Origin of the sequence: Plastoroseomonas arctica, assembly GCF_018128965.1 — a bacterium.
GTDB classification, from domain to species: Bacteria; Pseudomonadota; Alphaproteobacteria; order Acetobacterales; family Acetobacteraceae; genus Plastoroseomonas; species Plastoroseomonas arctica.
The window spans coordinates 1-56,292 of record NZ_JAAEDH010000004.1 but is presented as its reverse complement, the minus strand read 5'-3'; the positions used below and the strand labels follow the sequence as shown (position 1 = coordinate 56,292).

The 56,292-nt window shown below is 69.1% G+C and carries 51 protein-coding genes and 1 pseudogene (1 of these 52 only partly in view); 25 read left to right on the top strand and 27 right to left on the bottom strand.

Translation table 11 applies throughout. From position 1 onward, the window contains the following. The 4 genes in view from GXW79_RS05395 to recR are tightly spaced (at most 47 nt apart) and all read left to right on the top strand, a layout consistent with a single transcriptional unit that may run on beyond the window. Positions 1-969 carry the 3' portion of a DNA polymerase III subunit gamma/tau gene (locus GXW79_RS05395; protein WP_211873325.1) on the top strand. Its footprint begins 897 nt before the window's first position, so only the last 969 of its 1,866 coding nucleotides appear in the window; its start codon lies beyond the left edge, outside the window; it ends in the stop codon at positions 967-969. Positions 970-978: 9 nt separating this feature from the next. Continuing rightward, entirely contained in the window at positions 979-1,302 is a 324-nt protein-coding gene (locus tag GXW79_RS05390) for a YbaB/EbfC family nucleoid-associated protein (RefSeq protein ID WP_211873324.1), read from the top strand. A 47-nt stretch (positions 1,303-1,349) separates the two neighbouring features. Then, positions 1,350-1,868, top strand: a complete 519-nt coding sequence (locus GXW79_RS05385) for an OmpA family protein (RefSeq protein WP_211873323.1) — start codon at positions 1,350-1,352, stop codon at positions 1,866-1,868. A gap of 7 nt (positions 1,869-1,875) precedes the next feature. Further along, complete coding sequence (gene recR / locus GXW79_RS05380; RefSeq protein WP_211873322.1) at positions 1,876-2,472, top strand: recombination mediator RecR; 597 nt, start codon at positions 1,876-1,878, stop codon at positions 2,470-2,472. Here the strand turns inward: recR and ribA are convergent, their stop codons facing one another. Continuing rightward, positions 2,473-3,660 carry a GTP cyclohydrolase II gene (gene ribA / locus GXW79_RS05375; protein ID WP_211873321.1) on the bottom strand — a complete coding sequence of 396 codons (1,188 nt, stop codon included), beginning with the start codon at positions 3,658-3,660 and terminating at the stop codon, positions 2,473-2,475. It abuts the gene before it with no gap. A 309-nt stretch (positions 3,661-3,969) separates the two neighbouring features. Between ribA and GXW79_RS05370 the strand changes: the two genes are divergently transcribed. Further along, entirely contained in the window at positions 3,970-4,677 is a 708-nt protein-coding gene (locus GXW79_RS05370) for a response regulator transcription factor (protein WP_211873320.1), read from the top strand. A 4-nt stretch (positions 4,678-4,681) separates the two neighbouring features. On the opposite strand, the gene GXW79_RS05365 is transcribed toward GXW79_RS05370, so the two are convergent. Further along, positions 4,682-5,173 carry a DUF2244 domain-containing protein gene (locus tag GXW79_RS05365; protein WP_211873319.1) on the bottom strand — a complete coding sequence of 164 codons (492 nt, stop codon included), beginning with the start codon at positions 5,171-5,173 and terminating at the stop codon, positions 4,682-4,684. A gap of 98 nt (positions 5,174-5,271) precedes the next feature. Between GXW79_RS05365 and nth the strand changes: the two genes are divergently transcribed. The 4 genes from nth to GXW79_RS21740 all read left to right on the top strand — a co-directional run bounded on the left by nth (position 5,272) and on the right by GXW79_RS21740 (position 12,059). Continuing rightward, the gene (gene nth, locus GXW79_RS05360; RefSeq protein WP_211873318.1) at positions 5,272-5,934 is read left to right on the top strand and encodes an endonuclease III; all 663 of its coding nucleotides are present in this window, start codon (positions 5,272-5,274) and stop codon (positions 5,932-5,934) included. Between the two features lie 169 nt (positions 5,935-6,103). Then, the gene (locus tag GXW79_RS05355) at positions 6,104-7,231 is read left to right on the top strand and encodes a glycosyltransferase family protein (protein ID WP_211873317.1); all 1,128 of its coding nucleotides are present in this window, start codon (positions 6,104-6,106) and stop codon (positions 7,229-7,231) included. Next, positions 7,228-9,675, top strand: coding sequence for a glycosyltransferase (locus tag GXW79_RS05350; RefSeq protein WP_211873316.1), 2,448 nt, complete (start codon positions 7,228-7,230; stop codon positions 9,673-9,675). The genes GXW79_RS05355 and GXW79_RS05350 overlap by 4 nt, the downstream gene beginning before the upstream one ends. After that, on the top strand, positions 9,672-12,059 hold the full coding sequence (locus GXW79_RS21740; RefSeq protein ID WP_211873315.1) for a glycosyltransferase: 2,388 nt from the start codon (positions 9,672-9,674) through the stop codon (positions 12,057-12,059). The genes GXW79_RS05350 and GXW79_RS21740 overlap by 4 nt, the downstream gene beginning before the upstream one ends. A 41-nt stretch (positions 12,060-12,100) precedes the next feature. Here GXW79_RS21740 and GXW79_RS05340 read toward each other — a convergent pair whose 3' ends face one another. Then, on the bottom strand, positions 12,101-13,351 hold the full coding sequence (locus tag GXW79_RS05340; protein WP_211873314.1) for a glycerate kinase type-2 family protein: 1,251 nt from the start codon (positions 13,349-13,351) through the stop codon (positions 12,101-12,103). Between the two features lie 78 nt (positions 13,352-13,429). On the opposite strand from GXW79_RS05340, the gene GXW79_RS05335 reads away from it, so the two are divergent. Beyond that, positions 13,430-13,726 carry a DUF1244 domain-containing protein gene (locus tag GXW79_RS05335; protein WP_211873313.1) on the top strand — a complete coding sequence of 99 codons (297 nt, stop codon included), beginning with the start codon at positions 13,430-13,432 and terminating at the stop codon, positions 13,724-13,726. A 54-nt stretch (positions 13,727-13,780) separates the two neighbouring features. Beyond that, entirely contained in the window at positions 13,781-14,050 is a 270-nt protein-coding gene (locus GXW79_RS05330) for a DUF2312 domain-containing protein (RefSeq protein WP_211873312.1), read from the top strand. On the opposite strand, the gene GXW79_RS05325 is transcribed toward GXW79_RS05330, so the two are convergent. Next, positions 14,051-15,478: a CoA transferase gene (locus GXW79_RS05325; RefSeq protein WP_367614810.1), complete on the bottom strand. Its 1,428-nt coding sequence runs from the start codon at positions 15,476-15,478 to the stop codon at positions 14,051-14,053. Between the two features lie 115 nt (positions 15,479-15,593). Between GXW79_RS05325 and GXW79_RS05320 the strand changes: the two genes are divergently transcribed. The 4 genes from GXW79_RS05320 (at position 15,594) to GXW79_RS05305 (ending at position 19,715) form a co-directional block, all read left to right on the top strand. Beyond that, a complete protein-coding gene (locus GXW79_RS05320; protein WP_211873310.1) occupies positions 15,594-16,601 on the top strand; it encodes an AI-2E family transporter in 1,008 nt (335 codons plus the stop codon). A gap of 57 nt (positions 16,602-16,658) precedes the next feature. Continuing rightward, entirely contained in the window at positions 16,659-17,669 is a 1,011-nt protein-coding gene (locus GXW79_RS05315) for an NAD-dependent epimerase/dehydratase family protein (RefSeq protein WP_211873309.1), read from the top strand. Continuing rightward, positions 17,666-18,616, top strand: a complete 951-nt coding sequence (locus GXW79_RS05310) for a tripartite tricarboxylate transporter substrate binding protein (protein ID WP_211873308.1) — start codon at positions 17,666-17,668, stop codon at positions 18,614-18,616. Before GXW79_RS05315 ends, GXW79_RS05310 begins: the two co-directional genes overlap by 4 nt. 64 nt (positions 18,617-18,680) lie before the next feature. Beyond that, positions 18,681-19,715, top strand: coding sequence for an amino acid ABC transporter substrate-binding protein (locus GXW79_RS05305; RefSeq protein WP_211873307.1), 1,035 nt, complete (start codon positions 18,681-18,683; stop codon positions 19,713-19,715). A gap of 39 nt (positions 19,716-19,754) precedes the next feature. On the opposite strand, the gene GXW79_RS05300 is transcribed toward GXW79_RS05305, so the two are convergent. The 18 genes from GXW79_RS05300 to bchF are packed head-to-tail and all read right to left on the bottom strand — an operon-like array spanning position 19,755 to position 39,856. Continuing rightward, positions 19,755-20,771 carry a phytoene/squalene synthase family protein gene (locus tag GXW79_RS05300; protein ID WP_246503749.1) on the bottom strand — a complete coding sequence of 339 codons (1,017 nt, stop codon included), beginning with the start codon at positions 20,769-20,771 and terminating at the stop codon, positions 19,755-19,757. Between the two features lie 8 nt (positions 20,772-20,779). Further along, positions 20,780-21,697, bottom strand: a complete 918-nt coding sequence (gene bchO / locus GXW79_RS05295; protein ID WP_211873306.1) for an alpha/beta fold hydrolase BchO — start codon at positions 21,695-21,697, stop codon at positions 20,780-20,782. Further along, entirely contained in the window at positions 21,698-23,416 is a 1,719-nt protein-coding gene (locus tag GXW79_RS05290) for a magnesium chelatase subunit D (protein WP_211873305.1), read from the bottom strand. A 30-nt stretch (positions 23,417-23,446) separates the two neighbouring features. After that, on the bottom strand, positions 23,447-24,532 hold the full coding sequence (gene bchI, locus GXW79_RS05285; RefSeq protein ID WP_211873304.1) for a magnesium chelatase ATPase subunit I: 1,086 nt from the start codon (positions 24,530-24,532) through the stop codon (positions 23,447-23,449). Further along, entirely contained in the window at positions 24,532-25,743 is a 1,212-nt protein-coding gene (gene hemA, locus GXW79_RS05280) for a 5-aminolevulinate synthase (protein ID WP_211873303.1), read from the bottom strand. Before hemA ends, bchI begins: the two co-directional genes overlap by 1 nt. Before the next feature lie 12 nt (positions 25,744-25,755). Continuing rightward, the gene (gene puhE, locus GXW79_RS05275) at positions 25,756-26,544 is read right to left on the bottom strand and encodes a putative photosynthetic complex assembly protein PuhE (protein WP_211873302.1); all 789 of its coding nucleotides are present in this window, start codon (positions 26,542-26,544) and stop codon (positions 25,756-25,758) included. A gap of 3 nt (positions 26,545-26,547) precedes the next feature. Further along, positions 26,548-27,618, bottom strand: coding sequence for a magnesium-protoporphyrin IX monomethyl ester (oxidative) cyclase (acsF, locus tag GXW79_RS05270; protein ID WP_211873301.1), 1,071 nt, complete (start codon positions 27,616-27,618; stop codon positions 26,548-26,550). Continuing rightward, entirely contained in the window at positions 27,615-27,917 is a 303-nt protein-coding gene (locus GXW79_RS05265; RefSeq protein ID WP_211873300.1) for a hypothetical protein, read from the bottom strand. Before GXW79_RS05265 ends, acsF begins: the two co-directional genes overlap by 4 nt. A gap of 12 nt (positions 27,918-27,929) precedes the next feature. Beyond that, positions 27,930-28,355, bottom strand: a complete 426-nt coding sequence (gene puhC / locus GXW79_RS05260) for a photosynthetic complex assembly protein PuhC (protein WP_211873299.1) — start codon at positions 28,353-28,355, stop codon at positions 27,930-27,932. Between the two features lies 1 nt (position 28,356). Beyond that, a complete protein-coding gene (puhB, locus tag GXW79_RS05255; RefSeq protein ID WP_211873298.1) occupies positions 28,357-29,007 on the bottom strand; it encodes a photosynthetic complex putative assembly protein PuhB in 651 nt (216 codons plus the stop codon). 12 nt (positions 29,008-29,019) lie between these two features. Continuing rightward, positions 29,020-29,793: a photosynthetic reaction center subunit H gene (puhA, locus tag GXW79_RS05250; RefSeq protein WP_211873297.1), complete on the bottom strand. Its 774-nt coding sequence runs from the start codon at positions 29,791-29,793 to the stop codon at positions 29,020-29,022. A gap of 18 nt (positions 29,794-29,811) precedes the next feature. Then, positions 29,812-31,230 (bottom strand): BCD family MFS transporter, encoded by a 1,419-nt coding sequence (locus GXW79_RS05245; protein WP_211873296.1) that lies wholly within the window; start codon positions 31,228-31,230, stop codon positions 29,812-29,814. Next, positions 31,227-31,922, bottom strand: coding sequence for a magnesium protoporphyrin IX methyltransferase (bchM, locus tag GXW79_RS05240; RefSeq protein ID WP_211873295.1), 696 nt, complete (start codon positions 31,920-31,922; stop codon positions 31,227-31,229). Before bchM ends, GXW79_RS05245 begins: the two co-directional genes overlap by 4 nt. After that, entirely contained in the window at positions 31,922-32,833 is a 912-nt protein-coding gene (gene bchL / locus GXW79_RS05235; protein ID WP_211873294.1) for a ferredoxin:protochlorophyllide reductase (ATP-dependent) iron-sulfur ATP-binding protein, read from the bottom strand. Before bchL ends, bchM begins: the two co-directional genes overlap by 1 nt. Beyond that, positions 32,830-36,447, bottom strand: a complete 3,618-nt coding sequence (locus tag GXW79_RS05230; RefSeq protein WP_408901541.1) for a magnesium chelatase subunit H — start codon at positions 36,445-36,447, stop codon at positions 32,830-32,832. The genes bchL and GXW79_RS05230 overlap by 4 nt, the downstream gene beginning before the upstream one ends. Before the next feature lie 10 nt (positions 36,448-36,457). Beyond that, positions 36,458-37,993: a ferredoxin:protochlorophyllide reductase (ATP-dependent) subunit B gene (gene bchB / locus GXW79_RS05225; protein ID WP_211873292.1), complete on the bottom strand. Its 1,536-nt coding sequence runs from the start codon at positions 37,991-37,993 to the stop codon at positions 36,458-36,460. A 4-nt stretch (positions 37,994-37,997) separates the two neighbouring features. Further along, the gene (locus GXW79_RS05220) at positions 37,998-39,281 is read right to left on the bottom strand and encodes a ferredoxin:protochlorophyllide reductase (ATP-dependent) subunit N (protein WP_367614809.1); all 1,284 of its coding nucleotides are present in this window, start codon (positions 39,279-39,281) and stop codon (positions 37,998-38,000) included. Next, the gene (bchF, locus tag GXW79_RS05215) at positions 39,278-39,856 is read right to left on the bottom strand and encodes a 2-vinyl bacteriochlorophyllide hydratase (protein ID WP_246503748.1); all 579 of its coding nucleotides are present in this window, start codon (positions 39,854-39,856) and stop codon (positions 39,278-39,280) included. The genes GXW79_RS05220 and bchF overlap by 4 nt, the downstream gene beginning before the upstream one ends. 308 nt (positions 39,857-40,164) lie before the next feature. Between bchF and GXW79_RS05210 the strand changes: the two genes are divergently transcribed. From GXW79_RS05210 to hemC, 6 genes are all read left to right on the top strand, one after another. Next, a complete protein-coding gene (locus GXW79_RS05210; protein ID WP_211873291.1) occupies positions 40,165-41,025 on the top strand; it encodes a cobalamin B12-binding domain-containing protein in 861 nt (286 codons plus the stop codon). A gap of 128 nt (positions 41,026-41,153) precedes the next feature. Beyond that, complete coding sequence (gene ppsR / locus GXW79_RS05205) at positions 41,154-42,584, top strand: transcriptional regulator PpsR (RefSeq protein WP_367614808.1); 1,431 nt, start codon at positions 41,154-41,156, stop codon at positions 42,582-42,584. Beyond that, positions 42,581-43,477, top strand: a complete 897-nt coding sequence (chlG, locus tag GXW79_RS05200) for a chlorophyll synthase ChlG (RefSeq protein WP_367614807.1) — start codon at positions 42,581-42,583, stop codon at positions 43,475-43,477. Before ppsR ends, chlG begins: the two co-directional genes overlap by 4 nt. Further along, a complete protein-coding gene (locus tag GXW79_RS05195) occupies positions 43,474-44,775 on the top strand; it encodes a BCD family MFS transporter (protein WP_211873290.1) in 1,302 nt (433 codons plus the stop codon). The genes chlG and GXW79_RS05195 overlap by 4 nt, the downstream gene beginning before the upstream one ends. Next, the gene (locus GXW79_RS05190) at positions 44,772-45,953 is read left to right on the top strand and encodes a geranylgeranyl diphosphate reductase (protein WP_211873289.1); all 1,182 of its coding nucleotides are present in this window, start codon (positions 44,772-44,774) and stop codon (positions 45,951-45,953) included. The genes GXW79_RS05195 and GXW79_RS05190 overlap by 4 nt, the downstream gene beginning before the upstream one ends. A 23-nt stretch (positions 45,954-45,976) precedes the next feature. Beyond that, positions 45,977-46,987, top strand: coding sequence for a hydroxymethylbilane synthase (hemC, locus tag GXW79_RS05185; protein ID WP_246503747.1), 1,011 nt, complete (start codon positions 45,977-45,979; stop codon positions 46,985-46,987). Positions 46,988-47,002: 15 nt separating this feature from the next. Here hemC and GXW79_RS05180 read toward each other — a convergent pair whose 3' ends face one another. Further along, positions 47,003-47,452 carry an RrF2 family transcriptional regulator gene (locus GXW79_RS05180; RefSeq protein ID WP_211873287.1) on the bottom strand — a complete coding sequence of 150 codons (450 nt, stop codon included), beginning with the start codon at positions 47,450-47,452 and terminating at the stop codon, positions 47,003-47,005. Positions 47,453-47,497: 45 nt separating this feature from the next. On the opposite strand from GXW79_RS05180, the gene cysK reads away from it, so the two are divergent. Beyond that, complete coding sequence (cysK, locus tag GXW79_RS05175; protein WP_211873433.1) at positions 47,498-48,478, top strand: cysteine synthase A; 981 nt, start codon at positions 47,498-47,500, stop codon at positions 48,476-48,478. 76 nt (positions 48,479-48,554) lie between these two features. Here the strand turns inward: cysK and GXW79_RS05170 are convergent, their stop codons facing one another. Together GXW79_RS05170 and GXW79_RS05165 are read right to left on the bottom strand one after the other, a co-directional pair. Further along, positions 48,555-49,988 (bottom strand): NAD-dependent succinate-semialdehyde dehydrogenase, encoded by a 1,434-nt coding sequence (locus GXW79_RS05170; RefSeq protein ID WP_211873286.1) that lies wholly within the window; start codon positions 49,986-49,988, stop codon positions 48,555-48,557. Positions 49,989-50,074: 86 nt separating this feature from the next. Continuing rightward, positions 50,075-50,698 (bottom strand): DedA family protein, encoded by a 624-nt coding sequence (locus tag GXW79_RS05165; protein WP_211873285.1) that lies wholly within the window; start codon positions 50,696-50,698, stop codon positions 50,075-50,077. A gap of 311 nt (positions 50,699-51,009) precedes the next feature. On the opposite strand from GXW79_RS05165, the gene GXW79_RS05160 reads away from it, so the two are divergent. Beyond that, positions 51,010-52,158, top strand: coding sequence for an aminotransferase class V-fold PLP-dependent enzyme (locus GXW79_RS05160; protein ID WP_211873284.1), 1,149 nt, complete (start codon positions 51,010-51,012; stop codon positions 52,156-52,158). A 99-nt stretch (positions 52,159-52,257) separates the two neighbouring features. Here GXW79_RS05160 and GXW79_RS05155 read toward each other — a convergent pair whose 3' ends face one another. Further along, complete coding sequence (locus GXW79_RS05155) at positions 52,258-53,493, bottom strand: argininosuccinate synthase (protein WP_211873283.1); 1,236 nt, start codon at positions 53,491-53,493, stop codon at positions 52,258-52,260. A gap of 74 nt (positions 53,494-53,567) precedes the next feature. Between GXW79_RS05155 and GXW79_RS05150 the strand changes: the two genes are divergently transcribed. Further along, positions 53,568-54,620, top strand: coding sequence for an NAD(P)H-dependent flavin oxidoreductase (locus GXW79_RS05150; protein WP_211873282.1), 1,053 nt, complete (start codon positions 53,568-53,570; stop codon positions 54,618-54,620). A 32-nt stretch (positions 54,621-54,652) separates the two neighbouring features. Here the strand turns inward: GXW79_RS05150 and GXW79_RS05145 are convergent, their stop codons facing one another. Next, a complete protein-coding gene (locus GXW79_RS05145) occupies positions 54,653-55,852 on the bottom strand; it encodes an aspartate aminotransferase family protein (protein ID WP_211873281.1) in 1,200 nt (399 codons plus the stop codon). A gap of 156 nt (positions 55,853-56,008) precedes the next feature. On the opposite strand from GXW79_RS05145, the pseudogene GXW79_RS05140 reads away from it, so the two are divergent. After that, positions 56,009-56,292: pseudogene (locus GXW79_RS05140) on the top strand (regulatory protein RecX); the annotation flags it as partial.

Genomic DNA, 56,292 nt, shown 5'->3' with positions numbered 1-56,292 from the left:
ATGGAAGCCGTGCTGGAGGGCCGCATTGCCGAGGCGCTGGGCTTGATGGACCGCGCCCACGAGCGCGGTGCCGATCCGCTGGTGCTGATCACGGACCTGCTCGAATACGCACATCTGCTGACCCGCTTCCGGCTGGTGGAAACGCTGGCCGATGACCGCTCCCTGCCGGAGGAGGACCGCACGCGTGGCGTGGCCCTCGCCCGGCGGATGTCCATCCCGGTGTTGGGCCGCGCGTGGCAGATGCTGCTCAAGGGCGTGGCCGAGGTGCAGCAGGAAGGCGTGGACCGCCGCGCGGCCGCCGAGATGGTGCTGATCCGCCTGGCCCATGTGGCGGAGCTGCCGACGCCGGGCGACCTGATCAAGCGACTCACCCAACCGGGCGCAGACGCGCCGCCGCGCGCCGCGCCCGAGGGGGGCGGTGGCGGCATGCGCGCGGTCGCCAATGGAGCGCCGGTGATGCAGGCGGCCCCCGCGCTGCCCAACCCGCAGAGTTTCCGCGACGTTGTGGCTCTCGCCTCGGGCCGCAAGCCGATGCTGCATGCCCACCTGGTCCATTCGGTCCACCCGATCGCCGTCGCGCCAGGCCGCATCGAGCTGCGCCCGACGCCGGCCGCGCCGCGGGATCTCGCCTCCCAGCTCGCCGCCTTCCTCACCGAGCAGACCGGCGCGCGCTGGACGGTGACGCTGAGCAATGCCGAGGGCGAGCCGACGCTCGCCGAGCTCGGCCGCACCGCGGCCGCCGACCGGATGGAGCTGGTGCGCAGCCACCCCATCGTGCAGGCGGTGCTGGCCGCCTTTCCGGGCGCGGTGATGGACGCGGTGCGCGACCAGGCCGCCGACGCCTATGGCCTGGTGCCCGAGACGCCCGCCGCCCGCACCGCCGAGCCGGACGAGGATTTTCCCGACTTCGCCCCGCTCGACGCCGATTTCGCCTATACCGACGACGACACCCCACCCGAGGATTTTTGAGGTCCGCGCATGAAGAATTTGGGCAATATGCTGAAGCAGGCACAGGAAATGCAAACCCGGATGGCGGCGATGCAGGCGCGCCTGGAGGTCGAGACCGTCGAAGGTGCCGCCGGTGGCGGCATGGTGAAACTGACGCTGTCCGGCAAGGGCGAGCTCAAGCGCGTCTCGATCGACCCCGCCCTGATGACGGCCGATGACCGCGAGGTGTTGGAAGACTTGCTGCTCGCCGCCCATGCCGATGCGAAGCAGAAGGTCGAGGCGATGATGGCCGAGGAGATGCAGAAGGCGACGGCGGGGATGAACCTGCCGGCCGGGATGAAGCTGCCCTTCTGAGGGCGCGGCGATAATCAGCGCGCCGTCGAGCCAGGGAGCCGATATTCATGGAAAGATTAATCGCGCTGGCATTCATAATTTTGGTTGCTGTTGGGACAAGAGGTAATGCGACGACTCCGCTCACTCGTATTTGCTTTTTCTCTGAACAAAGCGACGAGATTTCCGCTGAATGCACATATCAGATCCGGCAGGTGTTCGAGGCTTGGCAATCGGTTAATGGATATCTGATGCAGGCCGATGCTGCCCTACGCGCAGAAATGCTGCGCAGATCAGGAACGCTTCTAGTGTTCGTTTCAGGCCATTCTGATAGACGAGAGAACAGCCAGCCGCTCGGTCTACGCAGGGCACGGGCCGTCGTGCGATCACTTTTGGCGGCCGGGATTCCAGCCGATCGCTTCATTGTATATGGATTTGGCGGAACGCGACCGCTGGTGCCTACGGCGGCAAATGTCTCTGAGCCCCAAAATCGCAATGTGATGATGGCGATTTCCGAAAGTCGGCAGCCATCGACACAAGTCAATGACTACGATCGCGACCAATCCACTGGTCACCGTAAAGTCGAATAGCGCGCCCATGCGCAACATCGACCCCGTCGAGGATCTCATCGCCCTGCTCGCGCGCCTCCCCGGCTATGGACGGCGCAGCGCACGGCGCGCCGTGCTGCGCATGCTGATGGACCCTCAGCGCCAGATGCTCCCTCTCGCGGACGCCTTGCGCAACGCGGCCGAAGCGGTGCTGCCCTGCGACGTGTGCGGCAATCTCGACACCCGCTCCCCCTGCCACATCTGCGACGACCCGCAGCGCATGCAGGGTCTGATCTGCGTCGTCGAGGGTGTCGCCGACCTCTGGGCTCTGGAACGCGCCCAGGCGCATCGCGGCAGCTACCACGTGCTCGGCGGAACGCTCTCCGCCCTCGCCGGCATCGGGCCGGAGGATCTGCGTATCCAGCCGCTGCTGGCGCGTATCGAGGCGGGTGGCGTGGAGGAAATCATCATCGCTCTGCCCGTCACCGTGGACGGCGCCACCACCGCGCATGTGCTGATGGATCGCCTTGGCGACACCGGCGTGCCCGTCACGCGCCTCGCGCAAGGCGTCCCGATTGGCGGCGCCCTGGACGTGCTCGACGACGGCACGCTGGCGGCGGCGCTGCGGGCGCGCCGCCCGGCCTGATCATTCCAGCAGGTGGCCGAAACGCCGCGCCTTGGTCTCAAGGTAGTGGTCGTTCACGCCGTTCGCCTCGAACTGGTGCGATTCCCGCCCCTCGATCTCGATGCCGCAAGCGGCAAGCCCGGCCATCTTGTCGGGATTGTTGGTCAGCAGCCGCACACGATGCACGCCGAGCTCGCGCAGCATGGTGGCCGCGACCAGGAAGTTCCGCTCATCCGCGCCGTAGCCGAGCGCGCGGTTGGCATCGAGCGTGTCGAGCCCCTGGTCCTGCAGCGTGTAGGCGCGGAGCTTGTTCACCAGGCCGATGCCGCGCCCCTCCTGGGCGAGATAGACGAGAATGCCCGCCCCCTCGGCCGCCATGCGCTTGATGGCACCGCGAAGCTGCGGCCCGCAATCGCACCGCAGCGAGCCGAGCAGGTCGCCGGTGAAGCATTCCGAATGCGCGCGCACCAGCGGCGCGATGCCGGCGGCGAGCTGGGCTTCGACATTGCCGACGATGATCGCCAAGTGCTCGATGCCGCCATCGGCCGCGCGGAACGCGATGATGCGCGCATCGGGCGCGTCTTCGAGCGGAACCGCGGCCTCCGCCACGCGCTTGAGCGAGGCGGCGGCGGAGAGCGGATAGGCCTGGATATCCTCGGCCGAGACAGTGAGCAGCGAGAGGCGCGCGGCGGCCGTGTCGGGAGCCGCGACCGCCACCATCGCCGGCAGCAGGCGGCCGAGCTTGGCCAGCGCCAGCGCGGCGCTGGCGAGCGGCGGTAGGGCCGCGCGTTCCGGAATCTCCGGAAGCAGGTCGGCCACGACCGGATCGGCGAGGCTGCGCAGCTTCGCCGGGTCGAGCAAAGCCGGCGGCAGGCGCAAGGCGACCGCGCCCATTTCCTCGGGCTTGCCTGTCGGGCCCTGCAGCACCGGGCGGTGCAGCACCGCCGCCGCACGCACCGGCGCGAGCAGGAGCACGGGAGGGGTGGTCGCTGCCTGGGCGATCTCGGCAAGGCCGAGCGCGCCGACCGTCTCCGCCGCTGCCACCAGCATGGTCCCTTCAGCGGCGCGGATCAGCACCGGCGTTCCGCGACGCAGCTCCGCAACCGCGCGGTGAACCTGGCGCAGGGCAAGAATGCGAGGATCGGCGAGGTAGCTCGAGGACTCACGGTGCGCGTCGGCAAAGCTATTCGGGGCAAGGCTGCCGGTCATGGGCAATATCTCACTGGCGTTCTCATTGGTGCGGACGACACGCCTGGAATGTGGCATCGCAACGGCAAATCACAGAGGCCGGCGGCGAAAGATAATTTCTTGCAACCCCGTGACGGGCCTCGCGTTCAAGCGGCGTTGGTCTTTTCTCACCGTTTCGCGACCTCCGGACACAGTTTGGGTGGCGTCGGGCGATGCGGGAAGGCTATGCAGGGTTGATAGACTCTGCGTGAGGTGCAGCAAAGTGATGCACCGGTGTCCCGCATCCGCACGCTGTGCATGATCGGGGCGTTCCTTGATCGGGGGTTATCGATGTCGGGTCCGAGGCCGGTTTTGATTGTGGATGACGACGCGGATCTCCGCGCCACGCTTGCCGAACAGCTTTCTCTCGACCAGGAGTTCCATATCTCCGAGGCAGGGACCGCGTCCGAGGCGGAGACGCTGCTCTTCGCGCCGAACCAGCGCTGCGACGCCATTCTCCTCGATATCGGCCTGCCTGACGGCGACGGCCGCGAATTGTGCATCAAGCTGCGCCGGCTCGGCCTGCGCATGCCGGTCATCATGCTGACCGGCGCCGATGCGGAGGCCGATATTGTCCGTGGCCTCGATGCTGGTGCGAACGACTACATCGCCAAGCCGTTCCGCCTGAACGAGCTGCTCGCCCGACTGCGCGCGCAGTTGCGCGTCTTCGACAATTCCGAGGATGCGGTGTTCACCATCGGTCCGTACAGCTTCCGGCCCTCCGCCAAGCTTCTCTTGGAATTGACGCGGAACCGCAAGATCCGGCTCACCGAGAAAGAAGCCGCGATCCTGAAGTTCCTCTATCGCGCGGGCGGCCGGCCGGTGCCACGTCAGGTGCTGCTGAACGAGGTGTGGGGCTACAACGCCGCCGTCACGACGCATACGCTTGAGACGCATATCTACCGCCTGCGGCAGAAGGTGGAGCCTGACCCGAGCATGGCGAGGCTGCTGCTGACTGAGGGCGGCGGCTACCGGCTGGACCCAACGCCGGTCAACTGAACGATCAGCGCAGCTGCGGGTTGTCGAAGATTGGGCGACGGTAGCGTCGCAGCGCGTCTTCGATGGCGGTGGCGTAGCGCGTGCGGTCGCCCTCGCCGAGATGCTGGCCGATGCTGATCCGGCGGCCGCGCTGCACCAGCACCAGGCGCCCCGCCGCATCCTGTTCCAGCCGCGCCCAATAGGGGTCGAGCCGCATGGCGTGGCTGCGGCCGCGATGATCCGTCCGTGTCACTGTGAGGCCCGCCGGCGTCAGCACCAGCGCCTCGCGCACCCGCTCGGCACCTCGTGCCTGGCGCGAGACGAGAAACAGCACGAGCGGCACCTCGGCGCCGAGGAAGCCCAGCACCGGCCAGGCGCCCATCAGCGTGAACAGAATTGCGGGCAGGGCCGCCGCGGCGCAGAGCAGCCCGACGAGCACGCGATAGCCAGCCGGAGAGAAGCTGGAGCGCGGCGTACTCACCGCTTCAAACAGGATCGGGTCGGGAACCGCTGACATGCAGCGCAATCTAGGCTAGCCCGGGCGTTATGCCAGCCCAGCCCCCTCCGCCGCGCCCGCGCCATGGCAGCGCCGCGGCGCCGCGCCGCGCGCGACTGATGAGCCGGAAGCAGGCGGCCGCCTTCATCCAGGCACTCGCGGACGCGAACCCCGCACCCGAGACGGAGCTGCGCTTTTCCGATCCCTTCACCCTGCTGGTCGCCGTCGTGCTCTCGGCCCAGGCGACCGACGCCTCGGTCAACAAGGCGACCGAGACGTTGTTCGCCGCGGCTCCGGACCCCGCGGCGATGGCCGCAATGGGCGAGGCAGGGATCGCGGTGCACATCCGTCGCATCGGTCTGTGGCAGGGCAAGGCGAAGAACGTCGCCGCCCTCGCGCGGCTGCTGATCGAGCGCCATGACGGCCAGGTGCCGAATGACCGCACGGCGCTGGAGGCGCTGCCCGGCGTCGGTCGCAAGACCGCCAATGTCGTGCTCAACGTGGCCTTCGGGCAGGAAGCGATGGCGGTCGATACCCACATCTTTCGCCTGGGCAACCGCACCGGCCTCGCACCGGGCAAGACCGTGCGCGCGGTGGAAGATGGCCTGGTGCGACGCTGCCCGCCGGCGCTGCTGCGCCATGCGCATCACTGGCTGATCCTGCACGGGCGCTACATGTGCAAGGCGCGCGCGCCGGAATGCTGGCGCTGCGTCGCCATCGCGCATTGTAACTACAAGGACAAGATCCTTGACCCCGGTCGCCGTTCCTTGCCGGCGCCCTGATGGCGGGCGCGGAGCCTTGGGTGTTTGTCACCGGGGACCGGTCTGGCGTATCGTTTTGCGCAACCGCACTGGCGGCGTTTCACGCATGGATGGCGCCCTGGCCCTGTTTCCTCTTCCCCCAGCATGGCAACGGCGACCCCTGCCGTGCCCGCGCTTCGGGCGCTAGCCCATGGCGGCGCGTATCCTGCTGATCGACACTGTCTACCCGGCCTTCATCCGCTTGCTCTACCAGCACGAGCCGGAGCTCGCCGGGCTCAGCTACGCGGCGCAACTCAAGCGGGCGCTTGCGACCTGCTACCATAATGTGTCGGTCTGGGCTGACCCGCTGCGCCGGCTCGGCCATGAGGTGGGCGAAGTCTGGGCCAACCACGCCCCGCTGCAGCACAGCTGGTGCCTGGAGAATGGCCGGGCGGACCTCGCCCCCGGCGGCGTGTCCGCATCGCTGGGCGACCTGCTCGGCGGCCTTCCCGACCAGCCGGACTGGTTCATCTCGGTCTGCGCCGCCCAGGTCCGCGCATTCCGGCCCGATATCCTCTGGCTCGCCGACCTCTACAGCTTCCATGACGGTTTCCTCGCCGCGGTCGAGGGACACTACCGCCACGCCATCGGCCAGAACGCCGCGACGCCGCCCACCACGCCGCTGCGGCGCCTGGATCTGGCGCTCTCGGCCTCCGCGGGCAACGTGGCCCATTTCCGCGCGCAGGGGCTGGCGGCGGAACTCCTGCCGCACGGCTTCAACCCGCGCATCCTGCAGCACCTGCCCGACCCCCCCGAGGCGCCGTCACGCCCCTTCGGCTTCTTCGGCAGCGTTTACCCAGCCCATCGCGAGCGCCAGGCGAAGTTGCTCGCGATCGCTGCCCAGATTCCGATCGACGTCTTCACTGATGCCGCCCTGCCGCGCGAGTTCGGCGCCACGCGGATGAGGCGCCACGCGGCACTCTGGGGCGGCACGATGTACCGCGAGGTGGCGCGCACCGCCACGGTGCTGAACTCGCACCTCGACGGCACCGGGGATTGGGCGACCAACCAGCGCCTCTACGAGGTGACCGGCTGCGGCGCCGTGCTGCTCACCGACCGCAAGTCCAACCTGGGCGACATCTTCGCCATCGACCGCGAATGCGTCGCCTATGACAGCGCCGAGGATTGCGTCGAAAAGGCGCGCTGGCTTGCCGATCACCCCGCCGAGCGCGCCGCCATCGCCGCGCGCGGGCAGCGCCGCACGCTGACCGACCACAGTGTGTTCCAGCGCGGCCTGCGCATCGAGGAGATCCTCGCCGCGCACGGAATGACCGGATGAACCACGCGCCGCTCTCCGTCCTGCACCTGACCGCGACCGAAGCCGGGGGCGCCGGACGCGCAGCGCGGCGGATCGCCGACAGCCTGCGCGCGCTCGGCCACGACAGCACCCTCGTCACCGCCGATGCGGAGCCAGGGCCCGACGCCATCGCCGTCACGCCGCGTCCGGCGAGCGAGGCGCAGAAATCGGCGCGCCGTTTCCTGGGCGAATTTCTGGATCAGAAGTACCTCGACCGGCTGCGCGACAAGCGGCGCAGCAACACCTTGTTCTCCGCCGGTCTGGATGCGCCGTCGCTCGCCGAGCTGCCGCTGCTGCGCGGCGCCGACATTATTCACGCACATTTCCTGCCCGGCATCGCGACGCCCAACGCGCTGCGCGAGCTGCTGGCACTCGGCAAGCCGGTGGTCTGGACCCAGCACGACCAATGGGGCTTCACTGGCGGCTGCCACTACAGCGATGGTTGCCGCGGCTTCGAGACGCTGTGCACCCAGTGCCCGCAGCTCCGCCGCGATCCCTGGGGGCTGGCAGCGCTGCTGCAGGCGGAAAAATCCGCCTGCTTCGCCGAAGGCCTACTGCACCTCGTCTCCCCCAGCGCCTGGATGGACGCGGCGCTGCGCGCCAGCAGTGTCTTCCGCGGCGCGCCGAGCAGTGTCATCCGCAACCCCATCGACCTCGGGCTGTTCCGCCCGCTCGGCGACGAGCAGCGCCATGGCCTGCGGGCCCGCATGGGCATCGGCGCCGGTGACGTGGTGGTCATCGCCGGCGCGATCAGCCAGGCGGAGATCCGCAAGGGGTTCGACCTGCTGCTGGATGGGCTGCGCGGCCATCCGGCGAACACGGCACCCGGCGCCGCGCCGCGACTGTGGCTGCTGAGCTTCGGGCACAATCCGCGCGAGATTGACCTGCCCGGCATCGAGAGCCTCGCCCTCGGCCCGATTGAGGATGATGCGGCGCTCGCAGCGATCCTGGGGCTGGGCGACCTGCTGATCCTGCCCTCGCGCGAGGATAACTATCCAAACATCATGGTCGAGGCGCTGGCCTGCGGTACGCCGGTTGCAGGCTTCGCGCGCGGCGGCCTCGCCGAGCTGGTGCGCGACGGCGTCTCCGGCCTGCTGATGGGCGAGGCACCCGACGCCGCGGCGATCACCGCGCTGCTCGGGCGCATCATGGCGGCGCCGGGCGTGCTCGCCGGCATGCGTGACGCCGCGCGCGCCGCAGTGGCGCCGAGCCATGGCCTGGTTCCAATCGGCATGGCGTATGAGGCGCTGTACAAGTCGCTGCTGCCGCTCTCGCGGGTGCGGCGCGCGACGGTGTCGGTCTCGGGCGATCCGCTCATCCCGGTCGCGCGCCTGGTGCGTGCATGGGCCGCCGGCCCGATGACCCGGCTCGGCCCCGCGCTCACCGAAGGCACGCTCGCCTGGCCGATGCAGGCTGCCTTGGATGATTTTCGCGCCACCGAGCTCGACATGCCGAGCGCGGATGGCTTCATCGCCGAACACACCGCGCTGGCGATCCCAACCGTGCTGCTCGACGGCATCATCGCCGACGCCCAGGCGTGCCGCGCGCGCTTCGACCCGGAGGCGGCGCTGCTCGCCGCCGAGGCCGTGGCGGTCGTGGCCGATCGCGTGCCCGCGCCGCCCGCCCCTCCATCGCCCGCGCGCGCCGCGGGGCCACCTCCGGCCGCGATGTTCTTCGGCACGGTTCTGCTCACCACCGCGCATGACCACGCGCCCGGCACGCGGCTGCGCGTCACGCTGCGCTCGGAGGATGGGATGCTGCCCGCCGAGGGGTGGTCCGCCGCCTCGGGCGGGGAATCGCTGCCCTGCCAAGCCCGGCCCGAGGGCGCCGCGCTGGTCGTGGAATTCGCCCGCCCCGCGGCAAGCCCCGCCGGCACCCATATCGACATCCTGCCGCCCGCCGTGCAGGGCTTCGCCCGGCGCGACCAGATGCGCATCCTCGCCCTGCCGATCACCGAGGCGCCGGACGCCGACGTCCCTCTGCCCCTCGTGCTGACCGCGCTGATGGCCGAAGGCTGGGACGGCTTCTACCACCCCGAATTCGCCAATGGCCGCTGGGTGCGCTGGATGTCGCCGGTGGGTCACCTGGCGCTGCCGCGCTGGGCGGGCGAGGCGCAGCTGGTGATCGAGGGCTTCAAGCGACCCGCGCTGTTCGCCGAGCGCCGGGTGTCGCTGCAGATGGCGCGGCAGCCGATCGACTATGTCTTCGAGCAGCAGCCCGGCACGCCCGAGCAGCAAGCCGAAAGCCTGTGGCGGCTGCACGCCCGCCTGCCGCCACCGCCGCCGGACCGGCCGCCGGTGCTGACGCTGCGCGCCGAGATCGACCTGCCGCGCACGCCGGGGGATGCGCGCACCATCACGGTGCTGCTTGCCCAGGCGCGCATCGAGCCGATCCCCGCGCCGGCTAGCGGCGCATGGGCGCCGTGACGCTTCCCCTGCCGCCGCTCTGGACCGGCCTGCGCTTCTCGCCCAATCCGGCGCAGGTGCGCGCGGTGGGCCATCGCATTCCCTTCGCCGCCGGCGTCACGGTGGAATTCCGCAGCGATGCCGAAGCGCGCCTGGCTTCGGTGCGGCTGCCCGACAGCCCCGATGGCGCTGCGATCCTCGGCTGGCCGACGCTGTTCAGCTTCGTGCGGATCCTGATGCCGGTCACCGCGCTCGACACGCTGCTCGGGCGCTACGGCGTCATTCAGGGCGAGGTCGAGCTGCGGATGGGCTCGGGCGGGCCGCCGGTGCGCGCCGAATGGCTGGCGCTGCTGCGGCGCGAGGGGCTGCATGGCCTGGGCGACCACCAGGTGATCAGCCATGCGCCGGTCTTCGCCGAGGCGCGCACGCTGCGGCTGCCCTTCCTACTGCGCGCGCCCGAGCGCCTCGCGCCCGGCGGCGTGGTGCTCGCGCTGCAGCTGCCCGCGGACGCCGCCGAGCTTCACCTTTGGCAGTTCGGCCTGCGCATCACCGGCTTCAGCTCGGCGCGCAACCAGCTGCGCCTGGAACCCGGCGCCATTCTGGCCGGCGAGGTCACCCAGGCGGGCCGTGGCGCCACGCTCTGGCTTGGCGCCCGGCACGCCGCCGCGGGCGTGCTTGAGGCACCACTCGCCGATGGTGCCTTCGCCATCGGGTTCGACTCCGGGCGCATGGAGCGCGAGGCGGGGGATGCCGCCTGCGCGGCGCTGGTCGCGGGGCAGGAAACGCTCGCCTATCTCGACCTTGCGGCTGGCCCTGCCGCCGCGGGCGCGTTGCGCACCCTGCTCCGCCTCGCCGATCCCGGTGGATCGGCGCCCGACGAGGCGGCGATCGCGGCGGGCATCGCGGCGCTGAAGGGCCTGCACGCGATGCATGACAGCACCGCGATCTGGCGCGTCCATGCGGGCTCGGCCATGGCGCGCGACGGGCGCGGGCCGAACAACGCCTTCGAGGCCTACCTGCTCTACCTCCACGCCCGCAGCCATCTCGACATGAACGGCACCGCGACCGCGGCGGCGAGTTTTGCCGTGCTGGATCCCGTGGCCGAGCGCTACCTCGCGCCCGATGACCTGCGTCACGCCCGGCTTGCCCAGGCCCAGGCCTGCCTGCGCAGCGGCGCCGCCACCGAGGCAGTCGCGATCCTCGAGGCGCTCCGCGTCGCGCGGCCGACCGATGCGGAGGTGTATTTCCAGCTCGCCAACAGCCTGCGCGCGCGGGACCCGGCGCTGCGCCGGACTTGGCTGCGCGTCGCCGAGGTGCTGCATCCCGCCCCGCCGATCGGTCTGGTTACGGCGATACTCGCGGAGCTGGTCGCGGCCGGGCAGGCCGAGGAAGCGCTGCTGCGCTGCCTGCCGGCGCTGCAGGGCGAACGCCCCGACCAGGACCTGTGGCTCGCGCTCGCGCAGATCCAGATCGCGCGCGGCGACCGGCCCGGCTGGGCGGCGAGCGTGGCGCGGTTCTTCCGCGGGCATGGGATGGCGCCGCCGGAGTTCGGTGCATTGGAAGGGCCGGACGCGGATGCCTTCGCGGCGCTGGGTGCGACGGCGCGGCGGCCATCGCTGCCGGTGCCGGGGCCGCTCGTCGTCATCGCGATGACCGCCTACAACGCGGCTGCGACGCTTGAGACAGCAGCGCGCTCCGTGCTGGCGCAGAGCCACACGAACCTGCGTCTGGTCATCGTCGACGATGCCAGCACCGACGCGACGCCGGCGATCATCGAGCGCCTGGCCGAGGCGGATGTGCGCGTCGCGGTGCTGCGCAACGCGACGAATATGGGAACCTATGGCGCGAAGAACCGCGTGCTGGCGGAGTACCCTGGCGAGTTCCATGGCTTCCACGACTCCGATGACTGGATGCATCCGGACTACGTCGCCGAGCACCTGACGCGGATGACGAAGCACCCCGAGGCGCTGTGCACCACCTCGTCCTGGTACCGGATGGACCGGGCCGGACGGCTGGGCGTGCTCTGGGCCGGCGGCTACCTGCATGAGAATCCCGCCTCCACCTTCATCGCGCGCGAGGTGGTGGAGCGGATGGGCTTCTTCGACACGGTGCGCACGGGTGCGGATTCCGAGTTCCTGTGGCGGATGCGGCGCCGCTTCGGGCGCGGCGCAGTGATCGCGATTCGCAAGCCGCTCGCGATCGGGCTGCTGCGCTCCGATTCGCTGACGCAGAACCGCACCACGGGATTCGACGAGGACCGCTTCTCGCCGGTGCGGTCGCGCTATTGGGAAAGCTGGATCCGCTGGCACCGGGAGGCGCTGCTCGCCTCCGGGGGCCAGCCCCTCTTCATGCCGTTCCCGGCACCGGTCCGGCTGTTTCCGGCGCCGGCGGAGATCCTGCCCTGAACACGGTTGGCGGGTAAGGCCGCCTTACTGCCTTACCCGGTTCACACCACAAGAATGGCGCGCAGGTCGTTCACGTTGGTCAGCGTCGGCCCGGTGCGGATCAGTCCGCCATGCGTCGCGAAATAGCCAAAGCTGTCATGGCGCGCGAGGTAAGCGCGCGCGTCATCGGCGAGGCCGGCAGGTGTCACGACCGCGCCAGCGGCATCCTCGGTGCCGTCGATACCGTCGGTGTCGGCCATCAGCGCATGGATGCCCGGCGTACCGGCCAAAGCCACGGCGAAGGCGAGCAGGCATTCGGTGTTCCGCCCGCCGCGCCCGGCACCTTCCGGGCCGATCGTCACCGTGGTCTCGCCGCCCGAGAGCAGCACGCAAGGTGCTGGCACCGGATGGCCATGCGCGCGCACGCTGCGCGCGATGCCGGCGAGTGCGAGGCCGAGCCCCGCCGCCTCGCCTTCCAGCGCATCGCCCAGGATGAGCGGCACCAAGCCCTGCTCGCGCGCCTCTTCCGCGGCGGCGAGCAGCGCCATCTGCGGCGTGGCGATGAAGCGGTAGTCGGGCGTCCCATGTTTCGGCGTCTCGTCGCGCGCGGCGGCGAGGTGCGCGGTGACGCGTTCGGGCAGCCGCATCCGATAGCGCGCGACGAGATCGCGGGCCTCGGCGAAGGTGGTCGGATCGGGCACGGTCGGCCCCGAGGCGATGGTCGCAGGGTCGTCGCCGGGCACGTCGGAAATCGCCAGCGTCACGACTTTCGCCGGGGCCGCGGCAGCTGCCAGCCGGCCGCCGGTGAATGCCGAGAGATGCCGGCGGATGCAGTTCATCACCTGGATCGTCGCGCCGGAATCGAGCAGCGCGCGGTTGGTGGCGATGAGATCGTCCAGCGTCAGCCCCGGCGCCGGCAGCGTCGTCAGCGACGACCCGCCGCCGGAGACGAGGAACAGCACGAGGTCATCGGCGTCTGCATCTTGCGCAAGGGCCAGGATGCGCGCGGCCGCTTCTGCACCGGCGGCATCGGGCACCGGGTGCGCGGCCTCGGCGACCTCGATGCGCTGGGTCGGAACGGAATGCCCATACCGCGTGACCACCAGGCCCGAGAGCGGCGCATCCGGCCAAGCGGCTTCCACCGCCTGGGCCATGACGGCGGCGGATTTCCCGGCCCCGAGCACGATGATGCGGCCCCGCGCAGGGCGTTCCGGCAGTTGCGCCGCCAACGTCTTCAGCGGATCCGCGGCGGCGACCGCGGCGGCGAAAATACGCTCCAGCGCGGCGCGCGCGCGGGGTTCGGTCCAGCTCATGCGCGGTCTCCCTGCGGCGGAGTATGGCGGAAGCGGCCCGCAGCGACCACATGGGGGAGGACAGAAGGAGATCCCGCGATGGATGACGCGACCCGAATCGAGCTGGAGGCGGCCGCCTTCAGGCGCCTGGTGGAGCATCTGCGCAGCCGACCCGATGCGCAGAACATCGACATGATGAACCTTGCTGGCTTCTGCCGGAACTGCCTCTCGCGCTGGTATCGCGAGGCCGCGGCCGAGCAGGGCCTGGCGATGACCGACCCCGAGGCGCGCGAGGTGGTCTACGGCATGCCGTACAAGGAATGGCAGGCGCTGCACCAGAAGGAAGCCACGGCGGAGCAGAAGGCCGCCTTCGCGCAAAACAACGCCGGACATTGAGGTGCGGGCCCACACGGGCTAGACCCGGCGCCTTCGCGTGTAGGAGTGCTGGTGATGGCCAAAGCCGCCGAGACAAATGAAGCCACCGAGGTGGGCGGCATCGCGGCCGATCGGCTGCGCTCGATCATCGAGCGCATCGAGCGGCTGGAGGAGGAGCGCAAGTCGCTCGGCGACGACATCAAGGACATCTATGCCGAGGCGAAGAGCGCCGGCTTCGACGTGAAGGTGCTGCGCCAGGTCATCCGTATCCGCAAGCAGGAGCCCGCGGATGTGGAGGAGCAGGAGACGCTGCTCGACCTTTATCGCCGCGCGCTCGGCATGTGATCAGGCCCATGCCGCCGGGTGGCTGCCCAGCGGCATTGACGGCAGCGCCCAATGCGCGGGCGTGGCGTCCAGGATGCCAGCGTGGCGGATGGTGGTGAGCCGCCTGAAGCCGCTGTCACTGTCGTAGAGCAGGTCGGCAATGTCCGCTTGCTTCGGATCGGGCGCCGCTGGCCCGCCCGGCACCTCGCCGAGGCTGCGCAGCCATCGCCCTGTGGCGGCGAGTGAGACGCGCACCAGCCAGGAGCCGCCTTCCTCCGCCCGCCGCGCCAGCGCCGCCATGGCACCGAAGGCGAGGAAATAACCTGAGGCGTGGTCGAGCACCTGGCACGGCAGGGCGCGCGGCACAGCTTCCCCGAAGCACTCCGCCTCGCGCCAGTTGATGCCGGTCGCCGTCTGGGTGAGGCTGTCGAAGCCGCGCCGCTGCGACCACGGGCCAAGATGGCCATAGGCGCTCAGAGAGAGCGCGATGATCCCGGGCCTCAGGCTCGCGAGCCGTTCGGGCGCGAAGCCCAACGCGGCGATGCCGCCCGGCCGGTATCCCTGCAGGAAGATGTCCGTACCACGCGCGAGCCCCTCGAGCCGCGCGCGGGCATCGGCGTCGCGCAGATCGAGGAAGGCGCTGCGCTTGCCCCGCCCGGTGTCGAGCACCAGGGGCCCCATGCTCGGCAGATGCGGCGCGGCGATGTGCAGCACCTCCGCACCATGCGCGGCCAGGGTGCGCGCCGCGACGGGTCCCGCGATGACGCGCGTGAGGTCCAGCACGCGCAGCCCGGCAAGCGGGCGACTGTCCAGCGGCGGCAGCGGCGTGGGCGGCGCATCGCCGATGCGCTCCAGCGTGAAGGGTGGCTGCGGCGCGAGGGCGATGCCCTGCGGATGCGCATCCCACGCGTCGAAGCGGCGCGCGGCGGCACCCACGATGCCCGCTTCGGCGGCGGCGGTCTCGAAGGCTCCCGCGCCCCAGTCGAGCAGCGTGCGCGCCACCGCATCGCGCGTCGACTCGCAGCCGAGGATGTGCAGGACGCCGGCGCGGTGATGCGGAAAATTGGTGTGCAGCCGCACGAAGCCGTCCGCGCAGGGGTAGAGGCCGGCGAGCGGGTCCCAGAGCTCCGACGCCGGCGCGCCATCGACGCGCAGGTGCCGCTCGGACCGGAACTCGACAGCGGCGTGGCGCATGTCGATGCTGGCATGTTGCATTGGTCCGCCGCGCGCCGCGTGGATATGGGCCGCCGCCAGCGTGCAGGCGGCGATGCTCGCCTGCGCCGCGGTGCCGACCGCGAAGCCGGAGGGCAGAACCGGGTCCGCGCCGCTCAGCGTCACGTGGCGGAGTGCCGCCTCCGGCAGCCCGGCCGCCGACCACAGTGCGCGCAACGCATCCATGCCTGGTTTCCTTCTGCGCTGGCCATGCTGGCCGGAAGTCTCCTCAGCCACAAGCGGCAGGCTGCCGCGGCACGATGCCGCCTGACGGGCAACCCCCGCGCGCTTGTTCCGTTACCGTTGCAGCCCGTCCCAGGCGGATCCCTGGCCATTATCGGAAGGACCGAGCATGGCCCATCTGGACCAGTTTCAGCGTCGCGCCCTGGCCTTCGGTGCCATCGCCTCCCTCTTCATCCTTGCCTGGTATCTCAAGGATGTCGCCATCATGGTCTTCGGAGGCGTTGTCATTTCAACGGCGCTGAACGCGATGGCGGTCGCCTTGATGCGGCGCACCGGCCTCTCGCACACCCTCGCCCTCACCGTCGTCGTCTTCGGGCTGCTTGCCGCGCTGGTGCTGCTGAGCCTGCTGCTCGGCCCGCAGGTCGCGCAGCAGATCGGCGCGTTGCGCACAACCCTGCCGCAGGCCATCGAGGCGGCCAGCCGTTGGCTGCAGACCGACTCGTCCCTCGGCATGTCGCTCGCCGAGATCTGGGACCTTGCCAAAGGCGGCGTGCCCTGGGAAAGCGTGGCTTCCTATGCCTCGCTCGCAACCGGCGGGCTGCTCAATGTCGCGCTGATCGTGATCCTCGGCCTCTACCTTGCCGGATCGCCCTCATTCTACTTCCAGGGTTTCCTCAAGCTGGTGCCGAACGACCTGCGTGGGCGCGTAGCCAAGGCGTTGAAGGCGTCCGGCCAAGGCCTCGAGAAATGGCTGCTCGGGCAGATGCTGTCCATGCTGGCCGTCGGCACCCTGACCACGATCGGCCTGCTCTTGGTCGGCGCGCCGTTGGCCCTGGCGCTCGGTGTCCTGGCGGGGGTGTTGACCTTCGTGCCGTTCTTCGGGCCGCTCGCCTTCACCTGCCTTGCCGTCCTGTTCGCCTTCACCGACAGCCCGAGCCGGGCGCTCTACGTCGGCATTCTGTGCCTCGTGGTGCAGCAGCTCGAAGGCTATGTGATCACGCCGTTCATCCAGCGCTGGGCGGTGGCGCTGCCCCCCGTGCTTGGCCTGATGGCGGTGGTGATCTTCGGTCTGCTCTTCGGCGCCTTGGGGATTCTGCTCGCGACGCCGATGATGGTGGTCCTCATGATCCTGGTGGAGACGCTCTACGTCGAGGACGATCCGGAGGACGCGACCTGACTAGCGTCCGGCGGCGTTCCGCGCTTCCATGGCGGCAACTAAATGGGAGGACGTGGCATGGCAACCATTCCGATTGCCGGCGGACGCTTCGTCATCGTGGGTGGCGCGTCGCTGGTGGGCTCGGCAACCGCGGCCGAATTGCTCGATGCCGGTGCGGCCGAGGTGACGGTCTTCGACAATTTCTCGCTCGGCTCGGATGCCGCGATCGCGCACCTGAAGGACCATCCACGCCTGCGACTGGTCCGCGGCGATGTGATGCGGATGCCCGACCTGCTCGATGCGATGAAGGGCGCGGATGGCGCGCTGCTGCTCGCTGCCTACATGACGCTGAACATGGATCGCGACGCCTGGGGCGGCCTCGATGTCAACATCCGAGGCGTGCAGAACGCGCTGGAGGCGGCTCGGGCCACTGGGCTGCGCAAGGTGGTCTTCGCGTCTTCCAACGCGGTCTATGGCTATGGACCGGGCGTCTCGGGCGAGCTGGTGGAGAATACGCCCTTCCATTCCGAGGGCGCGCCGCCGGCCGCCATACTCTATGGCGCCTCAAAAATCATCGGCGAGCAGCTGTGCCGGCACTACAAGCGCAAGCATGGGCTAGACTACGTCGTGCTGCGCTACTCCACCGTCTATGGCGAGCGGCAGCACTACCGCGCGGCCAACGCGCTCTACATCATCGAGACCTATGACCGGGTGAAGCGTGGCGAGGCACCGCGCGTCTTTGGCGACGGCAGCGAGACGAAGCACTTTGTGTACGTCGGGGACCTCGCGCGCGCCAATCGCATGGCGTTCGAAAGTGCCGCGACGGATGTCGCGGTGAACACCTCCGGCCCGCGCCCGGTGACGACGCTGGACCTCGTGCGCATGGTGACGCGCCTCGCGGGCAGCGACATCGCGCCGGAATTCGTCGGCGACACGCCGGGGCAGGTGCGCCTGACCTCGGGCGGCGCCTTCCGTATCGCGCATGAGGAAGCCCACCGCGCGATCGGCTGGAAGCCACTGGTCGAGATGGAGGAAGGGCTCGCGCGGCTGATCGCGTGGAAAGAATCGAACGAGGGGAAGACGTCATGAAGCGCAGGACCATTCTTGCCGGCGGCGCGCTTCTGGCCGCACCCGCCCTTGCGCAGACGCCGCGCTGGCCGGACCGGCCCGTCGAGATCGTCGTGGGCTTCGTCGCCGGGGGTGCGACCGACCTCGACGCGCGGCTCTTCGCCCGGCTGCTGGAGCCGCGGATCGGCGGCAGCGTGGTCGTGGTCAACCGGCCCGGTGCCGGCGGCGAAGTGGCACTCGGCGCCGTGGCGCGCTCGCGGCCCGACGGGCACTCCATCGCCACCACCAACATGCCCGGCTTTCTCACTGTGCCGATCGAGCGCCAGGCGCAGTTCCGCATGGAGGATTTCGTCGGCATCGGGAATCTGGTCACCGATCCCTGCGCGGTGACGGTGCATGAGCAGAGCCGCTTCCGCACCTTGCAGGACCTCATCGACGCCGCGAAGGCCGCGCCCGACACCATCACCTTCGCCTCACCCGGTGTCGGCACCGATGACCACCTGGAAATGGTGCTTATCGGCGAAGCGACCGGGGCGCGCTTTGTCCACGTGGTCTTCCAGGGCGACCCGCAGCTGCGCACCGCCATCCTCGGACGTCAGGTCGATGCCATGGGGCTGAACCTCGGCCCGGTGACGGCCGCGCCGGAGGGGATGCGCATGCTGGCGCAGGCGGGTGCGACGCGCAGCGAATTCCGCCCGGACGTGCCGACCCTGCGGGAACTCGGCATCCCGGTGGAGATGGCCTCCGAACGTGGCATTGTCGTACCGGCCGCGACGCCGCCCGCGATCATCCAGAAATTGCGCGAAGCTGCCGCCGACATCGTCCGGGATCCGGAGTTCGTGCGCGTGATGCGCAGCCGCTTCACCGAGCCCGCCTTCGAGGAAGGCGTGGCCTGGTTCCAGCGCCTGGCGACGACCCGCACCCGGTACCAGGAGCTGTGGGCCAAGACGCCCTGGTCCCAGCGCTGAGTTGACATCCCCGTCATGCCCGGGGAAGCATGCGTCCGCATCATACCTGAGGGGAATTTTCTGCATGCGGAAACGGGGTTTTGTCGCTGCACTCGCCGTGGCCTGGACGATGGTCGCGGCTGCGGCCCTCGCGCAGGGGTCGGCCAGCCCGACGCTGGACGCGATCCGGGCGCGCGGCCAGCTCAATTGCGGGATCAATACCGGCGTCGCCGGCTTCGCCCTGCCCGACAGCCGCGGCGTCTGGCAAGGGTTTGACGTCGATCTCTGCCGCGGCCTCGCCGTCGCAATCTTCAATGATGTGAACAAGGTGCGGTTCATCCCGCTCTCCTCCTCGACGCGCTTCACCGCGCTCGGCGCCGGAGAGATCGACGTGCTCTTCCGCACCTCGACCCAGACGCTGCTGCGCGACACCACGCTCGGCCTGCGCCACGTGACGACCTATTTCTATGACGGGCACGGCTTCATCGTCCGCGCCGACGCGAATGTGCAGCGTGTGGCCGACATGCGCGGCGCCACCGTCTGCCTGATCCAGGGCACGACGAACGAGCAGGTGACGGCCGACTACTTCCGCTCGATCAATACGCCCTTTTCGCCGGTGGTCTTCGAGCGCACGGACCAGGCGGCTGCCGCCCTCGCTGCCGGGCGCTGCGACAGTTTTGGCACCGATGCCTCCCAACTCGCCGGCGTGCGCTCCACCATGCCTAACCCAGCGCAGTGGACCATCCTGCCGGAGCGCTTCTCGAAGGAGCCCTACGCCGCCTACATCCGCCGCGGCGACGACCAGTGGCACGACGTGGTGCGCTGGTTCACCACCTCGATCATCGAGGCCGAAGAGCTCGGGATCACGCGGGCCAATGCGGAAGAGATGCGCCGCACCAGCGTGAACGCGAATGTGCGCCGCTTCCTCGGCGTGACGCCGGAACTCGGCCAGGCGCTAAAGCTTGACACGGCCTGGGCCTTCAACGTCGTGCGCGCAATCGGCAATTACGGCGAGCTGTATGAGCGGACCATGGGCGAGAGCACTGCGGTCGCGCTGCCGCGTGGTCCGAACCGGCTCTGGAACCAGGGCGGTCTGCTCTACGCGCTGCCGATGCGCTGACCTCACCAGAGCGCCGGGAGGGCGGTGCCCTCCCGGGCCTCAGGCGCGCGGCTGTTCGATGCGCGCGAAGATATCCATCATCCAGCCGATGCGTGCCGAGATCCCCTGCGGGCGTTGCCACGCATAGGGAATCGCCTCGACCAAATGGCGATTGGCCTCCAGCGCCGGCGAACGATCGGCCGGCGGCGAAGGCAGCGCCGCCGCGACAAGGCTGGCGCCGATCAGTCGCAGCTTCTCGCCGCGCGGCACCACAGCGCGTCGGCTGACACTGTCATAGCCATGGGCCGCGACCTTGGCCCCGATGGCGGCGTAGATTCGGCGCGCCGCGCCAATAGCGGGCCGGCAGCCGCGCGGCAGCAGGGCCAAGCCGGTGCCGCCACGCAGGTAGAGATCCTCGGCGCGCAGCAGCAGGCGGTGGGTGACGGAGGCGATGGCAGGGCTGAACACAGGCGCACGGAGGAAGGCATCGGGGTCAATATCAGCCTCGCGTAGCCACGCCAGCGGTAGATAGAGCCGGCCCGCGCGCGCATCCTCGCCCACGTCGCGCGCGATGTTCGTCAGCTGCATGGCGATGCCAAGATCGGTCGCGCGGGCCATGGCGACCGGATCGCGCACGCCCATGACAAGCGACATCATGGCCCCGACCGCGCCCGCGACGCGCGCGCCATAGGCCTCGACATCGGCGATCGTCGCATAGCGTCGCACCTCGGCATCCCAGAGCAACCCCTCGAGCAAGGCCTCGGGCAGGGCGCGGGGAATGGCGTGCGCCGCGACGACGCGGGCGAAGGCGCGATCGGCCGGCATCGGCAGCGGCGCGCCGGCATAGACGCGGTCCAGCCGATGCGCGAGCCGCGCCAGCGCGGCGTGTTTGGCATCAACCAGGTCGACCGCGTCATCGGCGATGCGGCAGAAGGCATACAGTGCGGTGGCGGGCTCGCGCACGGCGCGGGGCAGGAGGAGCGAGGCGGCGTGGAAGCTTTTCGAGCCGGCGCGGAGCAATTCGCGGCAGGCCGCGATGTCGGAGGCTTCGTTGGACGTCAGGCGCATCGGTTGCATCCGGGCCGTTATCCTTCCGAGACTAGCGAAGATTCAGCGTGACGCACCAGGGCCGATCGCACGAAGCCCAGACCTGAAACCGCCGAGGCGACGGCGTCGGGTGCTTCCTCATGCGCGAGGTGCCCGAGGCCTGGCAGGGTGATGCATTCGGCGTGGCGCAGCCGGGCGACGACCCGGCGTTGCTCGGCCGCCGGCACGGTGCGGTCATTGGCGCCGATGATCACCGCGAGGGGCAGCTCGAGGCTCGGCAAATCGCGCTCGAGGCGCCCGAGGTCCCAGGCCGCCATCATGCCCAGGGTTGCCGCGACATGGCCGCGCCGGCTGAACAGCCGCGTGTAGAATTCGACGCCCGCGCGGTCGATGGAGGAGCCGGTGCCACGCAGCAGCCGCTCCACCACGGCGCGATCCTCGGCGCGCAGTGCTACAAGCCAGGGCACCAGGGGCAAGCCTGCCAGCAGTTTCGCCAGCGGGGAAAACACAGAACCTGCGATGCCGGCCAGCGGCAGCATGGCGCCGTTGATCGCGATGATGCCATCCGGGCGCGCGAGTCCGTCCAGCGCCATGCGCATCGCGATTGCGGCTCCGGCGGAATGGCCGATGATGAGGCTCGGACGCGCCTGCAGCGCGTCGAGCAGCGCGGCGATGCGCCGCGCCATCCCGGGCAGGGACAGCCCATCCGCAGCGGGCGTCGCCGTAAAGCCATGGCCCGGCAGGTCGGGCGCGATGGAGTCGAAATCCTTGGCGAGGATGGGCAGCAGGCCCCGCCAGGAATGGGTGGCCGCGCCCGTCCCGTGCAGCAGCAGCGCGACCGGTCCGCGCCCCATCCGCTGCACGTGCCAGCGCATGTTCGCGGCGAAGGGAAAGCTGCTATGCGCGCGGTTCGGCCAGTCGCGCCCATCCCGGTCCCAGGCGGGGCCGCCGGTCATTCAGGCCGTCGCCGCCTGGACGGCGCGGTTGAGCGACGTGCTGTTCGCCTGCGGCAAGGGCACCAGCCGCGCACCGGAGGCGGCGGCGAGCCGGCGGCAGAATTCCTGCGGTCGCGGCGCTGTATCCACCAGCAGAGTCGCGATGCCCGCGGCACGCAGCGGGCGCGCGGCGTCCAGCGCATCGGCTTCCGCCTTGGGCCGGCCGGCGCTGCCGTCGCGCGCGATATTGGCGCGCCCGTCGGTGAGAATGACGATGACCGGCGTGCGGCCACCGCGCCGCTCGGCCTCCGCCAGCGTCATCGCCTCATCCATCGCCGTGGCGAGCGGCGTCCCGCCACCGCCGGGCAGGCCGGACAGGGCGCGGCGCGCGCGGGTGAGGCTGCGCGTCGGTGGCAAGGCGAGGCTCGCCTGCGTGCCGCGGAAGGTAATGAGCGCCACGCGGTCGCGGCGCACATAGCAATCCGCGAGCAGCAGTTCGACTGCACCCTTCGCTTCGGCCAGGCGGTTCAGGGCGGCGGAGCCAGAGGCGTCCACCGCGAAGATGGTCGTGGTCTCGCTGCGCTGGCGGAAGCGGAGGATGCGGAAATCCTCGCGTCGTACGGCGATACGGCCGGGTGCGGCGCCGCGCAGGCGTTGCCAGGGGGCGGCAGAACGCAGCGTCGCCAGCACCCCGATGCGCGCGCCGCCGCGCGGTTCGCCCGCGCGCGTACCGATGACGCGGCCGCGCTGCTTCTCCATGCGCTGAGCGCCTGATTTTCCCGCCGCACCCTGGCGCGCGCGGCTGGCCATCTGGGCGCCGAGCCTGGCCAGCAGATTGGCCGGTAGCGCAGCGCTCGCCGCGGCCAGGATCATGTCCTGCATGGCCTGGGTCCGATCCGGCGGGGGCGCGTCGCTTTCGGGCTGGTCGGGCGGCGGTGTGGCCGGGTTCTCATCCGCGTCCTGCGGCGGCGCGGGTGGCGGCGGTTCGGGCTCGTTCTCGGCGGGCGCTTCGGGGATGCGTGTCGCGCGCGGGGCCAGCACCAAGCGGGCGGCGAGTGCCGCATCCTCCTCCGCGATGCGCGCCCGGCCACCAAGCGCCGCCGCGGCACGCGCGACGCGCAGCGCCAGGATCGGCGCGCGCAGCGACGCGATGCCGAGCGCCATTGCCGCCCCGCACAGCGCCTCGATGATCGCGGGCTCGTCCTCGGATTGCGCGAGCAGGAGCCACGCCGCGTCGAGTTCCACATCCGGAAACTCGGTCAGCGTGTCGAGGGTCAGGTGGATGGCGAGGCGATCGCTGATAGCCACGGGCGCGCACTCGCCCTCCTCGCCCTCATCCAGCGCGACGGCGCCGAAGCGCGCAGGGGCATCCAGCGCGAAGCCGTCGCGCTCGACGCTGACGCGCTGGTGGTCGAGCGTTGCGCCTATCCGTGCCGCCGTGCCGGCTGGCAGGCGCTCCGCCATCGCCAGAATGATGACGCCGCCATCGGCCGCGGCCAGGATGCCGCGCTCCGCGACGGGACGCCCGGTGGCCAGGGTCGCCGCGAGATCCAGGCCGCCGAGCAGGCGGTCATCGGGAACATTGGCGGGTATGCGGCGCAGCGGCGCCTCCGCGATCAGTGCCCGGAGCGCCGAGAGCCAGGAATCGCGGACTGGTCCTGGCCCGCCGCGCAGCACGACGCCGCCGATCGCCGCGGGATCAAGGGCGAAGATCGCCGCGGCATGGGCGGCGTCATCCATGGCGCGCGCCTGGCGCGGCGCCCGTGCGATTCACGCGCCGAGGATCTCGAGCACGCCGCGCTCGACCCGCGTGCCGGCAGCGCTTTCGTCGAGCGGGCTGCGGCGCAGCCTGTGGCGCAAGGCCGGGAGTGCGACCGCGCGCAGCTGCGCCACGCCGAGTTCATTCACACCATCGAGCGCGGCACGCGCGCGCGCCGCACGGATCAGGGTGAGCTCCCCGCGCAGCCCGTCGGTGCCCAGCGCGATGCAGAGCCGAGCGGCCGCCTCGAGCATGGCGTCGGGCACGGCGACATCCGCGACACACGCGCGGGCATTGAGGATGCGCGCGCGCAGAACCGCTTCTTCCGGTGCGTAGCGGGCGCAGAAGCCCTCTGGGTCGCGTTCGAAGGCGTCGCGGCGCTTGACGACCTCGATGCGGGTGGCGAGGTCGGTGGGCGTCTTCACCTCGACGGAGAGGCCGAATCGGTCCAGCAATTGGGGGCGCAGCTCGCCTTCCTCCGGATTGCCGCTGCCCACCAGGACGAAGCGCGCCGGGTGGCGGATGGAGATGCCGTCGCGCTCGACCACGTTCTCGCCCGAGGCGGCGACGTCGAGCAGCAGATCGACCAAGTGGTCTTCGAGGAGGTTCACCTCGTCGATGTAAAGAAATCCGCGATGCGCACGGGCCAACAGCCCCGGCTCGAAGGCCTTCTCGCCATGCGCGAGAGCGCGCTCCAGATCGAGCGCACCGACGACGCGGTCCTCGGTCGCGCCCAGCGGCAAGTCCACCACGGGAACGGGCGCCGCGTGGCTGCGGTGCTTGCCTTCCGGCACAGTGCAGCCCGCTGGTTCGCCGCAGCCTTGCGCCGGGTCACAGCCATAGCGGCAGCCCTCGATCACCTGCATTTCCGGCAGCAGCGCCGCGAGCGCGCGGATGGTTGTGGATTTGCCGGTGCCGCGGTCACCCAGCGCCAGCAGCCCGCCCACCAGGGGCTCGACCGCGGCGATCAGCAGGCCGCCCCGCATCTCCTCCTGCCCGACGATGGCGGAGAAGGGGAAGACCGGGCGCGAAGCGGTGGCCGGCTTCGCGCGTTTCGCGGCGCGCAGGCGTGCCGCGGCCGTTACCAGGCCATCCATCAGGCAGCGCGACGCAGGCTGAACCGCTGCCAGACGGTGGAGAGGGAGGCAACCAGATGGTCGAGGTCCGCATCGGAGTGCAGCGGCGTGGGCGTGAATCGCAGCCGCTCCGTGCCGCGCGGCACGGTCGGGAAGTTGATCGGCTGCACATAGACACCGTGATGGTCGAGCAGCGCGTCGCTGATCTGCTTGCACGCGATCGGGTCGCCGACCATGACCGGGACGATGTGGCTCGGGTTGGTCATGTGCGGGATGTGCGCCGCATCGAGCCGGGCGCGCAGCGCCGCGACACGCTCATGCAGCGCCACCCGCTCGCTTTGCGAGGCCTTGAGGTGGCGGATCGAGGCGGCGGCACCCGCGGCGATCGCGGGCGGAAGGGCCGTGGTGAAGATGTAGCCGGACGCGAAGCTGCGGACGAAATCGCACAGCGCCGCGGAGGCCGCGACATAGCCGCCGATGACGCCGAAGGCCTTGGCCAGCGTGCCCTCGATGACGGTCAGGCGGCCCATCAACCCCTCGCGCTCGGCGATGCCGCCTCCGCGCGGGCCATACAGGCCCACCGCATGCACCTCGTCGAGGTAGGTCATCGCGCCATGCTTCTCGGCGACGTCGCAGATCTCGGCGATGGGGGCGATGTCGCCATCCATCGAATAGACGCTCTCGAAGGCGACCAGCTTGGGCGTGCTCGGCGGCAGCGCCGCGAGCTTGCGGTCCAGATCCTCGGGGCTGTTGTGCTCCCACACCTCGCAGCGCGCGCGGCTGTGGCGGATGCCCTCGATCATCGAGGCATGGTTGAGGGAATCGGAGAGAACGACGCAACCCGGCATGCGGCCGGCGAGGGTGGAGAGCGTCGCCCAGTTCGACATGTAGCCGGAATTGAACAGCAGCGCGGCTTCCTTGCCGTGCAAATCGGCCAGCTCACGCTCGAGCAGCACGTGGTCGTGGTTGGTGCCGGCGATGTTGCGCGTGCCGCCGGCGCCGGCGCCGCGCGCATCCAGGGCGGCGTGCATGGCCCCGATCACCGCGGGATGCTGGCCCATCCCGAGATAATCATTGGAGCACCAGACGGTGACCTCTTCGGTGCCGCCATCGGCGTGACGCGTGGCGCGCGGAAAAGACCCACGATGACGCTCCAGTTCGGCGAACACACGGTAGCGCCCTTCACGGTGCAGCCCGTCGATCTGCTTGCGGAAGTAGGACTCGTAGTCCATGGCTTTCTCCACTCAGAGTGACGCCCCGCGCGCGGCCAGCCGCGTGCGAAGCCTGCTGCCCCACCCCCAAAGCGCCTCGAACGGGATGGGTAGAACCAGGAACCAATGCTCCAGCACCGCCAGCGCGCCGAGCGTCCCCAGCAGCACGAAGCCGACGGTGACGTGGGGTGCCGCATCCGGCGCGAAGGCAATGTGGAACAACCATGCCGTGACCATGGTCGCAAGGGTGATCGAGACCGGAAACAGCAGGTTCATCCGCGCCCGGCGAAAGAAGCTCGCGAGATGGCTCAGATGCGCCGGCAGCAAGGCCTCGGAGAAGTTCCGCACGCCCAGGAAGAGGTTGAGTTTGGTGCTCTGACGCATCGCCCATAGCAAGAGGAAGGTGTGCAGCCCGATGGGGTTGGGCTGCCCCACGGAGATGATCGCGACGAGCCCGGCGAGCGCAATCAGCGCGAGCTCATGGTGCAGGATTGCCACGATGGCCAGCCGAAAGCGCCGGAAACCTTCTGCGCCAGGTGGGCAGACGCGCTGGTTGGGACCGGTGAGGATGCCGGTCAGGAAGGCGAACTCCACCCAACCCCATACGGCGATGCCGCAGAGAAAGCCGCCATAGCTCGCCGCGACACTCTCCTCCCGGGCATATTGCGCCAGACCGATAAGTGCGATGATGAGCAGGCCGGTCGCGACCGCCATCGCGCGTCGCAACGCCATACCCCGCAGCCCGTCGAGTGCCAGGATCGCCCCGGTGGCGAACCACCAGACGAAGACCGTGACGATGATGGGGAGGAGGAGCTCGGCCATCGGCTACCAGCTCGGCGCCATGCGCACGTCCTGCGGCGGCGCATCATGGCGCGCCGGCTGCAGGAAGAGGCGGAGGAAGGTGGCGCCGGCTCTTGCGGCGAGCCCCGTCCGACGCAGGCGCCCCCAGAGGCCGGGGGCGGATTTCGCGCGCCCGATCGCCTCGGCCGTGCGGCGCAGGCTTTCGAGACCTGCCTGGAAGGCGGGCGAATCCGTGTTCAACGTCACCGGAAAGACCTGACGGCAGATTTCCGAGGTGGTGCGCAGGACGATGCGGTCATATTCCGTCGCCGTCATGCCGAGCGCGGCGTGGAATTCCGGCCGGGCATGGTCACGCACATACATCGTCGCGAAGACGGCGAGCTGGAAGAAGCGGATCCACAGCTTGTTGGTGCCGGCCAGAAGCTGCGGGTTCGCGCGCATTAGCAGCGCGAAGGCCTCGCCATGGCGGAACTCGTCGTTGCACCAGTTGTCGAACCACTGGAAAATCGGGTGGAAGCGCAGTTCAGGATGGCGCTCGAACTGCCGGAAAATGGTGATGTAGCGGGCATAGCCGATCTTCTCGCTGAGGTACGTCGCGTAGAAGATGAACTTCGGCTTGAAGAAATTGTACTTCTTCGTCTTCGCCAGGAAGCCCAGGTCGACGCCGACGCCGAGATCCTTCAGGCAGTCATTGATGAAGCCGGCATGCCGGGCCTCGTCGCGACTCATGTAGCCGAACAAATCCTTCATGTCGGGGTTCTTCACCCGCTTGCGGATCTCGGCATAGAGCACGCAGCCGGAGAATTCGGCGGTGACGGAGCTCACCAGGAATTCCAGCAACTCCTTCTGCAGCGGCTCGGGCAGGGCGTCGAGGCGGAAGGCGTCGAAGCGCTCGTCGCGGACGAAATGGCCCTTGTTCGGGTCGCGCTTGAACTCCTCCATCAACGCATCCCATTCGGGGCGAATGCTGCTGACGTCCATGCGGTCCATGGCGGCAAAGTCGGTCGTGTAGAAGCGCGGGCTCAGCACCGTCTCGGTCTGCGCCATGCGGGTGGTGTCGTTGAGCACGCGAGGCGTGCCGGTCACGGCGTTCATGCGGCCTCCTTGGGCTCGAAGCCACAGTGATAGAGCTCGGTGAGCTCGAAGATCGCCGAATACTGCGTCCAGAGGCGGGTGAACAACCCCGCGCGGATCACCGTCGCGCGGCAGGGATAGCTGCCGACGGTGCCGTAGGCGATATCGGTGGGTGCGCCATGGATGATGACCTGGTCGCCCGGGCGCAACTCAACGCCTTCGGGGATGGCATGCGCGTGCAGGCTGTCGAAGCTGTGCTCGATCTCGACGGTGCAGGGCACGTCCAGTCTCCGGCCGCCACCAAGCCATTCACCGATCATTGCGTTGCCTCCTCAATCCCGCGAGAGCCTGGCAAAGGCTTCCGCGTTGGTGACGCCAAAGGCGAGGAGTTCCACAGCTCGTCCCGTTGCCGTATCCGTCAAGACCACCCGCCCGTCGTCCCAGGTCGCGACGCGGAAGGGGCTGTCGGGGCCATGTTCAGACTGACGACGCTCCCTCGCCAACCCGCGGAGCGTCGCACGAATGAAGCCGTTGCTTCCAGGGGGAAGCAGCGCGATTTCGCGCCCAGTGCCGGAATCGCGCACAAGGACGTCGCCACCGGCCGTGTCCTCAAACAGCAGGTCCCGGACGGCGCTGGCCTGCGTGGCCGCCGCCATCGGCACCGCGCTGGGCGCGCCCCGCCCGAGGGTCACCGCGCCGACCGTGAAGACGAGGAGCGTCACCAGACCGAACAGGGGCACCAGGGTCCGATCGCGCATCTCAGGCGACCGCCGGCGAGGTCGTATCCGGCGCCGTCGGGCGGCCGGTGGTAAGGATGCCGGGCACCGGCTGGTCCGCGCTGGCGGCCAGGGCACGCGCCAGCACCTGTGCCGCGACGGGCGCATTCTGCAACGCGCGGAGGACCGGCTGCGGACGGGAGAGCTTCAGCGTCCGGCAATGTGGCCAAAGCGCTAGCCACGCGACGCGGTGGCCGGGCAGCAGGGACAGCACGATATCGCCGGTGCCGTCGCTATTGTTGCGCAGCGCCATGGTTGCGATTGACGCGAAGGGGATATTGATCGTCATCGGCAGCGCCATGCCGATGCGCAGCACCAGGCGACGATCAGTGATGGTGTAGACCGAGCTCTTCGCCGCGAACCGGCCGATCACCGCCAGCACCAGGATCGTCGCCAGCGCGGTCGCCAGCAGTTGCAGGGCGCCGGCGAGGGTCACCACCAGTTCCTGTCCCTCGGACAGATCAAATCCGATACGGATCAGGATGATGCTGCCGAAATAGATCGCGAGGCCGCGCAGGTGGAAGGCGTTGCGGGCAAGCCCCGCCTTCTCCGGCGCGCCCTGCCATAGTAGGGTTTCGCCGCGCGGCAGCTTTTCCGGCAAGCCGGGCGTCGGTTCGTACTCGTGCTCGCGCATGGCGCCTGTTCCTCAGAAAACCGGGCCGATGCGACCGGGCGTCGCATAGAGCTGACCGCCCGCGTAATAGGCCGCGATGTGGTCCTCCTCGCGCAACGTCACCTGATCGGGGTTCGCCAGAACGGGGACATCGGCGAAATGGTGAGACAGCAGCGTCCGGACCTTCACCCAGCGGCGATCCTCGTCGATGCGCAGAAGCGGCATCGGGATCAGGCGGCGGCCGCCCTGGTTCAGCTCCATCTCGAGGAAGCGGACGATGTATTCCGAGCGGTCGACCCAGACATCGACGATGGTGCCGGCAACCAGCCCATCATCGCCCAGCACGCTCATGCCGATCGGCTCGGGATCCTCGGGTGAGATGTGGAAATCGGTCGCCACCCGAAGCGGCACGATCGAGGGCTTGTAGTCGTCAAAGGCGAGGTGCGGATGGTCCTTGCGCTGGGCGTAAGCGGCTGGGCCGACGGCATCGAGCATCGGGTTGCCGGTCGGTGCCAGGGGCGAGCCGGGCCAGTGCTCGGTCGGCTCGGCGCCGGTGACCACCTGCGGAGGCTCGACGCGGGGCGCCTGGGCTTCTCCGCCATGGGGAAGGCGGAAATACTTGGGGGTCGGCAGGCCAGGAAAGCCCTCCACCGAGGAGAGGCCCGTGCGCGAGGAGAGCACCGGGTAGCCCTCGCGCTTGTCCTCCCGACGCAGATAGAAGATCAGGCCGGCGAAGAAGATCCAGAACGAATAGAGCGCGACGATGGCGATATCCGGCCCGCCAGGCTGCACGATGGTGGAGGACATGGGACGCTTTCCTCTGCTTCAGGTCTGCGGTTGTCCGGCGAGGCCGGAGAAGGGCGGTTGGGTGACGGGGCCGCGCGCGGTCCCGCGCACGAGGGGGCCGATCGCGGCGAGCGTCGCGAAGAGCAAAACGATCTCGATGATGTAGACCGCGGCGTAGCCGGTGATCGGGCCATTCAACGCCGCACCGAAGGAACCCTCGGCCGCGAGCCGGGCAACCACGTCGCGCAGGATGCCGCCGAACGCGATCGCGAGGCCGGCGGACGTCGCCTGCACCGCGCCCCAGACGCCGAGCGCGAGGCCGGTCTGGCGACGCCCTGCGGAGACATTCATGCAGGCGGTGAGCGTGCCCACCGCGAACAGCCCATTCCCGAAGCCGACCAGCGCCGTCCCCATGCCGAAGACACCCGGCGAGCCGAGCGGGGCGGCGAAGATGACGAAGCCGAAGCCAAAGATGCCGATCAGGCCACCGAAGGCGGCGAGGCGATGCGCGTCGCCGCCGCGGTCCAGTCGCTTGGCCGAGATGGCGAACCCCAGGATGCCGCCGCCGGCGAACAGCGCCGTCAGCAGCGTGGTGGCGCCGACCGACAATTGCAGGATCTGGCCGCCATAGGGCTCCAGCAGGATGTCCTGCATCGCAAAGCCAGCCGATCCGAGGCCGATCGCCACCAGGCGCCGCGTCCAGCCTGGCAGCAGGCGCAGCTCGGCCCAGCTTTCGGCGAACGTCACGTCGGACTCACCGGTGGTAAGGGAGGGGTTGCGCCCCTCCTGCTTCCACAACGCCACGAGGTTGAGGATCAAAGAGAGAAGTGCTGCGCCCTGCACCGCCTGGATCAGGCGCAGCTGCGAGAAATCCGCTAGGATCGCGCCAAAGCCGAGTGAGCCGATGAGCATGCCCACCAGCAGCATGAGCGAGAACAGCGCGACGATTCGCGGGTGCTTGTCCGTCGGCACGAGGTCGGTCGCGAGGGCCAGGCCCACGGTCTGCAGCGTGTGCATGCCGGCGCCGCAGAGCAGGAAGGAAACCGCGGCCGATGCCGGCCCCGCCCATTCGGGCCCCTGGTGGTCGCCCGAGAGCAGGATCAGCGCGAAGGGCATCATGGCGAGGCCAGAGAACATGACCATCGTGCCCATCCACATATATGGCACGCGTCGCCAGCCGAGGACCGACTTGTGGTTGTCCGACTTGAACCCGATCAGCGCGCGGAAGGGTGCCGCCATGATCGGCAGCGCGAGCATGATGCCGACCAGCGAGGCCGGCACGTCGAGCTCCACGATCATCACGCGGTTCAGCGTGCCGATCAGCAGCACCGCGACAAGGCCCACGGTGATCTGGAACAGGGACAGGCGCAGCAGGCGCTTGAGCGGCACTTCCGTCGTCGCAGCATCCGCGAAGGGTAGGACGAAGGCCCAGGGCGGCTCCGGACTCGGGGTGTTCATCGCGGCAGCACCTCCTGCGCCTGGGATGTGTAGAAGCCGCTGGCGATGCGCTGCCCGCGGGCAGGGCGCCAGAGCGTGAGGCCGGGCTCCCGCTCGATCAGTCGGTGGATGGTGCTGGTGCGAACCGGCTCGATCGAGGGTGCGCGGTCACCGCGCGGGAACAGCCTTCCCATCGCGTGCATCACGCTCAGCAGCGGGGTGCGCGGGGCGTAGGTGAAGATAACCGAGGCGCGGGCACGCTCGACGAGGCGCGCCAGCGCGCTCACGGCATCGCCGGCGCGGTAGTGAATGAGGCTGTCCATCGCGACGATGTGGTCGAAGCGGCCAAGATTCGGGTCGGTCATGTCGCCGACATGGAATTCAATGTCGAGGCCCATGGCCTCGGCGCGCTCACGCGCGTTCTGGACCAACGTTGGCGAGAGGTCGGTGGCCACCACATGGGCGCCGCGCCGCGCGGCTTCCATCGCCAGCACGCCGGTGCCGCAGCCGGCATCGAGCAGGCGTCGGCCGGTTAGGTCGGCGGGCAGCCAGGAGAGGATGGTGTTGCGCATCTCCTCCCGCCCCGCGCGCACCGTAGCGCGAATGCCGGAGACCGGGACGTCCGAGGTCAGCCGCTTCCAGGCCTCGGCCGCGGTGCGGTCGAAGTAGGTTTTGATCTCGCCGCGACGGCTTGCGTAGGTGGCGGACGGCATCAGTCGAACCCCAGCAGGTCGAAGATTTCGCGGTCCTTCAGCGAGCGCGCCTCCAGCGGCTCGATGCCCGCCCAGAGGCTTTCGGCCAGGCGCATGTATTCATTCTGCACCGCCGTCAGTTCCGGCGACCCTTCCATCTCGAACAGCGTCGCCTTCTTCAGGCGCGAGCGGCGGATGACGTCGAGATCGGGGAAGTGCGCCAGCGTCTTCATGCCCGAGACGGCGTTGAATTTCTCGATCTGGTCGACCGCGGCGGAGCGGTTGGCGATGACGCCGCCGAGCCGCACGCCGTAATTCTTCGACTTCGCTTCGATGGCCGCGACGATGCGGTTCATCGCGAAGATGGAGTCGAAGTCGTTGGCCGCGACCACCAGGCCGCGATCGGCATGCAGCAGGGGGGCCGCGAAGCCGCCGCAGACCACGTCACCGAGCACGTCGAAGATCACCACGTCCGTATCTTCGAGCAGGTGATGCTCCTTGAGCAGCTTCACCGTCTGGCCAACGACATAGCCGCCGCAGCCGGTGCCCGCCGGCGGGCCGCCGGCTTCGACGCACATCACGCCGCCATAGCCTTCGAACAGGAAGTCTTCGGGCTTGAGTTCTTCCGCGTGGAAATTCACCTCGGCGAGGATGTCGATCACCGTCGGGATCAGCCGCTTGGTGAGCGTGAAGGTGCTGTCGTGCTTGGGGTCGCAGCCGATCTGCAGCACGCGCTTGCCGAGCTTGGCGAAGGCCACCGAGAGGTTGGAGCTGGTCGTGGACTTGCCGATCCCGCCCTTGCCATAGACGGCGAAGACTTTGGCGGATTCGATCTTGTGGACCTCGTCCATATGGACCTGGACGGAGCCGTCGCCATCGCCCTTGGGCGGCACTTCGCCGCGGATCAATGAATGTCGAACGATGTTGTTCATGCCGCCATCTCCACGCCAATGCCTTCGAGGCGGTCTTCCAGATCTTCCCCGGCGCGCCGCAAGGCGTCGAGGGTCGCAGCGTCCGGCGACCAGTAGTTTCGCTCCTGCGCCTCGATGAGGCGGTTCGCGATTTTTGCCGATGCCGTGGGATTGAGCTTGGCGATGCGGTCGCGCATCTCGGGGTCCAGCACATAGGTCTGGGCCAGGTCCTGGTAGATCCAGGGTGCGACGTCGCCGGTGGTGGCGGACCAGCCCATGGTGTTGGTGACGTGGGCCTCGATCTCGCGCACGCCCTCAAAACCGTGCTTGAGCAGGGCCTCGTACCATTTCGGGTTCAGCGCGCGGGTGCGGGTCTCAAGGGCGACCTGTTCGGAGATGGTGCGCACCTGGCCATCGCCGCGCGTCTGGTCGCCGATGTAGACGGCCGAGGCGATGCCACCGCGCGCGCGGCGCACGGCGCGGCTGATCCCGCCCAGCGTATCGAAGTAATGGTCCACCGTGGTCACCCCGACCTCGATGCTGTCGAGGTTCTGGTAGGTGACGTCGACGGTCTTGAGCACGCTGCCCAGCACCTTGTCGTGCCGCGCCGGCTTGCCGTTCACGCCATAGGCGAAACCCTTGCGCCGGACATAGGCCTCGGCAAGTTCGTCCTCGTCATTCCACCCGCCTTCGCCGACGAGCGAATTGACGTTCGCGCCATAGGCACCGTCGGCATTGCCGAAGACGCGCAGCGCGGCGTCCTCGATGCTGCCGCCATGCTCGGCCATGTGGGCGAGGGCGTGCTTGCGGATGAAGTTCTGCTCGACGGGCTCATCGGCCTGCGCGGCCAGCAGCGCCGATTCCGCCAGCAGCTTCATCTGCAGCGGCAGCAGGTCGCGGAAGATCCCCGACAGCGAGATCACCACGTCTATGCGCGGGCGGCCCAGCGACTCCAGCGGCAGCAGCTGCGCGCCGGTCAGGCGGCCATAGCTGTCGAAGCGCGGCGCGGCACCCATAAGTGCCAGCACCTGCGCGATCGGGCCGCCTTCCGTCTTCAGATTATCGGTGCCCCAGAGCACCATCGCCACCGTCTCCGGCAGCGCATGGCCATCGGCCTCGTGGCGCTCGAGCAGCCGCGTCGCCTGGCGCGCGCCATCCTGCATGGCGAAGGCGGAGGGCAGCTTGAAGGGATCGAAGCCATGCAGGTTGCGGCCCGTCGGCAGCACATCGGTGGTCCGCAGCAGATCACCACCCGGCGCGGGGCGGATATAGCCGCCATCGAGCGCATGCAGGATGCCGGGGATTTCGTAATCCGTGCCGAGCAGGGCATCGAGGCGCGCGCGCTCCACCGGCTCGGTGACGCCGGCGGCGTCGAGCATTTCGCCGCGTTGCTCGGGGTTGGGCGGCTCGCCCACGATGTGCAGCCCGTGCGGGATGAGCGTGTATTCAAGCTCCAGCAGCGAACGGTTGAGCGCGTCGATCGCGGCCACCGCCGTGTCGCCCCAGACCGGCTCCGTGGTAGCGAGGTTCACGGCGGACGCCTGCGCCTGGATCAGGCCGGCGAGTGCTGCGCGCTGGCCGATATCCGCATCGGGTTCCAGCCCGCGCCAGCGATCGACCGAGGATTTCAGGTCGATGAGGCCACGGTAGAGGCCCGCGGAGGAGACCGGCGGCGTCAGATAACTGATCAGCGCGGCACCGGCACGGCGCTTGGCGATCATGCCTTCGGAGGGGTTGTTCGACGCATACAAGTAGAAGTTGGGAAGGTCGCCGATCAGGCGGTCGGGCCAGCAATCGCCGGACATGCCGGCCTGCTTGCCGGGCATGAATTCCAGCGCGCCATGGGTGCCGAAATGCAGCACCGCATTGGCGTTGAAATCGCGGCGCAGCCAACGATAGAAAGCGGTGAAGGCATGCGTCGGCGAGAAGCCGTGCTCGAAGAGCAACCGCATCGGGTCGCCCTCATAGCCGAAGCTGGGCTGGATGCCGACGAAGACATTCCCGAACTGCTTGCCGAGGATGAAGATGTCGCGCCCATCGGTCTGCACCTTGCCGGGCGAGGGACCCCACTGGCGCTCGATCTCGTCGAGCCAGGGTGTGTCGCGGACATGGTCATCGGCGGAGACGCGCGCGGCGACATTGGCGTTGGTGCCGTGGATCTCGCGATTGCCGTCGATGACCGCAGCGCGCAGCGCATCCTCGCTCGCCGGCACATCGACGGTGTAGCCGGCCGCCTTCATCGCCCGCATCGTGTTGAGCAGCGAGGCGAAGACGCCGAGATAGGCGGCGGTGCCCGTGGTACCGGCATTAGGCGGGAAGTTGAACAGCACCGTCGCGATCTTGCGCTCCGCACGCTCGGCGCGGCGCAGCGTGACCAGGCGTTCCACGCGAGCGGCGAGCATCCCCGCGCGCTCATCATTGGCGACCATGTCGCGCGAGCAGTCGCGGCCGATGCAGGCACTGTTGGGGCCGATGCAGCGTGCGCAACGCTCGGCCTCGGAGGTCGCACCGCAGCGGCCGCCGAAGGTCATCGGCCAGATGCCGCCATCGAGCTCCGGGATCGCGACCATCATGGTCGCCTCCACCGGCAGCAACCCGCGCGCATCGGCCTTCCACTGCTTGGTCGTCTGGAATTCCAGCGGGTGCGCGGTGATGTAGGGGACATCGAGCGCGGCGAGTGCCGTCTCCGCCGCGCGCGCGTCATTGTAGGCCGGGCCGCCGACCAGCGAGAAGCCCGTGAGCGAGACGATGGCATCCACGGTGGGGATGCCATTGCGCATGAAGAAGCGGTCCATCGCCGGGCGCGCATCGAGGCCGCTGGCGAAGACCGGCAGCACGTTCAGGCCCTTCGCTTCGATCGCCGCGATCATGCCGTCGTAATGCGCCGCATTGCCGGACAGCACGTAGGAGCGCAGCAGGATCAGCCCCACCGTGCCGCGCTTACCGACGGTCGGGACATCCTCGAACCGCTCGGTGACGCGGCCCTTGGCGCGCGGGTGGTACAGGCCGACATCGGTGTACTGGATCGGCGGATTCACGGTGAAGGTGCCGGCGAGCGCCTTGCGGGGCCCGGCCGCGTAGCGATTGACCAGCATGCCGACCAGCGAGGTGAGATTATCCGCCGACCCCGCGAGCCAGTATTGCAGCGTCAGGAAATAGGCCCGCACATCCTGCGCCGTACCGGGGATGAAGCGCAGCAGCTTCGGCAGCTCGCGCAGCATCTTCATCTGGCCGGCGCCGGAGGCACCCGCGCCGGTCTTCTTGCCGCGCAGCTTCTTCAAAAGGCCGACGATGCCCTTGGCCTCGCCGGCCATGGAGAACTTGCCGATGCGCGTGAGGCGCATGATCTCGGGCGCCGAGAGGGCGCAGACGATGGCGTCGCAATGGTCGCGCCGCGCCGCCATCTGCGGCTGCACCAGGCGGATGTGGTCCTCGAGGAACAGCATGCCCGCGATGATGATGTCGGCGCGGGCGATATCCTCATGGCAGCGCGCGAGTGCTGCGTCATCGCAGGCGAATTCATCGGCCGCGTGCATGGTGAATTCGATGTTCGGCGATTGCCGGCGCAACGCCGCACGCGCCGCCACGATCGCGCCGCCGAAATGGCTGTCCATCGTGACGACCACGACGCGCATGGCAGGCTGCTCAGCGACTGTAGTGCGCTTTTGCATCGTAAAGTGCCTCGACATTGATGGAGCGCAACCCGCGTTCCTGGGCAAAGCGTTCGGTGTTGCGGCGAGCCTTGCCGCGGACAAAGAACGGTATTTTCTTCAGCTCGCGCTCGGCCTCGGCGGTCCAGAGCTCGGCGGGGGCTTCCTCGGCGACGCTCAGGGGCACCACGACCTCCGGCCGTGCCGCCGCGGTCGCGGCATGGCCGAGATGCGATGGCGCGGCCCCGTCGTGGAATTCGAAATCCTCGCGGAACATGCCGATCAGGTGTTCCTCGAGCCCCATCATCAGCGGGTGGACCCAGGTATCGAACAGGACGTTCGCACCCTCCATGCCCATCTGCGGGGAGCGGCGGGCGGGGAAATCCTGCACATGCACGGGGGCCGAGATCACCGCGCAGGGCACGCCCAGGCGCTTGGCGACATGGCGTTCCATCTGGGTGCCGAGCACCAGTTCCGGCTGCGCCGCCGCGATGGCGGCCTCGACATCGAGGTAGTCATCGGTGATCAGCGGCTCGACGCCGTATTTCGCAGCCGCCTCGCGCACATCGCGGGCAAATTCGCGGGAATAGGTGCCCAGGCCCACGACCTGGAAGCCTAGCTCCTCGCTCGCGACTCGCGCGGCGGCAATGGCGTGGGTCGCGTCGCCGAAGATGAAAACGCGCTTGCCGGTGAGGTAGGTCGAGTCGACCGAGCGCGAATACCAAGGCAGGCGCGACTCGGTGGTGTGCGGCACCGGAAGCCCCGCGAGCTGCGCAACCTCGGCGATGAAATCGCGCGTCGCGCCAACGCCGATCGGCACCACGCGCGTCGCCGGCTGGGCAAAATTCCGTTGCAGCCAGGCTGCCGCGGTTCCGGCGATCTCCGGGTACAGCACCACGTTGAACTGTGCGGCACCAAGCCGCGAAAGATCGGTCGGGCTGGCGCCGAGCGGTGCCACGACATTCACGTCGACGCCGATGCTGGCGAGCAGGTTCTGCACCTCGATGATGTCGTCGCGGTGCCGGAACCCGAGCGAGCAGGGCCCGAGGATGTTGCACAGCGGCCGGCCTTCGGTGCGCTTTGCGACATCGCGGCGGGCGAAGGCGCGGACCAACTGATAGAAGGTCTCCGCTGCGCCCCAGTTTTCCTTCTTCTGGTAGGCGGGCAGTTCCACCGCGACCACAGGGATCGGCAGGCCGAGGCTTTTCGCCAACCCGCCCGGATCATCCTGGATGAGCTCGGCAGTGCAGCTCGCACCCACCAGCATCGCCTCGGGCTTGAAGCGTGCATGGCTGTCGAGCACGGCGCGGCGGAATAAGTCGGCGGTGTCCGAACCAAGGTCGCGCGCCTGGAAGGTGGTGTAGGTCACCGGCGGCCGGCGCTCATTGCGCTGGATCATGGTGAAGAGCAGGTCGGCATAGGTGTCGCCCTGCGGCGCGTGGAGCACGTAGTGCAGGCCGCGCATCGCATCCGCGATGCGCATCGCGCCGACATGGGGAGGGCCTTCATAGGTCCAGACGGCGAGCTGCATCGCGCTACACCATCAGCCGTGCGCGGCGCCGCAAGGGCCGCGCGAAAAGCTCGGCCAGGTCGGCGGCCTGGTTGTAGCCCTGGATCGGCGTGAACACGGTCTCGATCGACCATTTGGTCGTGAAGCCCTCGGCCTCTAGCGGATTGGCGAGGCCCAGTCCGCAGAGCACCAGGTCCGGCTGCGCGTCGCGGCAGCGGTCCAGCTGAAGCTCCACATCCTGGCCTTCGGAGAGGCGTGAGTCGCGCGGCAGCAAGGCGAGTTCTGGGCCGAGATGGGAGCGGTGGAGATAGGGCGTGCCAACTTCGATCGGGATCATGCCGACTTCGCGGGCGAGGAAGCGCGCGAGCGAGATCTCCATCTGCGAATCGGGGAAGAGGAACAGCGTCTTGCCGGCGAGCGTCTCGCGCAGCGGCGCGAGGGAGCGCCGCGCGCGGTCCTCCGCGGCGGAGGTCGCGTCGTGGAATCGCGCGGGCGAGACGCCGAAGGCATCGGCCGCGGCGCGCAACCACAGCGTGGTGCCCTCGGCACCCAAGGGGAAGACGGCTGGGAGGTGCGTGGCACCGCGGGCTTCGAGCGCGCGCGCGGTGTTGGCGAGGAAGGGCTGGGCCAGCAGCATGCGCGTGCCGCGCCCGACCGGCGGCAAGTCACGCGCGCGTCGGGGCGGCAGGAAACGCACATCATCAATGCCCATTGCGGAAAACAACCGCAGCATCTGGTCCTCGACCACCTCGGCGAGCGAACCCACGATGAGCAGCGAGGGCTTGCTGTCCGTCGCCGCCGGCATTTCGGGCACGAGTGCGGCGAGGCAGGCATCCTCGCCTTCGGTGAACGTCGTCTCGATGCCGCTGCCGGAATAATACAGCACGCGCACATCGCCATTGCCGGCGCGATCGAGGCGCTGCGCGGCGCGCGACAGGTCAAGCTTGATCACCTCGGACGGGCAGGAGCCGACGAGGAACAGCATACGGATATCGGGCCGGCGTTCGAGCAGCCGCGCCACCACGCGATCCAGCTCGTCATTCGCATCGGCAAGCCCGGCGAGATCGCGCTCGTCAAGAATAGCGGTGGCGAAACGCGGCTCCGCAAAAATCATTACGCCAGCTGCGGATTGCAGAAGGTGCGCGCAGGTGCGGCTGCCGACGACCAGGAAGAAGGCGTCCTGGATTTTCCTGTGCAGCCAGACGATGCCTGTCAGCCCGCAAAAAACCTCGCGCTGGCCGCGCTGGCGAAGCACCGGCGCATCGGTGCAGCCGGGCGCGCTGGAGAGAATCGGCGAAGCTGCGCTCACGCGGCGTGCCCGTGCGGGTAGGCGGGCTGCGCGTCGCGCCGCGCCATGCGCAGCTTGATCACGAACTGCGCCGCGTTGACCACGTAGGCAGCGTAGGCGGAGAGCGCGAGCCACATCTGGAAGTTGGCGTCGCCAAAGCCGGTCGCGACCGACGCCAGATAGCCCGTGTGCAGCGCCAGCACGAGCATCGAGAACATGTCTTCCCAATAGAAGGCCGGCGCGAAGAGGTAGCGCCCGAAGACCCGCTGTTCCCAGATGCAGCCGGTGATCATGATGGTGTAGAGCGCGATCGTCTTCACCACGACCGATGTCGTCGCGGTCGCGAGCCCATCGCCTGTCACCAAGTAGCGCAGCACCAGGCCCAGGCTCACCAGGAAGATGAGGAACTGCACCGGCGCGAGGATGCCCTGAACCACTGTCCACGGTGTCGCATCGCGGCGGGCGCGCTGTTCGGGGGTGTAGAGCGGCTGGGCCTGTGGACGGCGCTCGATCTTGCGCCCGCAGGCGGCACCGAAGGGGCTGCAATCCATCGCGGAGATGATCGGGTCGAAAACACCGTTCCGGCGCATTGGCATCAATTTCCTTCTTCCGCAGGCCCGGGCTTTGGTTTCCAGTGGCGATTGGCCAGGGCTTGCATTCGGCATTGCGGCGAGAACCGCGTGGCGAATGCGTCCTGGACCTCAGGCTCGCTGGAGAGGACCAACCTCCCGGAGAGAAGGCTAAGTCGCCGACGAATGAAGTGTCAAGCTAGACTGACGTAAAGCGACGTTGACATTCGCCAGACAAAAAGGCGAAGCTCTCGGGAGGGGAAGACATGGTCCGGAAGCCGACATCGATGCCAGCTCACCAGGTGACAGAGACGCAGGCGAGTTTCGCGCCACATATGACATCGGCCCGTTCGGGCGCATTCCTCGACCAGGCCGACTCCACCGAGCTTCCGTTCCTGCCCAGCCTGCCGCAATGGCAGCATGACGCGATCAGCCGCCGCGTGGCGCAGATCGCCGCGGCGGTGGAACAGCAGGTGCTTCCCAAGCTGATTGCGGCCCCGCGCATGCGACCCAGCGCGAAGCGGCCGGCACTTGCGAAGGAACGGCGCAGGCTCATGGCGCTGCTGCTTGTCGACGACATGGTGGCCGCGGAAGCGGCGCTCGGCAGCCTTCTCGCCGACGGTATCGCCGCGGAGGCGATCTACACGGCGCTGCTCACGCCCCTCGCCCGCGAGTTCGGGGTCATGTGGGAGCAGGATCGCTGCAGCTTCGTCGATGTCACGCTCGGGCTCGGACGGTTGCACCAGCTGATGGTGCAGGTTTCGCCGGATTTTCAGATCAGCCGCGCGGAACCCGTGGCAGCGAAGCGGATCTTTCTGACCCTGGCGCCGGGCGAGCAGCACAGCTTCGGCCTGACCATGGTAAGCGAGTTTTTCCATCGCGCCGGCTGGGATGTGCGGCGTCCCGAAGCCAGCACCGCCGACGAGATCGCCCAGGCCGTGCGCGACGAAAAATGCCGCGTCGTAGGCCTCTCGATCGGCGCTGAGGATCACCTCGCCGAGCTCACCCGCTCCATTGCCACCATCCGTCGCCAGACGGTGCGCGGCGACGAGCTCGCGATCATGGTCGGCGGGCCGTTGTTCCTGCAAAAGCCCTCGCTTGCCAACCGCGTGGGCGCGGATTCGACCGCGGCGACGGGGGCCGAGGCGGTGCAACGCGCCGAGGCCCTCTACGCCTTGATGAGCGTTATGGATTGATCTATGCGGCTGTCATTCAATCTAGACAGTCGGTGTCGTAAGGTTCGCATTCGAACGAACCACACTGAATTCGTAGGGGAGAGCCTTCAGGTACGGATCGAACCACGCGACGAAGGAAAACAGGACACGTGTTGGGATTCGCCGCTCCGGGCAAATCGCTCGGCGATCTGGACGCTGAATCGGCCGCGACGGTCATCGCGGCTGCGGCCGACGTCACAATTCTCCTTGATGGCGCCGGCGTGATTCGCGACGTCGCCTTCGGCAGTGAGGAGCTCGCACCGAGCTTCGAGGGCTGGCGCAGCTGGATCGGCCGGGCATGGGTCGACACCGTCACCGAGGAAAGCCGCCCCAAGGCCGAGGCGTTGCTGCGCGAGGCGCCCAAGCCGTCCGTGCCGCGCTGGCGCCACCTGAACCAGAGTGTCCCGGCCGGCCCGGCCATCCCCTTGCTCTATGCCTCGGCGCGCGTCGCCAACCAGCAGCGCACCGTGATCTTCGGGCGCGACCTGCGCCCCGTTTCCGCCCTGCAGCAGCGGCTGGTACAGGCGCAGCAGGCGATGGAGCGCGACTATGCGCGCCTGCGCCAGGCCGAGACGCGCTACCGCCTGCTGTTCCAGATGTCGGCGGAGCCGGTGATGGTGATCGATGCCGTTGCGCTGCGGGTGGTGGAAGCGAACCTCGCTGCCGACCGGCTGTTCGGTGCCGATCTTGCCTCCAGCACCGGGCGTACCTTCCTCGAGGCCTTCGACGCGGCCGGGCAGCCGCGGGTGCAGGCGATGCTCGCGGGTGTGCGTTCGGCGGGCCAGGCCGACGACGTGCTGGTGCGGCTTGCCGATGGCGAGCGCGAGGTTGCGGTTTCTGCCGCCCTGCTGCGGCAGGAGAAGGCGGCGCTGTTCCTCGTGCGCCTGGCCTTCCCCAATGCCGCCGGCGTCTCCTCGCTCGGGCCCGCGGGTCGGTCGCGCCTGTTGGAATTCGTCGAATCCGCGCCCGATGCCTTCGTGGTCGCGAAGGAAGATGGCACCATCCTCTCCGCCAACCCGGCCTTCCTCGAAATGGCCGAAATCGCCACCGAGGAGCAGGCGCGCGGCGAGCCGCTGTCGCGCTTTCTCGGCCGGCACGGATTCGAGCTCGACGTGCTGATCGCCAATCTCCGCGCGCGTGGGCCGGTGCGGCTGTTCGAGACGCGGCTGCGTGGCGCCCACGGCGCCCAGTCTGCCGTCGAGGTGTCCGCTGTGATCGTCGTCGAGGGCGGGCCGCCCTGCTTCGGCTTCACCATCCGCGATGTCGGCAAGCGCCTTGCGCCATCCCAGCCTGCGGAAGCGCTGACCATGCCGCGCCCGGTCGAGCAGCTCACCGAACTCGTCGGCCGGGTGCCGTTGAAGGAACTGGTGCGCGAGGCGACCGATGTGATCGAGCGCCTCGCGATCGAGGCGGCGCTGGAACTCTCCGGCGACAACCGCGCCTCGGCCGCCGAGATGCTCGGGCTGTCGCGCCAGAGCCTGTATGTGAAGCTGCGCCGCTACGGTCTCGGCGACCTCGACAGCCAGGATGAGCCCTCGTGAGCGAGAGCGCCCTGCCCCGCCGGGTTGAACTCTCCGCGGTCGTGGAGCTGTTGAAGCCCGTCACCTGGTTCGCCTCCGTCTGGGCGTTCATCTGCGGCACGGTATCGGCGGGCGTGTCCTTCGATGGGCGCTGGGGTGAATTCGCGCTGGGCACGCTGCTCTGCGGGCCGCTGGTCTGCGCCACCAGCCAGGCGATCAATGACTGGCACGACCGCCATGTGGACGCGATCAACGAGCCGAACCGGCCGATCCCATCGGGGCGCATCCCCGGCGAGTGGGGCCTCTACATCGCGATGATCTGGGCCGGCTTGTCCCTGCTGGTCGCGGCCCGGTTCGGGGCCTGGGGGCTTTACGCCACGGCGGCGGGGCTATTTTTCGCCTGGGCCTATAGCGCGCCGCCGCTGCGGCTGAAGCGCAATGGCTGGTGGGGCAATGCCGCCGTCGCCGCCTGCTACGAGGGGCTGCCCTGGATCACCGGGGCCGCAATCATGGCCGGCGGGGCACCGGATTGGCGCATCCTGGTGATGGCGGCGCTCTACAGCTTTGGTGCCCACGGCATCATGACGCTGAACGACTTCAAGTCCATCGAAGGCGACCGGCGCATGGGTCTTGGATCCCTTCCCGCACGACTTGGTGCGGAGCGCGCTGCGCTCGTCGCCTGCGGCATGATGGCCGCGCCGCAGACTGTGGTTATCGCCCTGCTGCTCGCCTGGGGCCAATGGTGGGCGGCGGCGCTGATCCTGGTCTCGCTCGCGGCGCAGCTGGTCTGCATGCGCAAGATGCTGCGCGACCCAAAGGCGCTGGCACCCTGGTACAATGCGACGGGCGTGTCGCTGTACGTGCTTGGCATGCTGGCGACGGCCTTCGCGCTGCGCCCGTTGGTGATGCCATGAGCGGCGGGTTGGGCTGGCTCGGCATCATCCGGTTGGGCTTGGTGCAGACCGCGCTGGGCGCCGTGGTGGTGCTTACGACGTCCACGATCAACCGCGTGATGGTGGTCGAGCTGGCGCTGCCGGCGACGCTGCCGGGGCTGCTGGTCGGGCTGCATTACGGCGTCCAGATGTCGCGGCCGCGGATGGGTTTTGGTTCCGATGTCGGCGGGCGGCGGACGCCGTGGATCATCGGCGGCATCGCGCTGCTCGGGCTCGGCGGGCTGGGTGCCGCGGCGGCTGTGCCGGTGATGGAGGGGGCGCTGGCGCTGGGGCTGCTGCTCGCGGCGCTTGCCTTCCTCGCGGTGGGGCTTGGTGTCGGCGCGGCGGGGACGTCATTGCTGGCGCTGCTGGCCTCGGAGGTCGCGCCGGCGCGTCGGCCGGCGGCGGCGACCATCGTTTGGGTGATGATGATCGCGGGTTTCGCGGTGACTGCGGGTGTTGCGGGCAAGCTGCTCGATCCCTATTCGGCGGGGCGGCTGGTGGCGGTCACCGGCGGCGTCTCGCTCATCGCATTCCTCCTCGGGACGCTGGCGGTCTGGGGCATCGAAAAGCAGCGTATCGCGCCGGTCTTGGACACGGCCGCAAAACCCGCCTTCCGCGACGCGATCGGCAGCGTCTGGGCCGAGGCCGATGCGCGGCGCTTCACCATCTTCGTCTTCGTCTCGATGCTTGCCTACAGCGCGTCAGACCTGATCCTGGAGCCCTTCGCGGGCCAGGTATTCGGGCGCTCGATTGGCGAATCGACCTCGCTCGCGGGGGTGCAGAATTCCGGCACGCTTGTCGGGATGATCGTGGTGGCGATCCTCGGCAATCGCTTCGGCGGGCTGCGTGGCTGGACGGTCGGCGGGTGCATCGCCTCGGCGGTGGTGCTGTTCGTCCTTGCGCTCGGTGGCGCCGGGCATGTCGCGTTGCCGCTGGGTGCCACCTACGCCGCGCTCGGCGTCGCCAACGGTGCCTTTGCCGCGGCCGCCATCGCCTCGATGATGATGCTGGCCGCGCAGGGCCGCTCGGGGCGGGAAGGCACGCGCATCGGGCTGTGGGGCGCGGCGCAGGCGGTCGCCTTCGGGCTTGGCGGGCTGGCCGGCACCGTGATTGTCGATCTCGGGCGGTGGGTGATGGGCGCGCATGCGCCGGCCTATGCGCTGGTTTTCGCATTGGAGGGCGGGCTCTTCCTGCTCTCGGCCATGCTGGCGGCCGGCATCGACGCGCGGCGCGCGCGCGATGCGGCACCGGCGGTTCTTCTGGAGGGGCGCGCATGAGCACGAATGAATACGATGTCGTCGTGGTGGGCGGCGGCCCCTCCGGGGCGACCGCCGCCGAGCACCTCGCACGGCAGGGCCGCAGCGTCCTGCTGCTCGACCGCGCGGGGCGCCCGAAGCCCTGCGGAGGTGCGATCCCGCCGCGCCTCATCCGCGACTACGCGATCCCGGACCACCTCATCTGCGCCCGCATCCAGGGCGCGCGCATCGTCTCGCCGAAGGATAGGTCGGTCGATATGCCGATCGATGGCGGCTATGTCGGCATGGTCGATCGTGACGTCTTCGACGAATGGCTGCGCGAGCGCGCCGCCGATGCCGGCGCCGAGCGCGCGACCGGGCATTACGAGTCGATCGAACGCGACGCCGATGGCTGCGCCGTGGTCGTCTACCGCACCAAGGATGAAGTCGCGCATCGCGTTCGCGCGCGCCTGGTGGTGGGTGCGGATGGCGCGCGCTCGGCCATCGCCAAGCATCACGTGAAGGGCGGCGACAAGATGCCCTGCGTCTTCGCCTATCACGAGATCATCCGCACGCCCGTGGGCGATGCCCGCTACGATGGCACCCGCTGCGACGTGATCTACAATGGCCGGCTGAGCCCGGATTTCTACACCTGGGTCTTCCCGCACGGGCATCAGACCAGCATCGGCACCGGCTCTGCCCGCAAAGGATTCTCCCTGCGGGGCGCCGTCACGAATTTTCGTCGCGAAGCCGGGCTTGACACCGCCGAGACCATCCGCCGCGAAGGTGCGCCGATCCCGCTAAAGCCGCTCAAGCGTTGGGACAATGGCCGCGACGTGCTGCTCGCCGGCGATGCCGCGGGCGTGGTCGCGCCGGCTTCGGGCGAAGGCATCTACTACGCCATGCTCGGCGGCGAGCTCGCGGCCAAGGCGGGCGAGGCGTTCCTCGCCAGCGGCGACGCGAAGGCGCTCGGCCTTGCCCGCAAGCACTTCATGAAGGCCCACGGCAAGGTCTTCTGGGTGCTCGGGATGATGCAGTATTTTTGGTACAAGAATGACTGGACGCGCGAGCGCTTCGTGAAGATGTGCCGCGATCCGGACGTGCAGAAGCTGACCTGGGAGGCGTATATGAACAAGCAGTTGGTACGGGCCAAACCCGTTGCCCACGTGAAGATCTTCTTCAAGGACCTGGCACACCTCCTCGGCCTGGCGCGCGCCTGATGGTCTCCTTCCCGCACGGTCCGATGGACCAGACGATCGACCGTCCTCGTGACAATGGGGCGATGGTGCGCCCGCATCATCGCCGCACGCTGCCGCTGCGCGTGGGCACCCGCGCCTCGCCGCTCGCGCTGTACCAGACGCGGCATTTCCTCGACATCATCACGCGCTTCTGCCCGGTGCTGCGCGATGCCAAGGCCTTCGAGGAAAACCAGATCAGCACCGCCGGCGACCGCATCCAGGATCGCCGCCTGTCGGAGATCGGCGGCAAGGGCCTCTTTGCGAAGGAAATCCACGAGGCGCTGCTCGATGGCCGCGTGGATTTCGCGGTCCATTCGCTCAAGGATCTTGAGACCGAGCTGCCCAAGGGCATCATGTTGGCCTGCACGCTCAAGCGGGAGGATGCGCGCGACGCGCTGATCCTCGGCGCCGGGGTAGAACAGGCGGTGTGCCCGGATGATCCGCTGGCCTGCATTCCGCATGGCGCGCTGATCGGCACCTCCTCCGTCCGTCGCCAGGCGCAGCTGCTCTATGCACGACCGGACCTTCGCATCGGCATGCTGCGGGGTAATGTGCAGACGCGGCTGTCGCGCGTGCGCGAAGGTCACCTCGCCGGCAGCCTGCTGGCCTATGCGGGCCTCAAGCGGCTCGACCTGGAGCGGGAGGCGGATATCGTGCTGCCCGAGCACGTGATGCTGCCGGCCTGCTGCCAGGGCATCATCGGCGTGACGGTGCGCTCCGACGACCACGAACTGCTCGAGCTGCTCTCGGCAATCGAGGACCCGACGGCGCGCGCGGTGTCCACCGCCGAACGATCGCTGCTCGCAGCCCTCGATGGCAGCTGCAACACGCCCATCGGTGGCCATGCCCGCGTGAGGCCGGGCGGGTATATCGACGTCGAGGCGCTGGTCGCCCGTCCGGATGGCAGCTTCCTGATGCGTCGCTCCCTGAGCGGGCATGGGCGCGACGCCGCGCGGATCGGCCGCGAACTCGGCGAGAGCCTGTATCGGGATGCGCCGGCCGACCTTTTCGCCTGATCGCGCGAAGGCGCTTCAGATTGCGAAGTTCAGCGGCTCCGTGATCGGGCGCCGCAATCCTTTTGCCGCCGCGCGCTGCAGCAGGTCGCTGATGGTCAGCGCGGACAACCGCTCGCGCAGTGCGGCATCCAGCTCCTTCCACAAGGGCTGAACGACGGCGAGCGAGAGTGATCCCGATGCGCCAGGTTCAGCCGGATCCTCGTCGGCATAGGCCATCGCCGCGTCGAGCAGCGTGATGGCGCGGGGCGCGCGCCCCAGGCGATATCCCCCGCGTGGCCCGCGCAGGCTCTCCAACAACCCGCCGCGCACCAGCGCCTGCAACGCCGGCTCGATGCCCCGCCGCGCGAGGCCAAGCCGCTCGGCGATGTCCGCGGCACCGGTCACCGCCGTGCCGCGCCCGGCATGGAAGGCGACGTCGAGGAGAATATCGAGCGCCAGCAGCGCGCGGTCGTGACGAATGAGCATGGGCGCTTTATACAGTTTCCCAATGTAAAATTCCAAGGGATGGATATGCCCCCATCGACCGACCCTGCCGGTCCCCTGGCGCCACAGGCGAGGGGCCGGCTCTACGCGAGCGTCCTTGATGTCGTGGGCGGTACGCCGGTGGTGATGCTGCCGCGCATCGCCGCCGCCGAGGGGCTGGCGGCGCGCATCGCGCTGAAGCTCGAATACCTCAATCCGCTCGGTTCGGTGAAGGACCGCATCGGCCTTGCCATGGTCACGCAGGCGGAGCGCGATGGGCTGATCGCGCCGGGGCGCTCGACCTTGGTCGAGCCGACCTCCGGCAATACCGGCATCGCGCTCGCCTTCGTGGCGGCGGCCAAGGGCTACCGGCTGATCGTGGTCATGCCCGAGGGCGCCAGCATCGAGCGTCGCCGGATGATGCGCCTGCTGGGTGCCGAGCTGGAATTGACGCCGACGGCGCGGGGCATGGGTGGCGCCATACAGCGCGCCGAGGAGATCCTGCGCAGCACCGACGGTGCCTGGATGCCGCGGCAGTTCGACAATCCGGCCAACCCCGCCATCCACGCGGCGACAACGGCGGAGGAGATTTTCGCCGATACCGGCGGCGACCTGCACGCCGTGGTCGGCGGTATCGGCACCGGCGGCACGCTGACCGGCATTGCGCGTGCGTTGAAACCGCGGATCGCCGGGCTGCGCGTCATCGGCGTGGAGCCGGCCGAGAGCGCGGTGCTGAACGGCGATGAGCCGGGACCGCACCGCATTCAGGGCATCGGCGCGGGTTTCTGTCCGGGCGTGTTGGAGCTGAGCGCGCTGGATGGCGTGCGGCGCGTGTCGGAGCGGGAGGCTTTGGCCGCCGCTCGCCGCTGCGCGCGGGAGGAGGGGATGGCGATCGGCATTTCGTCGGGCGCGGTGCTGCACGCACTGGTGCAGGTGGCGCGTGAGGCGCCGCCGGCCGGGTTGGTGATCGGCATCGCGGCCAGCTTCGCCGAGCGCTATCTATCGACGGAGCTTTTCGAAGGCTTGTGAAGCCCTGCCCACGCTCATCAAAAAGCCAAAACTAAAGAAAGGTGCCTGGGGAATTCCTTTCCCCGGCCTTGCTTGCTTACAGCCCCGCCTGGCTCACGAACTTCGTGTTGAGGTAGGCCTCGATCGCCTCCGACCCGCCTTCGCTGCCGTAGCCGCTATCCTTCATGCCGCCGAACGGCACCTCCGGCAGCGCGAGCCCCAGGTGGTTGATCGTCATCATCCCGGCTTCGACGCGCGAAGCGACGGCATTGGCGGTCTTCGCCGAACGCGTAAAGGCATAGCTCGCAAGGCCGAAGGGCAGGCGGTTCGATTCCTCCACCACCTCGTCGAGGTCGCGGAAGGAGGAGATGAGCGCGACGGGCCCGAACGGCTCCTCGTTCATGATGCGCGCCGTCTTTGGCACGTTGGTCATCACCGTCGGCGCGTAGAAATAGCCCTTATTGCCGATGCGCTCGCCGCCGGTGTGCACCTCCGCGCCGTGCTTGCGCGCATCGGCGACCAGGGTCTCCACGGCGGGGATGCGGCGGCCATGCGCGAGCGGGCCCATCTGGCTGTCCGGGTCCATACCGGCGCCCACCTTCAGCGCCTTGGCGTGCGTGGTGAAGCGCTCGACGAAGGGCGCGAAGGACGCCTCCTGCACCAGGAAGCGCGTGGGCGAGACGCAGACCTGGCCGGCATTGCGGAACTTCGCAAAGGCCAGCGTCTTGGCCGCATGGTCGAGGTCGGCATCGTCGAAAACGATCGCCGGTGCGTGGCCGCCGAGCTCCATCGTGGCGCGCTTCATGTGCTTGCCGGCCAGAGCGGCCAACAGCTTGCCCACGGGCGTTGAGCCGGTGAAGGTCACCTTGCGGATGATGGGGTGGGGGATGAGGTATTCGCTGATCTCGGCGGGCACGCCGTAGACCAGGCCGATGACGTTGGCGGGCACCCCGGCATCGAGGAAGCAGCGGATCAGTTCGGCCGGTGAAGCCGGGGTTTCCTCCGGCGCCTTGACGATGATGGAGCAGCCGGTGGCCACGGCGGCGGAAAGCTTGCGCACCACCTGGTTGATCGGGAAGTTCCACGGCGTGAAGGCGGCGACGGGGCCGACCGGCTCCTTCACGACCAGCTGGTAGATGCCCTCGCCGCGGGCGGGGATGACGCGGCCATAGGCGCGGCGGGCTTCCTCGGCGAACCAGTCGATGATGTCGCCGCCGGCGAGCACCTCGCCCTTCGCCTCGGCGAGCGGCTTGCCCTGCTCGAGCGTCATGAGCTCGGCGATGGCGGGGGCGCGGTCGCGCAGCAGGTCGGCGGCCTTGCGCATCACCTTGGCGCGGTCAAACGCGGAGACCTTGCGCCACGTGGCAAAACCCTTCTCGGCGGCGTCGAGCGCTTCGTCGAGGTCGTCGCGCCCGGCATGGGCGACCTGGCCGATCACCTCCTCGGTGGCGGGATTGAGCACGGCGATGGTGCGGCCGGAGCGGGCGGGACGCCATTCGCCCCCGATGTGCAGCAGCGTGTCCTGGTACATGCGGTGATCCTCCGACGGGCGCCTTGGGCTGGCGCGTTGCCGCCATGAGTAGGAGGACCCGGCCCCGAGGTCCAGATGTGGGGCGCTCAGACCCGCTCGCGCTCGGGCAACACCTGCGGCGGCTCTGCGGCCAGCGCGGCCGCGGCGGCGCGGTTGGCGCGGTTGCGGTTGCGCCGCTGGACGAAGAACCGGGCGATGAAGAACAGGAACACCGCAAGACCGATGCCGCCGATGCCGTGCGCGATCTGCGCCGGTGTGAACATGCCCGCGACGAACCAGCCGACCCAGACGAAGGCATTCGCCCATAGACCCGCCGCGATGAAATTCAGCAACGCGAAGCGGGGGAAGGACATGCCCGCGATGCCGCAGGCCGCGGAGGCCACGTTGCGGATGCCGTAGATGAAGCGGAAGGACAGCACGAAGGCGTCGCCATACTTGGCGAGGAAGCCTGTTGCGACGGCGATGCGCTTCTCGGCGCCCGGGATCTTGCGCAGGGCATAGGGCCCGTAGCGGCGCCCGAGCAGGAACCAGGTCTGGTCACCCAGGAAGGACCCGATCCAGACGCAGCCGAGCAGGATGAACGGATTGACCAGGCCCGTCGTGCGACCGACCGCGGCAGCGAACAGGACGAAGGTCTCGCCCTCCAGGAAGGACCAGGCGAAGGCCACCAGATAGGCGAGCGCGCCGTATTCAGCCCACAACTGCTCCATCGATTCCCGACGCGCCTCCCGGCCTCTGGCGCAGGCAATCATACCCGCCGGATTAGCCTTTCGCATGGTTGAGGGGGGGGCTGGCAAGGCCCTTCCGGACGGGCGCGTCTTATCCACGGAAACTGGGGATGGGCCTGTGGATGAATTGCGGATACCGCCAGGAATTCGAGGAGCGAAGCCGGCCGGAGCAAGGCTGTTGCATTCCGCGCGCGACGCAGCTAGCGCGGGCGCCTTGCGCATTCCTGCGGCCGCCGGATTGATCACGCTAACCGCCTGGCGCAGTCTGTCGGCGTGATCCGAGGAATGCGGCCATGCTCGAGTGCCAGCGCGATGTCTTCGATATTCCGCGCGACGTCGCCTATTTGAACGCCGCCTCGTGGAGCCCCTTGCCGATGGCGGTGCAGGCGGCGGGCCATGCCGGCATCGCGCGCAAGGCGCGACCCTGGGGCATCACCGCCGAGCATATGGCCGGGCAGTTCGCCCGCGCGCGCGCCACCGCGGCCGCGTTGATCGGGGCCGCGCCCGAGGATGTGGCGCTGATCCCCTCCGTCTCCTACGGCGTCGCGGTGGCCGGGCGGATTCTGCCGATCCCCGCCGGAAGCCGCGTGCTGGTGCTGGGCGACGACCATTCCTCGCCGGTGCTGGAGTGGCTGCAGCGTGCGCCGGAGGGCGGGTTCTCGGTGGAGACGATCGCGCGCCCGGCGGATGGGGATTGGACCGCGGCGGTGCTGGAGGCGATCACGCGTCGGGGGGCGGTGCAGCTGGCGCTGGTGTCCATCTCGTCAGTGCATTGGGCGGATGGCGGGCTGGTCGATCTCGGCGCCGTTGGTGCGGCGGTGAAGGCGACGGGGGCCATGCTCCTGGTGGATGCGACGCACCATGCGGGGGTGCTGCCACTCGACGTGGTCGCCCTCGATCCGGACGTGCTGATCTTCCCGACCTACAAATGGGTGCTTGGGCCGTATGGGCGGGCGTTCCTCTACATCGCGAAGCGGTGGCAGGATGGGGTGCCGCTGGAGCAGCCGGGCTCCTCGCGTCGGCGGGTGTTCTCCGAGGCGCAGCCGTACTTCGCCGACCTGGGCTTTACCGATGGGGCGAAGCGCTTCGACATGGGCGAGAGGGACCACTTGGTGGGCCTGGAGATGGCCTCGGTGGGGATGGAGATGATGGCGGCCTGGGGGAGCGCGGCGATCAGCGCGCGCTTGGGCTGGCTGACCGGGCTGCTGGCGGAGGGTCTGGCCGGGATGCCCGGCATCGATCTACCCGATGCGCGCATGCGTGCGCCGCATGTACTGAGCCTGGGGTTTCCGGACGGTATGCGACCGGGATTGATCGAGGCGCTGGCGGAGCGGGGCGTACATGTGGCGCCGCGACTCGGACGGCTGCGGATCAGCCCGCACGTCTACAATGACGAGGCAGATGTGGCGGCGTTCCTTCAGGCCTTTCGCGATTTGGCGTGACGCCGGCGGGCACGTTCAGGTGCGCCATTCCAGCAGTCCCCAAAGACAAAAATAAAAGAATGGGGTCTGGGGAAATTCCTTTCCTCAGCCTTTTTCCTTCTACAACGCGCCGCCCTTGCGTCCCGCCATCGCCCCCAGCCGCAGCCGCAGCGCGTTCAGCTTGATGAACCCCTGAGCGTCGACCTGATCGTACGCGCCTTGGTCATCCTCGAAGGTCACGTGCTTCATCGAATAAAGGCTGTTGGGTGATTGCCGCCCGGTGACGATAGTGTTGCCCTTGTAGAGCCTCAGGCGAACCGTCCCGGACACGCTCTTCTGGCTCTCGTCGATCAGCGCCTGGAGCATGCGGCGCTCGGGTGAGAACCAGAAGCCATTGTACAGGATCTCGGCGTATTTCGGCATCAGCGAGTCCTTCAGGTGCGCGGCCTCACGGTCGAGCGTGATGGATTCGATGGCGCGGTGCGCGACGTAGAGAATTGTGCCGCCCGGCGTCTCGTAGCAGCCGCGGGACTTCATGCCGACGAAGCGGTTCTCCACCAGGTCGAGGCGGCCGATGCCGTTCTCGCGCCCCAGGGTGTTCAGCCTGGTGAGCAGCGCTGCGGGCGATAGCCGTTCGCCGTTGATCCCGATCGCGTCGCCGCGCTCGAACTCGACGGTGATTTCGGTTGCATTGTCTGGCGCGTTCTCGGGGCTGATCGTGCGCTGCCAGACCATCTCGTCCGGCGCGTCCCAGGGTTCTTCGAGGATCTTCCCCTCGGAGGAGGAGTGCAGCAAGTTCGCGTCCACCGAGAAGGGCGACTCCCCGCGCTTGTCCTTGGCGATGGGGATCTGGTGCTGCTCGGCGAAGGCGATCAGCGCGGTGCGGCTGGTGAGGTCCCATTCGCGCCAGGGGGCGATGACCTTCACGTCGGGCTTGAGCGCGTAGTAGCCGATCTCGAAGCGGACCTGGTCGTTGCCCTTGCCGGTGGCGCCGTGGGCGACCGCATCGGCGCCGACGAGCTCGGCAATCTCGATCTGGCGCTTGGCGATCAGCGGCCGCGCGATGGAGGTGCCGAGTAGGTACATCCCCTCATAGAGCGCGTTGGCGCGGAACATCGGGAAGACGAAGTCGCGGACGAATTCCTCGCGCAGATCGTCGATGAAGATATTCTCGGGCTTGATCCCGAGCAGGATGGCCTTGTCGCGCGCCGGACCCAGCTCCTCGCCCTGGCCGAGATCGGCGGTGAAGGTGACCACCTCGCAGCCATAGGCGGTCTGGAGCCACTTCAGGATCACCGAGGTGTCGAGCCCGCCCGAATAGGCCAGCACAACCTTCTTCACATCCTTGACGCGCATGGCGATAGTCCCTGGTCACATGAGGCGGCGGACAATGCCCACGCACGCCCGGCGCGGCAAGGGATAGCATGGCGATGACACCGCGAGACCGCGCCCATGCCTTCTGCGACCGGTTCGGCCTGCGGGTGCCGATCCTGCAGGCGCCGATGGCCAGCGCCAGCCCGCCGGGCCTGGCGGCGGCGGTCGCGAATGCCGGCGGCCTCGGCGGGCTGGGGGCGTTGATGTCGAGCCCGGCCCTGATCGCGGATTGGGCGAGGACCTTTCGCGCCAGCAGCAACGGCGCCTTCCAGGTGAATTTGTGGGTGCCGGACCCGCCACCGGTGCGCGACGCGGCGCATGAGGCGGCGGTGCGCGCGCGCCTCGCGCCGCTGGCCGGGGCGGAGGTCCCCGATCCCGGCGCCGGTCCCTTCACCCAGGATTTCGCCCAGCAGTTCGAAGCGTTGCTTGCGGCCGGGCCGGCGATCGCCTCCACCATCATGGGGCTGTTTGAACCGGCGCAGGTCGCAGCGCTCAAGGCGGGCAACATCGCCTGGTTCGCGACGGTCACGACCTTGGCCGATGCGCGCGCTGCCGAGGCGGCGGGCGCCGATGCGGTCATCGCGCAGGGCTCGGAGGCGGGTGGCCATCGCGGGGCCTTCGACCAGGCCGATGCGGAGACGCAGCTGACGGGGCTGTTTGCACTTCTGCCGATCATCGCCGATGCGGTGCGGGTGCCGGTGATCGCCACGGGAGGCATCATGGATGGGCGCGGGATCGCCGCCGCGCTTACACTGGGGGCTTCGGCCGTGCAGCTCGGCACGGCCTATCTGCGCACGCCCGAAGCCGGGCTGCACCCTGCCTATGCCGATGCCATTCCGAACGGCGAGACGGTGCTGACGCGCGCCTTTTCCGGGCGCCTCGCGCGCGGCCTGCGCAACCAGGTGACGGAGGCCTTCTCCGACCTGGTCCCCGCGCCCTACCCGGTGCAACGCGCGATCATGGTGCCGGTGCGGGCCGCGGCGGAGGCGGCCGGCGACGTGACGCGGATGCAGGCCTGGGCCGGCCAGGGCGCGGCGCTGGCCGTCGCCGAACCCGCGGCCGCGCTGACCACGCGGCTCTGGGCGGAGGCCTCGGCGCTGCTAGCGTAAGCCGGGGGGCGCTGTGGCCCCCCGAGCCCGGTCTATTCGGCCGCGGCGGCGCGGCCTGGCGTGAGCGCGAGGCAGGCGCGGCCGAGCAGGTCCACCGCCTCATCCGCCTCGGCCTCGGTGATGATGAGCGGCGGGGCTACGCGCAGCACGTTCATGCCCGCGGCGACGGTCAGCAGGCCCTCGCGCACGGCGGCGGCCTGCATGTCGGTGTTCAACACGTCCGGGCGCAGTTTTATCCCGAGCAGCAGCCCGGCACCCTGCACGCCCTCGACCACCTGCGGGTGGCGCTCTGCGAGGCCGAGCAGGCCTCGCCACAGGTGGCGCGCCACGCGGTCCACTTGGTCCAGGAAGCCCGGCTCCAGCACCACGTCCAACACCGCGTTTCCGGCCGCACAGGCGAGTGGGCCGCCGCCATAGGTGGTGCCATGGGTGCCGGGCTTGAGGTACTTCGCCACGGCTTCCTTGGCCAGGATGGCGCCGAGCGGGAAGCCGCCGCCGATGCCCTTGGCGGAAGACATCACATCCGGCTCGATCCCGGCCCATTGGTGCGCCCACAGCTTGCCGGAGCGCCCCATGCCGGTCTGCACCTCGTCGAGCGCGAGCAGCAGGCCGTATTCGTCGCAGACGTCGCGCAGGTCGCGCAGGAAGCGCAGCTCCGCCGGGCGCACACCGCCCTCACCCTGCACCGGCTCGATCATGATGCCGCCGGTGCCCGGCCCGATCGCGTCGCGTACGGCGTTCATGTTGCCGAAGGGCACGTGGGAAAAGCCTTCGACCGGCGGGCCGAAGCCGGCCAGGTACTTCGCGTTGCCGGTGGCACTCAGCATGCCCAGCGTACGGCCGTGGAAAGCGCCCTCGAAGCAGATCATGCCGAAGCGCTCGGGGTGGCCGTTCTCGGCGTGGTATTTGCGCACGGCCTTCACCATGCCTTCGTTCGCCTCGGCGCCCGAGTTGCAGAAGAAGACGCTGTCGGCGAAGGACGCGGCGACATGGCGCGCAGCCAGCCGCTCGGCCTGCGGCACGCGGTACAGGTTGCTCGTATGGATGATCTTGGCCGCCTGCTCGGCGATCACGCGGGTGAGGTGCGGGTGACCGTGCCCGAGCGAGGAGGTGGCGATGCCGGCGCCGAAATCGAGGAATCGTCGGCCATCGTCCGTCCACAGATACGCGCCCTCGCCACGCTCGAAAGCGAGGTCGGCACGGTTGTAGGTCGGCATCAGGGCGGGGATCACGATTGCGCCTCTCTCTCCATCCCCCGGCGGGCCGCGCGGATCGCAGCCCCGGCCAGAGGAGGGGGAGATTGGAGAGAGGCCGGGCGCGCGTCAAACAATGCTGACGTGATGCTGCCATGCGTGGCCGGGCGCGCGCCGGCATGGCAGGCTGCGTCGATGACGCCGCCGCCAAGAGCCCGCGCCCAACGCCCTGCCGGCAAGCCACCCGATACCGCGAGCCTGCGCGAAGCCGCCTTCCACCACCTGGCGCGATACTCGGCGACCGAGGCCGGCCTGCGGCGCGTGCTCGAACGCCGCGTGGATCGCTGGGCGCGCCGCGCCGAGGCCGAGGGCGCCGAGCGCGACACCCTGGCCCAGGCCGTCGCGACGGGGCGCTCCGCGGCCGCCGACGTGGCGCGCGCCATGGTCGCGAACGGGCAGGTGGATGACGCGGCCTACGC

Coding starts and splice junctions, on each gene's coding strand:
- GXW79_RS05390 (WP_211873324.1), top strand. CDS start 979: ATGAAGAATTTGGGCAATATGCTGAAGCAGGCACAGGAAATGCAAACC.
- GXW79_RS05385 (WP_211873323.1), top strand. CDS start 1,350: ATGGAAAGATTAATCGCGCTGGCATTCATAATTTTGGTTGCTGTTGGG.
- recR (WP_211873322.1), top strand. CDS start 1,876: ATGCGCAACATCGACCCCGTCGAGGATCTCATCGCCCTGCTCGCGCGC.
- ribA (WP_211873321.1), bottom strand. CDS start 3,660: ATGACCGGCAGCCTTGCCCCGAATAGCTTTGCCGACGCGCACCGTGAG.
- GXW79_RS05370 (WP_211873320.1), top strand. CDS start 3,970: ATGTCGGGTCCGAGGCCGGTTTTGATTGTGGATGACGACGCGGATCTC.
- GXW79_RS05365 (WP_211873319.1), bottom strand. CDS start 5,173: ATGTCAGCGGTTCCCGACCCGATCCTGTTTGAAGCGGTGAGTACGCCG.
- nth (WP_211873318.1), top strand. CDS start 5,272: ATGAGCCGGAAGCAGGCGGCCGCCTTCATCCAGGCACTCGCGGACGCG.
- GXW79_RS05355 (WP_211873317.1), top strand. CDS start 6,104: ATGGCGGCGCGTATCCTGCTGATCGACACTGTCTACCCGGCCTTCATC.
- GXW79_RS05350 (WP_211873316.1), top strand. CDS start 7,228: ATGAACCACGCGCCGCTCTCCGTCCTGCACCTGACCGCGACCGAAGCC.
- GXW79_RS05340 (WP_211873314.1), bottom strand. CDS start 13,351: ATGAGCTGGACCGAACCCCGCGCGCGCGCCGCGCTGGAGCGTATTTTC.
- GXW79_RS05335 (WP_211873313.1), top strand. CDS start 13,430: ATGGATGACGCGACCCGAATCGAGCTGGAGGCGGCCGCCTTCAGGCGC.
- GXW79_RS05330 (WP_211873312.1), top strand. CDS start 13,781: ATGGCCAAAGCCGCCGAGACAAATGAAGCCACCGAGGTGGGCGGCATC.
- GXW79_RS05320 (WP_211873310.1), top strand. CDS start 15,594: ATGGCCCATCTGGACCAGTTTCAGCGTCGCGCCCTGGCCTTCGGTGCC.
- GXW79_RS05315 (WP_211873309.1), top strand. CDS start 16,659: ATGGCAACCATTCCGATTGCCGGCGGACGCTTCGTCATCGTGGGTGGC.
- GXW79_RS05310 (WP_211873308.1), top strand. CDS start 17,666: ATGAAGCGCAGGACCATTCTTGCCGGCGGCGCGCTTCTGGCCGCACCC.
- GXW79_RS05305 (WP_211873307.1), top strand. CDS start 18,681: ATGCGGAAACGGGGTTTTGTCGCTGCACTCGCCGTGGCCTGGACGATG.
- GXW79_RS05300 (WP_246503749.1), bottom strand. CDS start 20,771: ATGCAACCGATGCGCCTGACGTCCAACGAAGCCTCCGACATCGCGGCC.
- bchO (WP_211873306.1), bottom strand. CDS start 21,697: ATGACCGGCGGCCCCGCCTGGGACCGGGATGGGCGCGACTGGCCGAAC.
- GXW79_RS05290 (WP_211873305.1), bottom strand. CDS start 23,416: ATGGATGACGCCGCCCATGCCGCGGCGATCTTCGCCCTTGATCCCGCG.
- bchI (WP_211873304.1), bottom strand. CDS start 24,532: ATGGATGGCCTGGTAACGGCCGCGGCACGCCTGCGCGCCGCGAAACGC.
- hemA (WP_211873303.1), bottom strand. CDS start 25,743: ATGGACTACGAGTCCTACTTCCGCAAGCAGATCGACGGGCTGCACCGT.
- puhE (WP_211873302.1), bottom strand. CDS start 26,544: ATGGCCGAGCTCCTCCTCCCCATCATCGTCACGGTCTTCGTCTGGTGG.
- acsF (WP_211873301.1), bottom strand. CDS start 27,618: ATGAACGCCGTGACCGGCACGCCTCGCGTGCTCAACGACACCACCCGC.
- GXW79_RS05265 (WP_211873300.1), bottom strand. CDS start 27,917: ATGATCGGTGAATGGCTTGGTGGCGGCCGGAGACTGGACGTGCCCTGC.
- puhC (WP_211873299.1), bottom strand. CDS start 28,355: ATGCGCGATCGGACCCTGGTGCCCCTGTTCGGTCTGGTGACGCTCCTC.
- puhB (WP_211873298.1), bottom strand. CDS start 29,007: ATGCGCGAGCACGAGTACGAACCGACGCCCGGCTTGCCGGAAAAGCTG.
- puhA (WP_211873297.1), bottom strand. CDS start 29,793: ATGTCCTCCACCATCGTGCAGCCTGGCGGGCCGGATATCGCCATCGTC.
- GXW79_RS05245 (WP_211873296.1), bottom strand. CDS start 31,230: ATGAACACCCCGAGTCCGGAGCCGCCCTGGGCCTTCGTCCTACCCTTC.
- bchM (WP_211873295.1), bottom strand. CDS start 31,922: ATGCCGTCCGCCACCTACGCAAGCCGTCGCGGCGAGATCAAAACCTAC.
- bchL (WP_211873294.1), bottom strand. CDS start 32,833: ATGAACAACATCGTTCGACATTCATTGATCCGCGGCGAAGTGCCGCCC.
- GXW79_RS05230 (WP_408901541.1), bottom strand. CDS start 36,447: ATGCGCGTCGTGGTCGTCACGATGGACAGCCATTTCGGCGGCGCGATC.
- bchB (WP_211873292.1), bottom strand. CDS start 37,993: ATGCAGCTCGCCGTCTGGACCTATGAAGGCCCTCCCCATGTCGGCGCG.
- bchF (WP_246503748.1), bottom strand. CDS start 39,856: ATGCCAATGCGCCGGAACGGTGTTTTCGACCCGATCATCTCCGCGATG.
- GXW79_RS05210 (WP_211873291.1), top strand. CDS start 40,165: ATGACATCGGCCCGTTCGGGCGCATTCCTCGACCAGGCCGACTCCACC.
- GXW79_RS05195 (WP_211873290.1), top strand. CDS start 43,474: ATGAGCGGCGGGTTGGGCTGGCTCGGCATCATCCGGTTGGGCTTGGTG.
- GXW79_RS05190 (WP_211873289.1), top strand. CDS start 44,772: ATGAGCACGAATGAATACGATGTCGTCGTGGTGGGCGGCGGCCCCTCC.
- hemC (WP_246503747.1), top strand. CDS start 45,977: ATGGACCAGACGATCGACCGTCCTCGTGACAATGGGGCGATGGTGCGC.
- GXW79_RS05180 (WP_211873287.1), bottom strand. CDS start 47,452: ATGCTCATTCGTCACGACCGCGCGCTGCTGGCGCTCGATATTCTCCTC.
- cysK (WP_211873433.1), top strand. CDS start 47,498: ATGCCCCCATCGACCGACCCTGCCGGTCCCCTGGCGCCACAGGCGAGG.
- GXW79_RS05170 (WP_211873286.1), bottom strand. CDS start 49,988: ATGTACCAGGACACGCTGCTGCACATCGGGGGCGAATGGCGTCCCGCC.
- GXW79_RS05165 (WP_211873285.1), bottom strand. CDS start 50,698: ATGGAGCAGTTGTGGGCTGAATACGGCGCGCTCGCCTATCTGGTGGCC.
- GXW79_RS05160 (WP_211873284.1), top strand. CDS start 51,010: ATGCTCGAGTGCCAGCGCGATGTCTTCGATATTCCGCGCGACGTCGCC.
- GXW79_RS05155 (WP_211873283.1), bottom strand. CDS start 53,493: ATGCGCGTCAAGGATGTGAAGAAGGTTGTGCTGGCCTATTCGGGCGGG.
- GXW79_RS05150 (WP_211873282.1), top strand. CDS start 53,568: ATGACACCGCGAGACCGCGCCCATGCCTTCTGCGACCGGTTCGGCCTG.